This window comes from Streptomyces sp. NPDC053750 (assembly GCF_044544295.1).
Classification (GTDB): Bacteria; Actinomycetota; Actinomycetes; order Streptomycetales; family Streptomycetaceae; genus Streptomyces.
On sequence record NZ_JBITXB010000008.1, the window covers coordinates 113,279 to 168,473 of the forward strand.

General features: G+C 73.2%; 54 protein-coding genes (1 of these 54 only partly in view). 25 read left to right on the top strand and 29 right to left on the bottom strand.

Annotated features, from left to right (window positions below; genetic code table 11):
- The 3 genes in view from ACIGO6_RS23405 to ACIGO6_RS23415 are tightly spaced (at most 1 nt apart) and all read right to left on the bottom strand, a layout consistent with a single transcriptional unit that may run on beyond the window.
- Window positions 1–1,004 carry the 5' portion of a tripartite tricarboxylate transporter permease gene (locus tag ACIGO6_RS23405; RefSeq protein ID WP_399879116.1) on the bottom strand. Its footprint begins 496 nt before the window's first position, so 1,004 of the gene's 1,500 nt are visible here — the first part of the coding sequence; its start codon is at window positions 1,002–1,004; its stop codon lies off the left edge, out of view.
- Between the two features lies 1 nt (window position 1,005).
- The gene (locus ACIGO6_RS23410; RefSeq protein WP_399879117.1) at window positions 1,006–1,566 is read right to left on the bottom strand and encodes a tripartite tricarboxylate transporter TctB family protein; all 561 of its coding nucleotides are present in this window, start codon (window positions 1,564–1,566) and stop codon (window positions 1,006–1,008) included.
- The gene (locus ACIGO6_RS23415; protein ID WP_399879119.1) at window positions 1,563–2,549 is read right to left on the bottom strand and encodes a Bug family tripartite tricarboxylate transporter substrate binding protein; all 987 of its coding nucleotides are present in this window, start codon (window positions 2,547–2,549) and stop codon (window positions 1,563–1,565) included. Before ACIGO6_RS23415 ends, ACIGO6_RS23410 begins: the two co-directional genes overlap by 4 nt.
- A 265-nt stretch (window positions 2,550–2,814) precedes the next feature.
- Between ACIGO6_RS23415 and ACIGO6_RS23420 the strand changes: the two genes are divergently transcribed.
- The gene (locus ACIGO6_RS23420; RefSeq protein WP_399879120.1) at window positions 2,815–4,464 is read left to right on the top strand and encodes an ATP-binding protein; all 1,650 of its coding nucleotides are present in this window, start codon (window positions 2,815–2,817) and stop codon (window positions 4,462–4,464) included.
- Window positions 4,461–5,306 carry a response regulator gene (locus ACIGO6_RS23425; protein ID WP_399879122.1) on the top strand — a complete coding sequence of 282 codons (846 nt, stop codon included), beginning with the start codon at window positions 4,461–4,463 and terminating at the stop codon, window positions 5,304–5,306. The genes ACIGO6_RS23420 and ACIGO6_RS23425 overlap by 4 nt, the downstream gene beginning before the upstream one ends.
- Before the next feature lie 66 nt (window positions 5,307–5,372).
- Here the strand turns inward: ACIGO6_RS23425 and ACIGO6_RS23430 are convergent, their stop codons facing one another.
- The gene (locus tag ACIGO6_RS23430) at window positions 5,373–5,954 is read right to left on the bottom strand and encodes a TetR/AcrR family transcriptional regulator (RefSeq protein WP_399879123.1); all 582 of its coding nucleotides are present in this window, start codon (window positions 5,952–5,954) and stop codon (window positions 5,373–5,375) included.
- A 133-nt stretch (window positions 5,955–6,087) separates the two neighbouring features.
- Here ACIGO6_RS23430 and ACIGO6_RS23435 point away from each other — a divergent pair, with 133 nt between their 5' ends.
- Genes ACIGO6_RS23435 through ACIGO6_RS23450 form a run of 4 tightly spaced genes read left to right on the top strand, consistent with a single transcriptional unit; the run spans window position 6,088 to window position 10,937 of the window.
- Entirely contained in the window at window positions 6,088–6,678 is a 591-nt protein-coding gene (locus tag ACIGO6_RS23435; RefSeq protein ID WP_399879125.1) for a (2Fe-2S)-binding protein, read from the top strand.
- Window positions 6,675–7,667, top strand: coding sequence for an FAD binding domain-containing protein (locus ACIGO6_RS23440; RefSeq protein WP_399879126.1), 993 nt, complete (start codon window positions 6,675–6,677; stop codon window positions 7,665–7,667). The genes ACIGO6_RS23435 and ACIGO6_RS23440 overlap by 4 nt, the downstream gene beginning before the upstream one ends.
- Window positions 7,664–9,814, top strand: a complete 2,151-nt coding sequence (locus ACIGO6_RS23445) for a xanthine dehydrogenase family protein molybdopterin-binding subunit (protein WP_399879128.1) — start codon at window positions 7,664–7,666, stop codon at window positions 9,812–9,814. Before ACIGO6_RS23440 ends, ACIGO6_RS23445 begins: the two co-directional genes overlap by 4 nt.
- Window positions 9,807–10,937, top strand: coding sequence for an XdhC family protein (locus ACIGO6_RS23450; protein WP_399879129.1), 1,131 nt, complete (start codon window positions 9,807–9,809; stop codon window positions 10,935–10,937). Before ACIGO6_RS23445 ends, ACIGO6_RS23450 begins: the two co-directional genes overlap by 8 nt.
- Window positions 10,938–11,067: 130 nt before the next feature.
- On the opposite strand, the gene ACIGO6_RS23455 is transcribed toward ACIGO6_RS23450, so the two are convergent.
- The 4 genes from ACIGO6_RS23455 to ACIGO6_RS23470 form a co-directional block, all read right to left on the bottom strand.
- Window positions 11,068–12,840, bottom strand: a complete 1,773-nt coding sequence (locus ACIGO6_RS23455) for a glycoside hydrolase family 15 protein (RefSeq protein WP_399879130.1) — start codon at window positions 12,838–12,840, stop codon at window positions 11,068–11,070.
- Window positions 12,841–12,990: 150 nt separating this feature from the next.
- Window positions 12,991–13,755 (bottom strand): polysaccharide deacetylase family protein, encoded by a 765-nt coding sequence (locus tag ACIGO6_RS23460; protein ID WP_399879489.1) that lies wholly within the window; start codon window positions 13,753–13,755, stop codon window positions 12,991–12,993.
- A 32-nt stretch (window positions 13,756–13,787) separates the two neighbouring features.
- On the bottom strand, window positions 13,788–14,714 hold the full coding sequence (locus tag ACIGO6_RS23465; protein WP_399879132.1) for a DMT family transporter: 927 nt from the start codon (window positions 14,712–14,714) through the stop codon (window positions 13,788–13,790).
- Between the two features lie 27 nt (window positions 14,715–14,741).
- The gene (locus tag ACIGO6_RS23470) at window positions 14,742–15,596 is read right to left on the bottom strand and encodes an SDR family NAD(P)-dependent oxidoreductase (RefSeq protein WP_399879134.1); all 855 of its coding nucleotides are present in this window, start codon (window positions 15,594–15,596) and stop codon (window positions 14,742–14,744) included.
- Between the two features lie 254 nt (window positions 15,597–15,850).
- Here ACIGO6_RS23470 and ACIGO6_RS23475 point away from each other — a divergent pair, with 254 nt between their 5' ends.
- The 3 genes from ACIGO6_RS23475 to ACIGO6_RS23485 all read left to right on the top strand — a co-directional run bounded on the left by ACIGO6_RS23475 (window position 15,851) and on the right by ACIGO6_RS23485 (window position 17,996).
- A complete protein-coding gene (locus tag ACIGO6_RS23475; RefSeq protein WP_399879491.1) occupies window positions 15,851–16,921 on the top strand; it encodes a galactosyldiacylglycerol synthase in 1,071 nt (356 codons plus the stop codon).
- A gap of 95 nt (window positions 16,922–17,016) precedes the next feature.
- Window positions 17,017–17,403 (top strand): DUF2267 domain-containing protein, encoded by a 387-nt coding sequence (locus ACIGO6_RS23480; protein ID WP_399879136.1) that lies wholly within the window; start codon window positions 17,017–17,019, stop codon window positions 17,401–17,403.
- A gap of 101 nt (window positions 17,404–17,504) precedes the next feature.
- Window positions 17,505–17,996, top strand: a complete 492-nt coding sequence (locus tag ACIGO6_RS23485; protein ID WP_399879138.1) for a DUF1360 domain-containing protein — start codon at window positions 17,505–17,507, stop codon at window positions 17,994–17,996.
- A gap of 17 nt (window positions 17,997–18,013) precedes the next feature.
- Here ACIGO6_RS23485 and ACIGO6_RS23490 read toward each other — a convergent pair whose 3' ends face one another.
- On the bottom strand, window positions 18,014–18,412 hold the full coding sequence (locus ACIGO6_RS23490; RefSeq protein WP_399879140.1) for a DUF5997 family protein: 399 nt from the start codon (window positions 18,410–18,412) through the stop codon (window positions 18,014–18,016).
- 58 nt (window positions 18,413–18,470) lie between these two features.
- Here ACIGO6_RS23490 and ACIGO6_RS23495 point away from each other — a divergent pair, with 58 nt between their 5' ends.
- Window positions 18,471–19,262, top strand: a complete 792-nt coding sequence (locus ACIGO6_RS23495) for a LysR substrate-binding domain-containing protein (RefSeq protein WP_399879142.1) — start codon at window positions 18,471–18,473, stop codon at window positions 19,260–19,262.
- Between the two features lie 10 nt (window positions 19,263–19,272).
- On the opposite strand, the gene ACIGO6_RS23500 is transcribed toward ACIGO6_RS23495, so the two are convergent.
- The 4 genes from ACIGO6_RS23500 to ACIGO6_RS23515 form a co-directional block, all read right to left on the bottom strand.
- Window positions 19,273–20,013 carry a DUF4142 domain-containing protein gene (locus ACIGO6_RS23500; protein WP_399879144.1) on the bottom strand — a complete coding sequence of 247 codons (741 nt, stop codon included), beginning with the start codon at window positions 20,011–20,013 and terminating at the stop codon, window positions 19,273–19,275.
- 120 nt (window positions 20,014–20,133) lie between these two features.
- Window positions 20,134–22,962: a beta-L-arabinofuranosidase domain-containing protein gene (locus tag ACIGO6_RS23505; protein ID WP_399879146.1), complete on the bottom strand. Its 2,829-nt coding sequence runs from the start codon at window positions 22,960–22,962 to the stop codon at window positions 20,134–20,136.
- Window positions 22,963–23,073: 111 nt separating this feature from the next.
- Window positions 23,074–23,769: an HAD family hydrolase gene (locus ACIGO6_RS23510; protein ID WP_399879148.1), complete on the bottom strand. Its 696-nt coding sequence runs from the start codon at window positions 23,767–23,769 to the stop codon at window positions 23,074–23,076.
- A gap of 20 nt (window positions 23,770–23,789) precedes the next feature.
- Window positions 23,790–24,266 (bottom strand): Lrp/AsnC family transcriptional regulator, encoded by a 477-nt coding sequence (locus ACIGO6_RS23515; protein ID WP_399879149.1) that lies wholly within the window; start codon window positions 24,264–24,266, stop codon window positions 23,790–23,792.
- A 253-nt stretch (window positions 24,267–24,519) separates the two neighbouring features.
- Here ACIGO6_RS23515 and ACIGO6_RS23520 point away from each other — a divergent pair, with 253 nt between their 5' ends.
- Both ACIGO6_RS23520 and ACIGO6_RS23525 read left to right on the top strand, forming a co-directional pair.
- Window positions 24,520–26,010, top strand: coding sequence for an FUSC family protein (locus tag ACIGO6_RS23520; RefSeq protein WP_399879151.1), 1,491 nt, complete (start codon window positions 24,520–24,522; stop codon window positions 26,008–26,010).
- A 164-nt stretch (window positions 26,011–26,174) separates the two neighbouring features.
- A complete protein-coding gene (locus ACIGO6_RS23525; protein ID WP_399879153.1) occupies window positions 26,175–27,209 on the top strand; it encodes a lactonase family protein in 1,035 nt (344 codons plus the stop codon).
- 416 nt (window positions 27,210–27,625) lie between these two features.
- On the opposite strand, the gene ACIGO6_RS23530 is transcribed toward ACIGO6_RS23525, so the two are convergent.
- The 5 genes from ACIGO6_RS23530 to ACIGO6_RS23550 form a co-directional block, all read right to left on the bottom strand.
- Entirely contained in the window at window positions 27,626–28,549 is a 924-nt protein-coding gene (locus ACIGO6_RS23530) for a sirohydrochlorin chelatase (protein ID WP_399879154.1), read from the bottom strand.
- 138 nt (window positions 28,550–28,687) lie between these two features.
- Window positions 28,688–29,614 carry an N-acetylglucosamine kinase gene (locus ACIGO6_RS23535; protein WP_399879492.1) on the bottom strand — a complete coding sequence of 309 codons (927 nt, stop codon included), beginning with the start codon at window positions 29,612–29,614 and terminating at the stop codon, window positions 28,688–28,690.
- A 47-nt stretch (window positions 29,615–29,661) separates the two neighbouring features.
- Window positions 29,662–30,339, bottom strand: coding sequence for a uracil-DNA glycosylase (locus ACIGO6_RS23540; protein ID WP_399879156.1), 678 nt, complete (start codon window positions 30,337–30,339; stop codon window positions 29,662–29,664).
- Window positions 30,340–30,409: 70 nt separating this feature from the next.
- On the bottom strand, window positions 30,410–31,495 hold the full coding sequence (locus ACIGO6_RS23545; RefSeq protein ID WP_399879158.1) for a WD40/YVTN/BNR-like repeat-containing protein: 1,086 nt from the start codon (window positions 31,493–31,495) through the stop codon (window positions 30,410–30,412).
- Between the two features lie 151 nt (window positions 31,496–31,646).
- Entirely contained in the window at window positions 31,647–33,329 is a 1,683-nt protein-coding gene (locus ACIGO6_RS23550) for an acyl-CoA dehydrogenase family protein (protein WP_399879160.1), read from the bottom strand.
- A gap of 102 nt (window positions 33,330–33,431) precedes the next feature.
- Between ACIGO6_RS23550 and ACIGO6_RS23555 the strand changes: the two genes are divergently transcribed.
- Window positions 33,432–34,184: a PaaX family transcriptional regulator C-terminal domain-containing protein gene (locus ACIGO6_RS23555; protein WP_399879162.1), complete on the top strand. Its 753-nt coding sequence runs from the start codon at window positions 33,432–33,434 to the stop codon at window positions 34,182–34,184.
- A 32-nt stretch (window positions 34,185–34,216) separates the two neighbouring features.
- Here ACIGO6_RS23555 and ACIGO6_RS23560 read toward each other — a convergent pair whose 3' ends face one another.
- Window positions 34,217–35,026, bottom strand: coding sequence for a pectate lyase (locus ACIGO6_RS23560; RefSeq protein ID WP_399879164.1), 810 nt, complete (start codon window positions 35,024–35,026; stop codon window positions 34,217–34,219).
- Window positions 35,027–35,244: 218 nt separating this feature from the next.
- Window positions 35,245–36,591 carry an FAD-dependent oxidoreductase gene (locus ACIGO6_RS23565; protein ID WP_399879165.1) on the bottom strand — a complete coding sequence of 449 codons (1,347 nt, stop codon included), beginning with the start codon at window positions 36,589–36,591 and terminating at the stop codon, window positions 35,245–35,247.
- A 234-nt stretch (window positions 36,592–36,825) separates the two neighbouring features.
- On the opposite strand from ACIGO6_RS23565, the gene ACIGO6_RS23570 reads away from it, so the two are divergent.
- Window positions 36,826–37,281: a DUF6214 family protein gene (locus ACIGO6_RS23570; protein WP_399879167.1), complete on the top strand. Its 456-nt coding sequence runs from the start codon at window positions 36,826–36,828 to the stop codon at window positions 37,279–37,281.
- A 34-nt stretch (window positions 37,282–37,315) separates the two neighbouring features.
- Here ACIGO6_RS23570 and ACIGO6_RS23575 read toward each other — a convergent pair whose 3' ends face one another.
- Window positions 37,316–37,984 (bottom strand): DUF305 domain-containing protein, encoded by a 669-nt coding sequence (locus ACIGO6_RS23575; RefSeq protein WP_399879169.1) that lies wholly within the window; start codon window positions 37,982–37,984, stop codon window positions 37,316–37,318.
- A gap of 190 nt (window positions 37,985–38,174) precedes the next feature.
- Between ACIGO6_RS23575 and ACIGO6_RS23580 the strand changes: the two genes are divergently transcribed.
- Window positions 38,175–39,677: an LVIVD repeat-containing protein gene (locus tag ACIGO6_RS23580; protein WP_399879171.1), complete on the top strand. Its 1,503-nt coding sequence runs from the start codon at window positions 38,175–38,177 to the stop codon at window positions 39,675–39,677.
- Here the strand turns inward: ACIGO6_RS23580 and ACIGO6_RS23585 are convergent.
- From ACIGO6_RS23585 to ACIGO6_RS23600, 4 genes are all read right to left on the bottom strand, one after another.
- Window positions 39,665–40,348: a TetR/AcrR family transcriptional regulator gene (locus ACIGO6_RS23585; protein WP_399879173.1), complete on the bottom strand. Its 684-nt coding sequence runs from the start codon at window positions 40,346–40,348 to the stop codon at window positions 39,665–39,667. The two genes, ACIGO6_RS23580 and ACIGO6_RS23585, sit on opposite strands and share 13 nt — an antisense overlap.
- A 154-nt stretch (window positions 40,349–40,502) precedes the next feature.
- Window positions 40,503–41,186, bottom strand: coding sequence for a phosphatase PAP2 family protein (locus ACIGO6_RS23590; RefSeq protein ID WP_399879174.1), 684 nt, complete (start codon window positions 41,184–41,186; stop codon window positions 40,503–40,505).
- 65 nt (window positions 41,187–41,251) lie between these two features.
- Entirely contained in the window at window positions 41,252–42,187 is a 936-nt protein-coding gene (locus ACIGO6_RS23595) for a M56 family metallopeptidase (protein WP_399879176.1), read from the bottom strand.
- A gap of 111 nt (window positions 42,188–42,298) precedes the next feature.
- Window positions 42,299–42,847: a DUF5134 domain-containing protein gene (locus ACIGO6_RS23600; RefSeq protein WP_399879177.1), complete on the bottom strand. Its 549-nt coding sequence runs from the start codon at window positions 42,845–42,847 to the stop codon at window positions 42,299–42,301.
- Window positions 42,848–43,036: 189 nt separating this feature from the next.
- Here ACIGO6_RS23600 and ACIGO6_RS23605 point away from each other — a divergent pair, with 189 nt between their 5' ends.
- The gene (locus ACIGO6_RS23605; RefSeq protein ID WP_399879179.1) at window positions 43,037–44,725 is read left to right on the top strand and encodes an FUSC family protein; all 1,689 of its coding nucleotides are present in this window, start codon (window positions 43,037–43,039) and stop codon (window positions 44,723–44,725) included.
- Window positions 44,722–45,279: a MarR family winged helix-turn-helix transcriptional regulator gene (locus ACIGO6_RS23610; protein WP_399879181.1), complete on the top strand. Its 558-nt coding sequence runs from the start codon at window positions 44,722–44,724 to the stop codon at window positions 45,277–45,279. The genes ACIGO6_RS23605 and ACIGO6_RS23610 overlap by 4 nt, the downstream gene beginning before the upstream one ends.
- A gap of 33 nt (window positions 45,280–45,312) precedes the next feature.
- Here ACIGO6_RS23610 and ACIGO6_RS23615 read toward each other — a convergent pair whose 3' ends face one another.
- Together ACIGO6_RS23615 and ACIGO6_RS23620 are read right to left on the bottom strand one after the other, a co-directional pair.
- Window positions 45,313–46,077 carry a VOC family protein gene (locus ACIGO6_RS23615; protein ID WP_399879183.1) on the bottom strand — a complete coding sequence of 255 codons (765 nt, stop codon included), beginning with the start codon at window positions 46,075–46,077 and terminating at the stop codon, window positions 45,313–45,315.
- Between the two features lie 102 nt (window positions 46,078–46,179).
- Window positions 46,180–46,572, bottom strand: coding sequence for a VOC family protein (locus ACIGO6_RS23620; RefSeq protein WP_399879185.1), 393 nt, complete (start codon window positions 46,570–46,572; stop codon window positions 46,180–46,182).
- A gap of 103 nt (window positions 46,573–46,675) precedes the next feature.
- Between ACIGO6_RS23620 and ACIGO6_RS23625 the strand changes: the two genes are divergently transcribed.
- Window positions 46,676–47,215, top strand: a complete 540-nt coding sequence (locus ACIGO6_RS23625; RefSeq protein ID WP_399879186.1) for a GNAT family N-acetyltransferase — start codon at window positions 46,676–46,678, stop codon at window positions 47,213–47,215.
- Window positions 47,216–47,238: 23 nt separating this feature from the next.
- On the opposite strand, the gene ACIGO6_RS23630 is transcribed toward ACIGO6_RS23625, so the two are convergent.
- Complete coding sequence (locus ACIGO6_RS23630) at window positions 47,239–47,922, bottom strand: glycerophosphodiester phosphodiesterase (RefSeq protein ID WP_399879188.1); 684 nt, start codon at window positions 47,920–47,922, stop codon at window positions 47,239–47,241.
- Window positions 47,923–48,150: 228 nt separating this feature from the next.
- Here ACIGO6_RS23630 and ACIGO6_RS23635 point away from each other — a divergent pair, with 228 nt between their 5' ends.
- The 4 genes from ACIGO6_RS23635 (at window position 48,151) to ACIGO6_RS23650 (ending at window position 52,102) form a co-directional block, all read left to right on the top strand.
- On the top strand, window positions 48,151–49,548 hold the full coding sequence (locus tag ACIGO6_RS23635) for a DUF6421 family protein (RefSeq protein ID WP_399879190.1): 1,398 nt from the start codon (window positions 48,151–48,153) through the stop codon (window positions 49,546–49,548).
- A 74-nt stretch (window positions 49,549–49,622) separates the two neighbouring features.
- Window positions 49,623–50,369 (top strand): SDR family NAD(P)-dependent oxidoreductase, encoded by a 747-nt coding sequence (locus ACIGO6_RS23640; protein WP_399879192.1) that lies wholly within the window; start codon window positions 49,623–49,625, stop codon window positions 50,367–50,369.
- Window positions 50,366–51,436 carry a threonine aldolase family protein gene (locus tag ACIGO6_RS23645; RefSeq protein ID WP_399879194.1) on the top strand — a complete coding sequence of 357 codons (1,071 nt, stop codon included), beginning with the start codon at window positions 50,366–50,368 and terminating at the stop codon, window positions 51,434–51,436. The genes ACIGO6_RS23640 and ACIGO6_RS23645 overlap by 4 nt, the downstream gene beginning before the upstream one ends.
- An 87-nt stretch (window positions 51,437–51,523) precedes the next feature.
- Window positions 51,524–52,102: a transglutaminase family protein gene (locus tag ACIGO6_RS23650; RefSeq protein WP_399879195.1), complete on the top strand. Its 579-nt coding sequence runs from the start codon at window positions 51,524–51,526 to the stop codon at window positions 52,100–52,102.
- A 46-nt stretch (window positions 52,103–52,148) separates the two neighbouring features.
- Here the strand turns inward: ACIGO6_RS23650 and ACIGO6_RS23655 are convergent, their stop codons facing one another.
- Window positions 52,149–52,877: a lysophospholipid acyltransferase family protein gene (locus tag ACIGO6_RS23655; RefSeq protein WP_399879197.1), complete on the bottom strand. Its 729-nt coding sequence runs from the start codon at window positions 52,875–52,877 to the stop codon at window positions 52,149–52,151.
- A gap of 262 nt (window positions 52,878–53,139) precedes the next feature.
- Between ACIGO6_RS23655 and ACIGO6_RS23660 the strand changes: the two genes are divergently transcribed.
- From ACIGO6_RS23660 to ACIGO6_RS23670, 3 genes are all read left to right on the top strand, one after another.
- Entirely contained in the window at window positions 53,140–53,520 is a 381-nt protein-coding gene (locus ACIGO6_RS23660) for a TlpA family protein disulfide reductase (protein WP_399879199.1), read from the top strand.
- A gap of 145 nt (window positions 53,521–53,665) precedes the next feature.
- Entirely contained in the window at window positions 53,666–54,175 is a 510-nt protein-coding gene (locus tag ACIGO6_RS23665; protein WP_399879201.1) for a flavin reductase family protein, read from the top strand.
- Window positions 54,176–54,403: 228 nt separating this feature from the next.
- Window positions 54,404–55,192, top strand: coding sequence for an electron transfer flavoprotein subunit beta/FixA family protein (locus ACIGO6_RS23670; protein ID WP_399879202.1), 789 nt, complete (start codon window positions 54,404–54,406; stop codon window positions 55,190–55,192).
- Window positions 55,193–55,195 lie beyond the last annotated feature (3 nt).

A 55,195-nucleotide genomic window follows, 5' to 3' on the forward strand; every position in this document is an offset into this window, starting at 1 on the left:
GCGGCCAGCATGACCGCCGCGACCGCCGTCGTCGGCAGGCCCAGGGTCAGCATGGACACCAGCGTGCCCGCCGCCGAGGCCGACGCCGCCGACTCCGGGCCGGCCACGCCCTCGATGGCACCCTTGCCCCACTCGTCCTTGTGCTTGGACAGGCGCTTCTCCGTGACATACGACAGGAAGGTGGGGATCTCCGCGCCGCCCGCCGGGATGGCACCGAACGGGAAACCGATGAACGGGCCGCGCAGCCAGGACTTCCAGGTCCGCCGCACATCTCCGCGACCGAGCCAGGGACGGCCCACCGGGATCGGCTCGGCCGCCCCGCGCCGCAGGTGGGCCGCCACCCACAGCGCCTCGCCGATCGCGAACAGACCGACCGCGACGATCACCACGTCGACACCGTCGGCGAGTTGGAGCGAGCCGAAGGTCAGCCGCTGCTGGCCCGTCATCTGGTCCAGGCCCACCAGGCCGATCGTCAGACCGATCAACAGGGAGGCCAGGCCTCTGATCCGCGACGAACCCAGCACCGACGTCACGGCGATGAACGCCAGCACCATGATGGCGAAGTAGTCCGGCGCGCCGATGTCCACCGCCAGGTCGGCGACCACCGGTGCCAGCGCCACCAGCAGGATCGTGCCGATCATGCCGCCCGCGAAGTGACCGATGGCGGCGGCCGCCAGCGCCTGCGCGCCGCGCCCCGCCTTGGCCATGGGGTTGCCCTCCATGGCCGCGACCACGGCGGCGCTCTCGCCGGGGGTGTTGAGCAGGATCGAGGTCGTCGAACCGCCGAACATCGCGCCGTAGTAGATGCCCGCGAACATGATGAACGCGGCGACCGGGTCCAGCCCGTACGTCACCGGCAGCAGCAGCGCCACCGCCATCGCCGGGCCGATGCCGGGCAGCACGCCGATGGCCGTGCCGAGCAGCACACCCAGGGCGGCCCAGAGCAGGTTGAGCGGGGTGAGGGCCGTACCGAAGCCGTCCATGAGGGAGTTCAAGGCGTTCATGTCAGAGCACTCCCATCAGCGGACCGCCGGGCAGCGGCACTCCGAGAAGCTTGTCGAAGACGACGTAGGTGATCAGGGACAGCACCGCCGCGATCAGCGGATCACGGTCGACGCGGCGGCTGCCGAGGGCGAAGGCGGCACCCCAGAACAACAGCGCGCCCGCGACCGGGAAGCCGGCCGGCTCGATCAGCGCGGCCGCGCCCAGGAAGATCCCGGCGAGCAGTAGCACCGTGCGCCAGTCGGCCGGTTCGGACAGGTCGATGTCCTCACCGCCCTCGGCCTCGCCCCGGTTGCCGCGCAGGACGTCCACGGCGAGCAGGGCGGCGATCACCAGCAGGCCGATACCGACGACCATCGGTACGGTCCTGGGGCCGACCGGCCCGCGCTGGGTGATGTCGACGTCCATGGTGAGCGCATCGGTGAGGACGAGCACACCGAGTGCCAGCAGCAGGACGCACACGCCCAGTTCGGAGTGGTCCCGCAGCCACGCGCGCCGCTCGGACACCGGAGTCGGGGTCGGGGCCGGGTCCGGCGCCGGGGAAGAGTCGGTCCGCGTCGTCACAGCCCCAGCTCCTTCAGTACCGACACCACGCGCTTGTCCTGGGCGTCCAGGAACGCGCCGAACTTCTCACCGGTCAGGAACGCGTCGTCCCAGCCGTTCTTGTCCATCGACGCCTGCCACTCGGGGGAGTCGTGCAACTCCTCGACCAGGCGGACCAGCTTGTTCCGCTCCGCCTCCGACAGGCCGGGCGGGGCGACGATGCCGCGCCAGTTGGTGAAGTCCACGTCGTAGCCGGACTCCAGAAGCGTCGGCGCGTCCTTCAGGTCGTCGACCCGCTCGGGACCGGTCACCGCGAGCACCCTCAGCTCGCCCGCCTTGATCTGGTCCAGGTACTCGCCGACGCCGGAGACCCCGAAGCCGACCTTGTTGCCGAGGATCGAGGCGAGCAGCTCGCCGCCTCCGTCGAAGGGGATGTAGTTGACCGACTTGGGGGAGATCCCGGCGGCCTGCGCCATCAGCATCGGCGCGAGATGGTCGGGCCCGCCGGGTGACGAACCACCGCCCACGGGGATCTTGCCCGGGTCCTTCTTCCAGGCGGTGATCAGCTCGTCGATCGTCTTGTACGGCGAGTCCTTGGCGACCACCACGACGTCCTGCTCCTCGGTGAGCCGCGCGATGGGCGTGGTGTCGGCGAGGGTCTTGGGCGCGTGGTTGGAGCGGACGGCGCCCACGACGCCGAGGCCCATGGACATGGCGAGCTTGCCGTTGCCGTGCTCGCTCACCAGCCGGCTCAGCCCCACGGTGCCGCCCGCGCCGGGCAGGTTGAACACCTCGATGTTGTGCGTGAGCCCGGCGTCCTCGGCGTTCTTCGCGGCCGTGCGGGCGGTGATGTCGTAGCCGCCGCCGGGCGTGTTGGGGACCATGAAACGCAGTCCGGGGATCTGTGTGCCGGTCTCGGCGTCGCTGCCCGTGGAGAGCAACGGCGGTCCCGCGAGCACGAGCACGGCGGCCCCGAGCAGGGCAAGGGGGGTGCGCAGGCGCACGTATGACACCACCTGTCGGTTGGGTAGAGCGGTTGGGGAAAGCCCTGTGGGGGAGGGTGACGTGGGCCACATGGTGCCCGCGCTCCTGTCTCCTGTCTTCCTTGCGGAACCAAGGGAGGTTGTGTTCATTGCGGTCGCCGGTTCATTGCGAAGACGGCACATCTCTTTCCTTCGCCGCAGGTGGGCGCCATGATGGCGGCCCGGCACACCCACCGGTCCACCCCGTCCCCCGCCCCTGCCCCCGTCAGCCGAGATCGAGTCCGCCGTGGCCCCCACCTTCCGCCGTCAGACCCTCGCGGGCGAGATGCTGGTCCTCCAGCTCGCCATCGTCGTGGTGGTGCTGCTCGCGGTCGCCGCCGTCTCGCTCGCCCAGTCCAGGGCCACCTTCAACCGCGTCGAGAGCCGCCGGGTCACCGCCCTGGCCGAACAGCTGGCCGCCACGCCCCTGGTCCGCAGCCAGCTCCTGCGCCCCGTGCCGCAGGAGGCCCTCGCCCCGCTGGTGAACTCCACGCAGACCCAGTCCGGGGTCACCTCGGTCACGGTGGCCGACGCCGACGGCCGCGTCGTCAGCTCCACCGACCCCACGCTGATCGGCGGCCGGCTGCCGCGCGGCGAGGGCGGCGTCCTGGGGCGCGGCTGGGCGGGTCCGCTGACGGTGCAGGGCAGCCGCGAGCTCGTCGCCCAGGTCCCGGTGCTGGGGGCCACCCGGGACACCCTCGGCCGGCACCTCGGCACGGTGATGGTCGGCGAGGCCGACCCCACGGTGTGGCAGCGCCTCAGCGGTGCCTCCTCCTACCTGCTCGCCTACCTCGGCATCGCCAGCGGCCTCGGCGTGGCCGGCTCCTGGCTGCTCGCCCGGCGCGTCAAACGCCAGACCCTCGGCCTGGAGCCGCGCGAGATCGCCGGGCTCGCCGAGCACCGGGAGGCGATGCTCTACGGGATCGCCGAGGGCGTCGTCGCCCTCGACCCGCAGCACCGGCTCACCCTGGTCAACGAGATGGGCCGACGCCTGCTGGACCTGCCCGCGGACTGCGTGGGCCAGAGCCTGGACGGGCTCGGCATCGACGGCCGGCTGCGCGACGTCCTGGCCGGCGCCACCCCGGACACGGCCGAGCCGCGCGACGAGGTCGTCGTCCGCCACGGCCGGGTCCTGGTGATGAACCGCATGACCGTCGTCAAGGACGGACGCCCGCTCGGGTCGGTCACCACCCTGCGCGACCGCACCGAACTGGCCCGCCTGGAACGGGAGATCGGCTCCTTCCGCAGCACCTCCGAGCTGCTGCGCGCCCAGGCCCACGAGTTCGCCAACCAACTGCACACCATCTCCGGGCTCATCCAGATCGGCGAGCAGGAGGAGGTGGTGCGCTACATCCGCGCACTCAACCAGCGCCGCCAGTCCCTGGACGTCACCCTCAGCCGCCGGGTCCGCGACACCGCCGTCGCCGCGCTGCTCACCGCGAAGTCCTCGCTCGCCGCCGAGCGGAAGGTCGCCCTGCGCATCTCCGACCGCACCGCCCTGGACCGGCTCGCGCCCCAGGACGCCGCCGACGTGGCGACCGTGGTCGGCAACCTCGTCGACAACGCCGTGGACGCCGCCGCGGCGCACGGCGACGGCAGCCACCAGGCCTGGGTCGAGGTCGAGCTCGGGCAGGACGCCGCCGGCGTGGAGATCGTGGTCCGCGACTCCGGGCCCGGCGTGGCGCCCGAGCTGGCCCGCGAGGTCTTCTCCCACGGCTTCACCACCAAGGCCGCCCGGCAGGGCGAGCGCGGCATCGGTCTGGCGCTGACCCGGCTGGTCTGCGAACGTCACGGCGGTGAGATCTCGGTGACCAACACCCCCGAGGGGGCCGTGTTCACCGCCCGCATGACCGTCAGCCACCTCACCGACGCGGTGGCGGAAGGAGCAGCACCATGACGACGGGTACGAGCGGCACGACCGACGCGCCCCGTGCCGGTGACACGATCGGCGTCCTCGTGGTCGACGACGACTTCATGGTGGCCAGGGTCCACCGGGCCTTCGTCGAACGCGTCGAGCCGTTCCGGGTCCTGGGGGTCGCGGGTACCGGGGAGCAGGCACTCACCGCCGTCGTTGAACTGCGCCCCGACCTCGTCCTCCTCGACCTGTACCTGCCGGACGTCTTCGGCCTGGACGTCATTCCCCGGCTGCGCGCCGCGGGGCACGACTGCGACGTCATGGTCATCAGCGCGGCCCGGGAGGCGGACGCGGTGCGCGGCGCGGTCCGGCACGGCGTCGTCGACTACCTGCTCAAACCCTTCGAGTTCGAGGATCTGCGGGTGCGGCTGGAGCGCTACGCCGCCCAGCGGGGACGGCTGCTGGGCACGGTGGTGCGCAGCCAGGCCGACGTCGACCGCGTCCTGGCCAAGACGGCGGCGCCGGCCGCTGTGGCCCCGGCGCTGCCCAAGGGCATGAGCGTGGAGACCGCCGACCTCGTCGCCCGCACCCTCCGCGACGCGGACGGCACCCTGTCCGCCAGCGAGTGCGCGGCGCTGACCGGAGTGTCCCGGGTCAGCGCCCGCCGCTACCTGGAGTACTTCCACACCGTCGGCAGCGCGGAGGTCTCCCTGCGCTACGGAGTGGCGGGCCGCCCCGAACGCCGTTACCGCTTCCGCGGACCGCACCCGGAGCCCGGCCCGGCCGGCGGCGAAGACCGCGTCGACCGTGCCCGCACGGCGGACGGGCTGCTCACCACGCCTGTCGCAGCCGTGCGGCGGGCACCGGCGCCGAGGACGCGCTGACGGCAGCGGACGCGCGGTCGCGCTCGACCGGGAACCGCGCCTCTCCGGTGGCCACGTCCGTTCCGGTCACCGGCCGGGCGCTCCCGCGCGCAGTCCGTCCATGACGAGGTCCAGCAGCCGGGTGACCCTCGGCTGCCAGTCGTCGTGGGGGTCGACCTGCCAGAGACCGCCGATGGCGAGGAAGAAGTCGTCCGGGGACACCCCGGGGCGGATGGTGCCCGCCTCCTCGTTGGCACGCAGCAGGAGCCCGGCCGCGTCCAGCACCGGGGTGGGCCCCGGTTTCTCCGGCCCTCCGGGAGCGCTGGTGACCAGCCGGATCGCGTCCGCCAGACCGACCTTGGTCAGGGCGAACCGGGCCAGGCGGTCCATCCACTCGCGCAGGGCCTGCTCCGGCTCCCGGGTGGCCAGCAGCCGGCTCGCGGCGTCGGCCACCTGCTGCATCTCGTAGCGGTACACCTCCAGGACCAGTGCCTCGCGGTGCGGGAAGTTGCGGTAGAACGTGGCCTGCCCGACGCCGGCCTTCCTGGCGATCGCGCTCAGCGGCGCGTCCGCGCAACGGGTCAGCTCCTCCGTGGCCACCCTCAGGATGCGCTCGCGGTTGCGCTGCGCGTCCGCGCGCAGGGGGGTGTCCTTCTTCGGCTGCGGCACTCGTCCTCCTACGGGTTCGTGGCCGAATCCCGTCCTTGCTAACCGGACAGCTGTCCGTTACGTTTCCCTTGGAACGGACAGTTGTCCGGTTGCTCACCACCATAGCGGCACCAGACACAGAAGAAGGCTGAACATGGCCCCAGCGCCCTCGTCGACGTCCAGCGCCATCGTCCTGAACATCAACGGCGAGAAGCACCAGCTGACCGTCGACCACCGCACCACCCTGCTCGACGCCCTGCGCGAGCGTCTCGATCTCACCGGCACCAAGAAGGGCTGCGACCAGGGACAGTGCGGCGCCTGCACCGTCCTGGTCGACGGGCGCCGCGCCGTCTCCTGCCTCAACCTCGCCGTCGCGGCCGAGGGGCGCGAGATCACCACCATCGAGGGCATGGCCGACGGCGACCGGCTGCACCCGGTGCAGCAGGCCTTCCTCGACCTCGACGGCTACCAGTGCGGCTACTGCACTCCGGGCCAGATCTGCTCCGCCGTCGCCGTCATCGAGGAGCACGCGGCCGGCTGGCCGAGCGCCGTCACCGACGACGTACGGCCCGAGGCCGGGCCGCCACCCCTGACGCCGGACGAGATCCGTGAACGGATGAGCGGAAACCTGTGCCGCTGCGGCGCCTACGTCTCCATCGTCCAGGCGGTCGCCCGCGCGGCCGAGGCCCACGAGGAAACCCGGGACGAGAACCCGGCGGAGCCCGCGAAGGAGACGGTGGCATGAGGGAGTTCGGCTACCAGCGCGCCGACGACGTCTCCGGCGCGGTGGCACTGCTCGCCGCCGACCCTGACGCCCGCTTCCTCGGCGGCGGCACCAACCTCGTCGACCTGATGAAGACCGGCGTCGAACGCCCCTCCCGGCTCGTCAACGTCCGTGAACTGCCCCTGGACGGCATCGAACCGACCGCCGACGGCGGCCTGCGCATCGGCGCCACCGTCACCAACAGCGACCTCGCCGCCCACCCCGAAGTCCGCCGCCGCTACCCGGCGTTGACCCAGGCGGTCCTGGCCGGCGCCTCCGGACAGCTGCGCAACATGGCCACCGTCGGCGGCAACCTGCTCCAGCGCACCCGCTGCGGCTACTTCACCGACGTGAGCCGGCCGTGCAACAAGCGCGTCCCCGGCAGCGGTTGCCCCGCCGTCACCGGCGAGCACCACAATCACGCCGTCCTGGGCGCCTCCGACCACTGCGTGGCCGTGCACCCCTCGGACATGGGGGTCGCCCTCACCGCATTCGACGCCCTCGTCACCTACGAAACCGTCGACGGACCGGGCGAGTTGCCGCTCACCGACCTCTACCTCCCCGTCGGCGACACCCCGCACCGGGAGACCGCCCTGCCGCCCGGCGCGCTGATCACCGGCGTCACCCTGCCGCCCGCCCCGGTCGCCGCCCGCTCCCGCTACCGCAAGGTGCGCGAACGCGCCTCGTACGCCTTCGCGATCGGCTCGGTCGCCGCCGCGCTCGACGTCGAGGACGGCGTCGTACGCGACGCGCGCCTGGCCCTCGGAGCGGTGGCCTCCCGCCCGTGGCGGGCCCGTGCGGCCGAGGCCGTGCTGAGCGGTGCCCCGGCCGACGGCCGGACCTTCGCCGCCGCCGCGGACGCCGAACTCGCCGCCGCGAGGCCGCTGCCCGACAACGGATACAAGGTGACCCTGATGCGCAACCTCGTGGTGGCCGTCCTGACCGAACTCGCCGAGGAGGCCGCCCGATGACCACCGCCACCACGGGCCCCACGACGGCGAAGGGCGCCGTCGGCACCGCGCACCCCCGCGTGGAGGGCCGCGACAAGGTCACCGGAGCGGCCCGTTACGCCGGCGAGATCCCCTTCGCCGACCTCGCGCACGGCTGGCTGGTGCTGTCCACGGTCGCCCGCGGCCGCATCCGCTCGATCGACACCGACCCGGTCCTCGGCATGCCGGGCGTGCTCACCGTCCTGCACCACGGCAACGCCCCACGCGTCGACATCGACTACGTCGGCATGCTGGGCATCCCGCCGGACCCGACCGCAGCCGTCTTCCAGCACGACCGGGTGGCGCACGTGGGCTGGCCGGTCGCCCTCGTCGTCGCCGAGACGCCCGAGCAGGCCCGGGAGGCCGCCGAGGCCCTCGTCGTCGCGTACGACGTGGAACCCCACGACACCGCGTTCGGTGCCGACCACCCGGGCGCCCACCCGGCCGACGGACACATGCCCGCCGAGACCGAGAAGGGCGACCTGGCGGCGGGGCTCGCCGCGTCCGCCGCCGTCGTGGACGCGGAGTACACCACCCCCGAAGAGCACCACAGCATGATGGAGCCGCACGCCGCCACGGCCCTGTGGGACGGCGGCCGGCTGGAGGTGGTCGACTCCAACCAGGGCACCACCTGGATCCAGAACGAGCTCGCGGCGATGTTCTCCCTCGACGAGTCCTCGGTGCGGGTGCGCTCCGAACACGTCGGCGGCGGCTTCGGCAGCAAGGGCCTGCGCGCCCACCAGGTGTCCGCCGTGATGGCCGCGACCGCCCTGCAACGCCCGGTACGGGTGGTGATGACCAGGCGCCAGATGTTCTCGCTGGCCGGTTACCGCAGCCCCACCACCCAGCGGGTCAGGCTCGGTGCCGACGCCGACGGACGGCTGCGCGCCCTGGAGCACCGCTCGCTGAGCCGGACGTCGAGGGTGTACGAGTTCGTCGAGCCCGCCGCCGGTGTCGCCAGGGTGATGTACGACGCCGACGCCCACCGCACCGGCAACCACGTCGTACCGCTGGACGTGCCGACCCCGACCTTCATGCGCGCGCCGGGCGAGGCGCCGGGGTCCTTCGCGATCGAGTCCGCGCTCGACGAACTCGCCGAGCGCTGCGGCGTCGACCCGGTCGAGCTGCGCCTGCGCAACGAGCCGGAGGTGGGCCCGGTCTCCGGGCAGCCGTTCAGCACCCGCAACCTGGCCGACTGCTTCCGTGAGGGCGCCCGCCGGTTCGGCTGGGCGGACCGCGACCCGCGACCCGGGCTGCGCCGCGAGGGGCGCTGGCTGCTGGGCACCGGTACGGCCGCGGCCTCCTTCCCGGCCGGCGCCGGTCCCTCCACGGCCCTGGTGACGGCCGAGGCCGACGGCACCTTCACGGTGCGGATCGCCGCCGCCGACATCGGCACCGGCGCCCGTACCGCGCTCACCCTGGTGGCCGCCGACGCGCTGGACGTCACGCCCGAGCAGGTCCGGGTCCGGATCGGGGACAGCGACTTCGGACCGGCGATGATCGCGGGAGGCTCGATGGGCACCCGCTCCTGGGCGTGGGCGATCACCGAGGCGGCCCGCGAACTGCGGGAACGGCTCGCCCTGGGCACGAGCATCCCGCCGGAGGGCATCACCGTACGCTCCGACACCACCGCGGCCCTCGGCGCGCTAGCGCAGAAGGAAAGGCACTCCTTCGGGGCGCAGTTCGCCGAGGTCGCCGTGGACACCCTCACCGGCGAGGTGCGGGTGCGCCGCATGCTCGGCATCTTCGCGGCGGGCCGGATCGTCAATCCGCTCACCGCCCGCAACCAGCTCGTCGGCGGCATGGTCTGGGGCATCTCCATGGCCCTGCACGAGGAGGCGGTCCGGGACCGGGCGAGCGGCGGCCTCTACGGTCCCGACCTCGCCGGCTACCACGTGGCCACGCACGCCGACGTCCCGGACGTCGAGGCGGACTGGGTGGACGACCCCGACCCGGACGACCCCGTCGGCATCAAGGGCGTCGGCGAGATCGGCATCGTGGGCGCCGCGGCCGCCGTCGCCAACGCCGTCTGGCACGCGACCGGCGTACGCCACCGGAACCTGCCGATCCGTCCCGACCGCGTGCTGTCGGCGGCGGTGCCCACCGTCGGGGGCGGCACGGATGCTTGACATCGCCGACGAGCTGAACCGCTGGCTCGCCGAGGGCCGGGAGTTCGCCGTCGCCACCGTCGTCTCCGTCGGCGGCAGCGCACCGCGCGGGCCCGGCGCCGCCCTCGCCGTCGACAGCGGGGGCACGGTGATCGGCTCCGTCTCCGGCGGATGCGTGGAGGGCGCGGTGTACGAGCTGTGCACCGCGGCCCTCCGGGACGGCGAGACGGTGCGCGAACGGTTCGGCTACAGCGACGCGGACGCCTTCGCGGTGGGGCTCACCTGCGGCGGGGTCATCGACGTGCTGGTCACGCCGGTCGGCGCGGACTCCGTGTCCCGGGAAGTGTTCCGGGCGGCGCTGTCGACCGCCGCCCGGGGTGGGACCGCGGCCCTCGCCCGGGTGGTCCGGGGCCCGTCCGGGCTCCTGGGCCGGGCCCTGCTCGTCCACCCCGACGGCTCGCACGAGGGCGGCCTCGGCGGCCACCCGGACCTGGACCGCACGGCGGTGGCCGAGGCCGGAGCCCTGCTGGACGCCGGCCGCACCGGCACGGTGGGGCTCTCGGAGGACGGGTCCCACTGCCCCGGCGGGATCACGCTGCTCGTCGAGTCCAGCGTGCCGCCGCCCCGCATGATCGTCTTCGGTGCGGTCGACTTCGCGGCGGCGCTGGTGCGGGCCGGCAAGTTCCTCGGCCACCACGTGACCGTGTGCGACGCCCGGCCCGTCTTCGCCACACCGGCCCGCTTCCCCGAGGCGGACGAGGTGGTCGTCGACTGGCCGCACCGCTATCTGCGGAGCACGCCGACCGACGAACGCACGGTGCTGTGCGTCCTCACGCACGACGTCAGGTTCGACGTGCCGCTGCTGACGGAGGCCCTGCGGATGCCGGTCGCCTTCGTCGGGGCGATGGGCTCGCGCCGCACGCACGAGGACCGCAACCGGCGGCTGCGCGAGGCGGGCCTGGGCGACCGCGAGCTGTCCCGGCTGCGCTCGCCGATCGGCCTGGACCTCGGCGCGCGCACCCCCGAGGAGACCGCGCTGTCCATCGCGGCGGAGATCATCGCCACCCGCCGCGGCGGAACGGGCGCCCCCCTGACGGGCGGCACGACCCCGATCCACCGAGCCCTGTCCGACACAGCCGCCTGAGCTGCGGGCAGTCGTGCCGCTGGGACGGCACGGGTGGGCGCAGCGGCGCGGCACCCCGCCGGCGCCGGGCAGCGCGACCCACCCGGCGGTGCCCGGGCAGGACGGCACCCCACGGGACCGGCCGGGCGGGTCAGGGCAGCGCCGACTCACCCGCCAGCCGTACCGCGCACTCCAGCAGCATCGCGTGCACGAACGCCTGCGGCAGGTTGCCCCGCAGCTGACGCCGGCGCACGTCGTACTCCTCGGCGAACAGCCCGGGAGGCCCGCACGCGGCCCGGGTGCGCTCGAACCAGCGGAACGCGCCGACCTCGTCGCCGAGCCGGTGGGTGGCGAGAGCCATCATGAAGCCGCACAGCAGAAACGCCCCCTCGGCGTCACCGAGCGGCACCCCGGGATGCTCGAAGCGGAACAGATGGCCGTCCTCGGCCAGCCGGGACTCGACGTACGCGCGGGTGGCGGCGCCGTCGCCGTCCCCGAACACGCAGTCACGGGCCATCGGCACCAGCAGCGCGGCCTCGGGCCCCTCGTCGTCGTCGGCCCGCCGCCACCGGCCGTCGGGGGCCAGGCACCGGCGTCTGGTCTCCCGCAGCACGGCGTCGGCGAGTGCGTCGCAGCGCCGCCCCTCCCTCCCGGGCAGCACCGCCGCCATCCGCCGCAGACCGCACACCACGCTCAGCCGGGAGTGGGTCCACCACCGTTCCTCCAGCTCCCACAACCCGGCGTCCGGCTTGAGCCACTGCCGCTCCACGACGTCCACGGCGACGGCGGCGGCCCGCCGCGCGTCCTCGGTCAGCAGGTCGTGCACGGCCGCCGCGGCGAAGAGCTGCAGCGCCTCGCCGAAGGTGTCCAGCTGGAACTGGGCGCCCGCGTCGTTGCCGATGTGGTCGGTGCCGCCGGGATAGCCCGGTAGCCGCAGGGAGCGCTCCCCGCCGACCGGCTGCCCGTCGACGGTGTAGGCGGGGCGGACCTTGTCGCCGTCCTCGAGGATGCGCTCGGCGACGAAGCGCACGGCGTCGTCGACCAGCGGGTGGGGGCCGTGCGCGGCGACCGCGAGACCGGCGTAGCACTGGTCGCGCAGCCACGCGTACCGGTAGTCGTAGTTGCGCCCGCCGCCCGCCCGCTCCGGCAGGGACGTGGTGGCGGCGACCATGCCGCCGGAGACGCTGGTCAGCCCGCGCAGCACGGCGTACGCGTGCCGGGCATCGCGCGGCGCGGCCAGCCGTGAGCAGTCCGGGACGGCCCGCCGCCACTCCCGTTCCGTGTCCCGCCACAGCGCGTCCGCGTCGAGCGGCGCGGACTCCTGCCCCGCGGCCAGCTCCAGCACCAGGTCGTGCGTCTCGCCCTCGCGCAGCCGGAACGTGCCGCGCAGCCCGGCACTCTCCCGCCACACCGCCTCCGGTGCCCCGGCGAGCCGCATCCGCAGCCCCCGGGCCCCGGCGGTCCACACACCGTCTTCCCGCCGCGCCCCGCGCATCCGGCCCTCCCCGAAGCCGGGCCGTGGGTCCAGGTCCAGGCACAGCCGCGCCTCGCCCCGCTGCACGCGCATCCGGCGCAGCAGCACGAGCCGGTCCGTGCGGGCCGGCAGGGCCAGGGCCTCACGGCACTCGATCACGGACTCGGAGGTCACCCACCGGCTCACCCGGATCAGCGTGCCCTCCTCGTAGGAACCTCCCCAGACGTGCCAGGGGTCCGCCGGTTCCACCGTGAAGTGCCCGGCGCCGCCGATGAGCGCGGAGAACACCGCGTCGTCGTGCCAGCGCGGGGCGCACAGCCACACGATCCGGCCCCGGGGATCCAGGACCGCCCCCCGCTCGCCGTCGGCGAGTTCGGCGTACTCGCGCAGCGCCCAGGGCGGGCAGAACGGATCCGGCGCGGCCGTGCGCTGATCGTCGCTGTCCCTCATGACGCTACGGCTTTCCCTGCGCCGGTCACCGAAACGGCGACGCACCCGACGCCACCGGGACGCGGGTGCGCGGCCGGTGCACGGGGGACGGTGCCGTCGTCGCAGTCACAGCCGGCCGCTCCCGACCGGACCGTACCGCCTCGCCTCCGCTCACCCCACCCGGTGCCCGCCCCCGGCATCCGCCCCCGCCACCCCGTGCTCCCCGAGCGGCCCCACCGTCCACCCCGCCTCGCGGCAGTCGCCCACGATGTCCGGCAGGGCGGCCAGGGCGGCCCGCCAGCAGTCCGGGGCGGCGGCGTGGTCGGTGTCGTGCAGGAGGATCGTGCCGCCTCCGCTCAGGTCCGCCCCGACGGTCGCCCGTACCGACGCGCGCGTGGCGTCGTGCCGCCAGTCCTTGCCCCAGGCCGTCCACAGCACCGGCCGCAGCCCGGCCCGGCGGGCCGCCGCCCAGCGTCCGGAGGTGAGGATGCCGTACGGCGGGCGGTACCAGCGTGGAGCGCGTCCGGCTGCCTCGCCCACCGCGCGGGCGGCCCGTACCAGCTCGCGTACGTCCCGCGTCGGCGTCGGCAGCCAGGGGCGGTCGTGCCTCCAGCCGTGGACGGCGAGTTCGTGACCGCGCAGGGCCAGCTCGCGGGCCGGCTCCGGGTGGCGTACGAGGTTCTCGCCCAGGAGGAAGAAGGTCGCCCGTACGCCGAGCGCGTCCAGCGCGTCAAGGAAGTGCGGCGTGGACGTCGGATCGGGGCCGTCGTCGAAGGTGAGGGCGACGTGGTCGGGGCGGCCCTGTCCGGCCAGCCCCGGAAACCGGCGCCGACGCAGCTCCGGCAGCCAGGTCGCGGCCGGACCGACGTGGGCCAGCGCGGCGACGACCGGCGCGACGGCGTACACCGCCCGTCCGGCTCGAAACCCCTCACGCATCCGTGGTGCCTCCGGTCCGCTCGGCGCTGTGGTCACGACCTCCGCTGTTCCTGCCCCCGCTGCCCCGCCCGGGGCCCGTCCCGTGCCGCCGGCACCGTGTCCCAGGCACCGTGCACCGACGGCGCCCGCGCCAGGCCCACGCTGCCGAGACCGATCAGCGCCACACCGATCAGCTCGGGCAGCACGCGCACCCCGAGGGCGATCTCCTCGCCGAACAGGCCCGCACCCAGCGCGACGCTGGTCAGCGCGTCGCCGAGGGTCAGCGCGGGCTGCGACGCCGCGAGGGTGCCCGCCCGCAGCGCACTCTGCAGCAACAGGAAGCTGATCACGCCGACCACGGCCGTGGCATACAGCGGCCACTGGGTCAGCACGGCGCCCGCACCTTGGGGAAACCGCCCGGTGACCTCCTTCAGCAGCGCGGCCGTACCACCGAACCCCACGGCGGACGCCGACCCGAACAGCGCGGCGCGGGGTGCGCCCCGGGCCAGGCTGCCGGCGCAGGCGAGCGACGTCATGACGACGAACAGCGACAGACCGGCCCAGCCCCAGCGGCCGGGCGTCGCGGTGTCGTGGCCCGCGGACGGCGAGGCGGCGACCAGGAACAACGCGAGTCCCCCGGCCAGGGCCACGAAGGCCAGCCAGGTGCGCCGGTCGGGACGGCGGTGGAAGACCACGCTGCCTACCATCAGGGTGAACAGCAGCTCGCTGGCCATCAGCGGCTGGACCACCGCCAGACTGCCCACGGCCAGCGCCGCCGCCTGCAGCACCGTCGTCAGCGCGAGCAGTGCCGCGCCGCCCAGCCAGTACCGGTCGCGCACCAGCCGCAGCAGCGAGCGCACCACCGTGTGCGCGGCACCGGCCCGGTCCGCGTCCTGCGCCGCGGCCCGGCGCTGGAGCACCGACGCGGCCGCGTTGGACAGCGCCGCGAACAGGGCCAGGACGACGGTGAGGGCACTCACGGCCGAGCGTTCCCGCTCATCCGGAGCTCATCCGAACCGCGCGGCCAGCCGCCGGTACACCCCTGGAGCCGCACCCCGCACCCGGCACGGCAGCCGCAGCCAGCCCGGCACGTACACCTCGTCCCGGCCCCGCTCCACCGCGTGCCGTACCGCGTCGGCCACGCGCTCGGGAGGCACCGGACGCGGCCTGGACCGCTGGTAGGGAGCGCCGCGGCGTTCGAAGAACGGTGTGTCGACGACACCGGGCACCACATGCGTGACCCCGACGCCGGTGCCCCGCAGCTCGTAGCGCAGGGCGTCCGCGAAGGCGCCGACGGCGGCCTTGGCGGCGGAGTACACGGCCTCGTCGCGCACCGCCACACTGCCCGCCAGCGACCCGATGAGCACCACCCGTCCCGACCCCGCCTCCACCATCGAGGGCAGCACGAGCCGTACCAGCCGCAGGGTGGCCAGCACGTTGATGTCGAGCACCTCATCGATGGTGTGCGGGGGCATGTCCAGGAACTCCCCGGCCCAGCCGACCCCGGCCCCGGCCACCAGCAGGTCCACCGGGCCCACCGTGGCCAGCGTGAAGTCGGTGAGCTGCCGGTCGGCGCCGGGCAGGGTGAGGTCCGCGGCGAAGGCGGTGGCCGACACGTCCTCGGCGACCTCGTGCAGCCGGCCCGGGTCACGCCCGCTGAGCACCAGCCGCCAGCCGCCCTCGTCGCCCAGCCGCCGGGCCACGGCCGCGCCGATGCCGGAGGACGCCCCGGTCACGAGCGCCGTGCGCGTCCTCGTGCCCCGGACGGCCACGTGCTCGCGCCGGGGCCTGGCGTGGGCCGCGTCGGGTGCGACGACCTGCCGTCCGGGGACGGACCGGGGACGGGAGAACGCAGACACCATGGCGACCACCTTGGCTCGGGGCGGACGCGGAGGAGGCGTACCGACCAGGCGGTCGGGCTCCGCGTCCGACCGGACGGGCGGTCACGGAGTATCCCTGGCAGGACACCCGAAACGCCCGACTGTGCGATGGTTTGGAACATATCAGGAGGGCAACTTGGACCGCCGTGCATCCTCGCAGCTCCTCCACGCCCCACCGGCCCCCGGCCCCGCGCGCACAGCGGGAGGGCAGCCGTCTGCTGGTGGTCAGCGCGAGCATGGGCGCCGGCCACGACACGGTCGCCGCCGAACTCGTCCGCCGAGCCCGGGAGCGCGGCGGCGACGGCCAGGTCGTCGACGTTCTCGCGCTGCTGCCGTACGGCCTGGGCCGCGCGCTGCGGCACTTCTACCGGGGGGCGATGCGCCACTTCCCCTGGGTGTACGCCGTCCTGTACCGCCTGTTCCTGCGCCCCGGCCCCGGACGCCGCCCCAGCGGCACGCCCCTGGCCCGGCTCGCCGGTGGCCGACTGCGCGAGCTGGCCGAGCGGACGGGCGCGGACGTGGTGGTCCCCGTCTTCCACCTTGGCTCCCAGCTGACCGGTCATCTCCGCGCCCGTGGTCTGCTGCCGGTGCCCAGCGTCGTCCTCGTGGTCGACTTCGCCGTCCACCGGCAGTGGCTCCACCCCGGCAACGACCACTACCTGTGTCTCTCCGAGGACGGGGCGCGCGAGGTGCGGGAGAGCACGGGCGTGTCCGCCGGAACATGCGGTCCCGTCGTGGCCCCGGAGTTCTTCGCCGACGCTCCGGGGGCGGCCGACTGGCGCGGGCTGTTCGACCGGCTCGGTCCCGGCCGGCCCGCCGTCGTCCTGTCCGCCGGCGCCTGGGGAGTCGGCTCCCACCTGCACACCACCGTCCGGCTCCTGACGGACCACGGCTTCCTGCCGGTCGTGCTCTGCGGCGACAACGAGCGGCTGCGCCGCCCGCTGTCCGGCACACCGGGCGTGATCGCGCTGGGCTGGGTGACGGACATGCCCGGCCTGCTGCACGCGGCCCGCGCCCTCGTGGACAACGCGGCCGGCCAGACCGCCGTCCAGGCGCTCGCCGCCGGACTGCCGGTGGTGGGGCACCGCCCGATACCCGGTCACGGCGCGGACGGCGTCCGGCGGATGGCCGCGCTGGGCGTGTCGGACGTCGCCGAGGACGACACCGCGCTGCTCGGCGCCCTGCGGCGCCTCACGGCCCCGGGCCCGGCCCGTCGGGAACGGGTCGCCGCCGGACGCGCACTGTTCACGGACGACGCACTGACCCGGGTGACCCGCCTCGCGGGCACCGCGCGCCCACGCCGGTGAGACCGCGCCCGTTTCCCCGCGAGACCGCGCCCGTTTCCCCGCCCGGGCGCAGGGCACCCGGCCACCGGCGGGCACCGCCGGAAGGAGGCGACGCCGTGCGGCTCGACACATTCCTGTCCCTGGTCCGCGACCGCGGCGAATACCACAGCAAGGACGAGGCGGAGCAGGTCAGTACGGCCGTCCTGTGGGTGATCGCCTCCCGGATCGACCCCGAGGAGGCCGCCGGCCTGGCCGCGGAGCTGCCCGCGCCCCTGGACGACGCGCTGCGCCTGGAACGGGGACGCCCCGAGTCCTTCGGCCGCGAGGAGTTCCTCCGGCGCGTGGCCCAGCAGACCGGCGCCCGGCCGCGCACCGCGGAGTGGGACGCGGGCGCCGTGCTCTCCACCCTGGCCGAAGCGCTGCCCGGCGACCGCGTCGACCGGCTCCTGGCCCAGCTGCCCGCGGACTGCGCCGACCTCTTCGGCCGACCGGCACCGCACTGATGCGGCCGACGCCCACGCGTCGGAGGACGACCGGAGGTGGAGGACTACCGGAACAGGGCACCCGGCCCCGGTCGAGGAGACGGTCCCCACAGGAGGCACCCATGACGGACGGTGAGCAGCGCTACGACGAGGGCGGAGACACCCCGCTCGGCGGGTACGCGGCGCTCGCGGCGACCTTCGCGACGGGCGCCGGCGTGTTCGCCGCGACGGCGCGGCGCCGCGGGCTGCGCCTGCCGGACACCGTCCCCGCCTGGGACGTGGCCCTGCTGGGGGCGGCGACGTTCAAGGCCTCCCGGCTGCTGACCAAGGACAAGGTCACCAGCTTCCTGCGGGCTCCGTTCACCAGCCGCGAACGCGAGAGCAACGCCAACGAGGTGATGGACGCCCCGCGCGGCACCGGCCTGCGCCGTGCCGTCGGGGACCTGATCTCCTGCCCGTTCTGCACCTCCGCCTGGGTGGCCGGCGGACTCGTCGGCACCTACGCCGTCGCGCCCCGGGCCGGCCGGCTGCTGTGCGCGGGTCTGACCGCGATCGTGGTGTCGGACTGGCTGCAGTACGCGTGGAGCGTGACGGAGCAGAAGGCCGAGGGATGAGCCTGCGGTGAGGGCGGTCAGTCGCGCTCGGCGCGCTCGGCACGTTCGGCGTGCAGCTTCTTCACGCGGGCGGCCTCCTTGCGGACGTCGGCCTGGACGGCCTGCTCCCGCTCCAGCCACTCGGGACGTTCCTGCTTCAGCGCCTCGATCTCGTCCGTGGTGAGCGGCTGGGCGACCCCGCCCCGGTGCAGGCCCGCGATGGACACGCCCAGCTTGGCCGCGACCACCGGGCGCGGATGCGGACCTTCGCGCCGCAGGTCCCGCAGCCACGCGGGCGGGTCGGCCTGCAGCGCGTTCAGCTCGGCGCGCGTGACGACGCCCTCCCGGAACTCGGCGGGTGTGGCCTCGAGGTACACACCCAGCTTCTTCGCCGCGGTCGCGGGCTTCATGGTCTGGGTGTTCTGGTGCGACGTCATGGTGTCCAGGGTATCGAGCATGTGAGCGGCCCCCGACCACGCCCGGTAACCTGGCGGGGTGACAGGCTCGGAAGATCCCCCCTCGTTCCGGCTCGCGTACGTCCCGGGGGTGACGCCCGACAAATGGGTGCGCATCTGGAACGAGCGGCTGCCCGACGTCCCGCTGTCCCTGACCCAGGTCCCCGCCGCCGCGGCGAGCGGAGCGCTGCTGGGCGGTGACGCCGACGCCGGGCTCCTGCGGCTGCCCGTCGACCGGACCGCCCTCAGCGCCATCCCCCTGTACACCGAGACCACGGTCGTGGTGATCCCCAAGGACCACCTCGTCACCGCGGCCGACGAGGTGACCGTGGAGGACCTGTCCGACGAGATCGTGCTGCATCCTCTGGACGACGTCCTCGGCTGGGAGCGTCCGCCGGGGCGGCCCGCCTTCGAGCGCCCGGCCACCACCGCGGACGCCGTCGAGCTGGTGGCGGCCGGGATCGGTGTGCTGCTCGTGCCCCTGTCGCTGGCCCGGCTCCACCACCGCAAGGACCTCACGTACCGGACGGTCACGGACGCTCCCCAGTCCGGCGTGGCGCTGTCCTGGCCCGAGGACGCGCACACGGACCGGGTGGAGGACTTCATCGGGATCGTCCGGGGCAGGACCGTCAACAGCACCCGGGGCCGGCAGCCCGCCCCGGCCGGGTCCACGACCGAGCGCACCGGGAAGACCGCCGCGCGACGCAAGCCGGCGGCCTCGAAACAGACCGGCGGCGCGCGACGCGGCTCCGCCGGCACCACCGGCAGGGGCGGCGGCAGCAAGGGCGGCGGTGCCAGGGGCGGCAGGCGCGGCAAACCCCGCGGCCGCTGACGCCCCCGCCTCAGCGGACCGTCGGACTGGGTGTCGGCGCCGACGTGTTGACGTCCAGCCCGGGCGGCTCGGTGAGGGAGAGCACCGGCTCACCCGGCTGCGGAACCGGTGGCGTGAGCTGCACCTTGGGCAGGTTCGGCGGCGCCGACTGCTGGAAGTTGACCTGGTCGAAGTTGACCAGTCCCGTCTTCTCCAGCACCGTGATGTGGTCCAGCACGGTGTCGTTGGCCTGGTCGGCCAGCTGCCGGACCAGGGAGTTCTTGGTGTTGGCGCGGATGTTGGCGATCGCCGGGAAGATCTGGCCGTGCGTGATGCGCATGATGTTGACCGCCGTGGTGTCGAACTGCTTGCCCGTGGTCCCGTCCACCGTCGACACGAACTGCTGCTGCTGGGGGGACGCCAGATTCGGCAGCGTGATGCCCAGCTCGGGCGCGATCCTGCGGCAGGTCGCGTCGAGCCGGGAGTGGCCGGCGACCAGGTGCTCGCCGGCCTCCTTCATCTCCGGTGTCGTCCCCCGCTCCATCGCCATCAGCCCCAGCGGGTGCTCCCACAACCCAGCGGCACGCACCTTCACCACGAAGTCCCGGTCCTGCTCGGTGAGCGGCCCGTACCGCGTGTTGGTGATGATCCGGGCCTGGTCACTGCCCGTGTTCTGCATCCCGAGCATGGTCGGGTAGGCGAGCGCGGTGAGGGTGAGGACCAGGGCACCGGCCACGAAGGCGGTCCCTGCCGTGGTGCGCGTGATGCGCATCGTGCCTCCTGGGACGAGGACAGGCTCGGACACCAGGAGGTACGGACGCGGACGGCGAACCGATCACTTCCCCGGGTAAAAATTCGGCCGTCGTCTCCCCGGGTGAAAAACTGGCCGTCCTCAGTCCGCGTACGACGCCTGCCGCGCGGTGCTCACCACCCGCTCGCCCTCGTCGCGCCCGAGCAGCCCGGCCGTCACCCACGCGTCCACCGTGGACCGTACGTGCGCCACCAGCGCGCCCTTGCCGCGGAACGGGGCCGCGGCCCAGATCTCGTCGAGCAGCGTGGTACCGTCGTCCTTGGCCGGGTTGGCGACGCCGGAGTCGGTGCCGCCGAGGATCACCCGGGGCTCCGCACGGCGGAAGTAGGCGTGCGTCGGGTCCTCGGTCCCCTCGGCGAAGGGCGCCCACTCGGTGCCGTCCAGCGTGTAGTGCAGCGGCCGGCTGGCGACGGGCGTGAGCGTGGGCAGCAGGTCGCCGGAGAGACCCGCGTCGCGGTACAGGCCGCATTCCAGGTGACCGGTGCCCGAGCTGCGGGCGACCAGATTGACCGGGCCGTAGAACAGGGCCTGCAGGGTCGGGTCGTCCAGGGCCTTCTCCACCCGCAGCCGGAAGGGGACGCGGATGCGCACGGTGTCGCCCCGGCGCCAGGTCCGGGACACGGTGAAGTAGCTGCCCGGCGTCGGAGTCCCCGGGACGGTACGGCCGTTGACGGTGACCCGGAACCCCGCCGTGGCCCACGACGGCACCCGCAGCCGCAGCGCGAAGGAGGCACTGCCGCCGCCGATGGTGAGGGTGCTGCCCTGCTCCCGGGGATAGTCCGTGGTCTGGGTGACGGTGACGCCGCGCTCGGCCCAGGTCAGCGTGGAGCGGCTGTAGAGGTTGACGTACAGGGCACTGCCGTCGGCCGCGGCGAAGTACACCGAATCCTGGTACTTGGTGGCGCTCTCCATGCCGGTGCCCTCGCAGCAGGTCGTGCCCTGCTTGGGCGTGTAGTCCCGCACATGACCGGGCGTCAGCCCGATTAAGTAGGTGACGAGCGGCTTCTCGGCGTCCGGCCTGTCCTGCTTGGAGCCGAGCACCTGGTTGTACAGCGCCCGCTCGTAGTAGTCCATGTACGCCGGGTCCTGGTCGTGGAAGAACAGCGTCCGGCTCAGCTTGAGCAGGTTGTACGCGCAGCAGCTCTCGGCCGTGGTGGCGCCGATCGTGCCCGCGATCACGTCCCGGGCCTTCCAGAACTCGCCGGTGCTGGTGCCGCCGATGGCGTACATGCGGTGCGGTACGACCATGGCCCAGAAGTTCTTCGCGGCGGTGAGGTAGCGCTCCTCGCCCGTCTCGTCGTACAGCCGCACCAGACCGGTGAAGATCGGTATGTGCTGGTTGGCGTGCAGGCCCTCCAGGACGTCGGTGTCCGCGGCGCAGGCGTCGATGAGCCGGTCCAGGTCGAACAGCCGGGCCAGCGCGAGGTGCTCGGGCTTTCCGGTGACGGCGTGCAGATCGCAGATCGCCTCCACGATGCCGCCGAACTCACCGCTGGAGAACAGGCCCCACATGCGCTGCAGCGTGGCCGCCGGCAGTGCGGACAGCCGGGAGTGCATCCAGTCGCACATCCCGGACGCCAGGTCCAGCGCCCGGTCGTCACCGGTGGCGAGATGGGCGTCCAGCAGACCGCGCAGGATCTTGTGCGCGGTGTAGTACGGCGCCCAGACCCTGGTGTAGTCGCTGCCGGTCATCGACTCCAGCTCGATGAACTGCGTCTCCGGGTACGCCGCGAGGAACCCGGGGTGGCTGGGCCCGCCCCAGGTGCGGCGCAGCGTGGCGGTCAGGCCCCGGCCCGAGGAGTCCGCCAAGGTGCCGCCACCGGTCTCGTCGAAGGCGTACGACGCCAGGTCGCCCCGGCCCGCCGGTGCGTCGGCGGCGCGGCTCTCCCGCAGCGCGGCGATCTCGGTGGCGCTCAGGGCACGTGACCAGACGTTGAACTCCTCGAAGGCACCCGCGAAGACGGGGTCGGCGGGATAGTGCGACCTGCCGAGCCAGTGATGGGCGAGTGGGCCGAGGGTGGCGGGGGTCAGGGACATGGCCGTGTTCCGGGCCACGGCCGTGCCGTCGACGTAGAGGGTGCCGGTGCCGTCGGCGAGGGTCACGGCCAGGTGGCTCCACTCGTCCACGGGCAGCGGGGTCGTGCCGTCGAGGCCCTGCTCGCCCGCGGCGCCCCTGTCGGTGACGGCGAAGCGCGGCACGCCGTCACCGTTGCGGACAGCGAGGTACAGGTAACGAGCGGTGTCGTCGCCGAAGTCGAGAACGCGGGCCCAGGCGCCGTCATGGGTGGGCTTCACCCAGGCGGCCAGCGTGATCTCCGGGGTGTCGCCGAGGACGCCGGCCGGGAGGTCGACGTACTGGTGGGAGCCGCGCACCTGCTCCGCGGCGGCGCCGAAGCGGCCGTCCGTGCTCAGCACGGCCGGCTCGTGGCGCAGGGCCTCGCGCACCTCGGTCAGCGCACCGACCATGGTGTCGATCCGCTCGGCGAAGACGCGCTCACCGGTGCTGCGGTACGCCTGGGACAGCATGGTCAGGAAGTGACCGGTGTAGTGGCCGCGGAGGTTGCCGTTGGCCTCGCCGTCCAGCCCCTCCCAGCCACCGGGGGCGACGGCGCCGAGGGTGGAGAGACCGGCGTTGGCGCGGAACACCTGGAGCAGCCGGTTCACGTCGTACCCGCGGGCGTGGTCCAGCATCAGCCGCCGCTTGTCGGCGAAGACACCCCGGCCGAGCGTCACGTCCTCCAGCCCGAACGGCCGTACGGACCAGGCCGCCGGTGCCGCGGGGCCGGCGGGCGCGGCCGGTGCCTGCGGCGCGGTGCCGGGCCGGCCGCCTGCCGCGTACGAGACCGCGGGCGTTCCCGCCGCGACCGCCGTCGCCAGCAGAAGGGTCCGCCGGGAGAAGGACGCTGCCATGTGCTCCTCGATTCTTTCGAAATCTCGAACAACGTTCGGAAGCTCGCCCAGAAGATAGGCAGGAGGCAGCGGAGCGTCAACGTTACGGGCGAGTACGGTCAGGGGGCTCGGCTAGCCGGGTCGGCCGGACCGCACGAGCCAGTCGTACGCCGCCCGTGCGGTGAACTCGCGCTGGCCGCCGCGCAGCAGCAGTCCCGCGGTGGCGAACTCCGGGGCGTCGGCCTGTGCGGCGACGTACGGGATCGCGATGCAGCGCATCCCGGCCGCGTGCGCGGCGGCGGCGCCGGGTGCGGCGTCCTCCAGGACCACGCAGTGGGCCGGGTCCGCCCCGAGCCGGCGGGCCGCCTCCAGGAAGACGTCGGGTGCGGGCTTGCCCTGTGCGACCTCGTCGGCCGAGACGACCGTGCGCAGGTACGCGTCCAACCCGGTGCGGGTGAGGATCGCCTCGATGGCCTCGGGCGACGACCCCGACGCCACGGCCAGGGGCACACCCTCGCCGGCCAGCAGCTCGACGAACTTCCGCATCTCGGGATAGGCGCGTGCCGAGGTGCGGGCCAGCTCCAGATAGTGGCGGTTCTTGACGGCGAGCAGCTCCTGCACCGGGGCCTTGAGGCCGTACCGCCGCTTCCAGTCGGCGACCGTCTCCTGGGTGCTGATGCCCACGTAGGCCTCGTGGTCCGCCCAGGTGAAGTCCGGAACGCCGTACTCGGCGAGGGTCTGCCGGCCCGCTTCGTAATAGTGCGGCTCGCTGTCCACGAGCGTTCCGTCGAGATCGAAGATGACCGAGATGCCGCCGAGAGAGCTCATGGGCCCCAGGATGCCAAGGATCACTTCCGCGCCGCGCGTCCGATCGACTCCACCAGCGGCAGCAGCCGGTGCGGGACGCGCTCGCGCAGCGCCACCTCACTACGGGTGCGGACGACCCCCGGGAGGCTGATCAGCTTCTGGACCACGTCCTCCAGATGCGCGTTGTCACGAGCCACGACCCGGGTCAGCAGATCACCGCCGCCCGTGATCGAGAAGGCCTCGACGATCTCCGGCACGGCCGCCAGTTCCTCGCCCACCTCGTCCAGATGGCCCTGGGTGACCTCGATGTGCACGAACGCGAGCACCGGGTGGCCCAGCGCGGCGGGGGAGAGGGACGGCCCGGTGCCGGTGATCACGCCGTCGCGCTCCAGGCGGTCCAGCCGGGCCTGGAGCGTTCCCCGGGCGATCCCGAGGAGCCGCGCGTACTCGCGCACGCTGGTGCGCGGCTGCTCCAGCAGCAGTCGCAGGATGCGGGTGTCGAGCTCGTCGACGGCCATGACGCCCGGGTCCCTTCGTCCTTCGTCTTCGTCGGCCTGTGTCGTCGGCCTGTGTCGTCGGCCATTGGCCCTTCCGTGGCCGTGGGACCGACATGATCACTGTACCAATGGCCTACTTCTGAAGCAGCCTGTTGAGCCACTGGTGGGCGGGATGCTGATATAGGGGAGTCGATGGCGCTGCGGATCCCGCGGCGCCTTTTTCATGCCAATGACCGGACGGGCGACCTCCGGTTCGCGAAGGGGGCGGTACGCGGTGCTGAAGAGGGTGTTCACGAGCCCGGACCCGGGACGGGCACGGCTGCGGTTCGCCGCGCGGGCCGTCCTCGGCATCGGGCTGGCCGTCGTCGTCTGCGGCTTGGCCGGCACCTCCCTCGTGGGCGCCGTCATCGGCGGGCTCGCCGCACTGCTCGCGCTGTTCACCGTCACCGACGCCACCGTGCGCGGGCAGGCGGTCACCACCGCGCTGCTGCCGGTCGTCGGGCTGCCGGTGCTGGCCGCCGCGGCCGCGCTGCACGACCTGCCCGTGGCCCGGGACCTCACCTTCCTCGCCGTCGTCGGCGCGGGCGTGTACGCCCGGCGCTGGGGGCCCCGCGGGCACAGCCTCGGTGTGTTCGCGTTCATGACCTTCTTCATCGCCCAGTTCCTGCACGCGACCACGGACCGGCTCCCCGAGATGTACGCCGCCGTCCTGCTGTCCGTGGCCACCGCCGCGGCGGTGCGCTTCGGCCTGTGGTGCTACGAACGCCGGGTACCCGCACCGGTCGCCCCCGCGCCGCCCGCCGGCACCGGGCTCGCCCGCATCACCACCCGCCAGGCCGTCCAGGCCACCGCGGGCGCCGGATTCGCCCTGGTCGTGGGCCAGATGGTGTCCGGCGAGCGGTGGTACTGGGCCGTCGGCGCCACCTGGTGGGTCTTCGTCAACACCACCTCGCGCGGTGAGACCCTGGTCCGCGGCTTCCGCCGGGTCCTGGGCACGGTCCTGGGCATCGGCCTGGGCTTCCTGATCGCCGTTCCGCTGGCCGGCTCCGCGGTGCCCACCGCCGTACTCGTCGCCGTCTGCGTCTTCGGCATCTTCTACACCGCCGCGGTCTCCTACACCTGGATGATGCTCTGCGTCACGCTCCTCGCCGAGCTGCTCTACGGCCTCCTGGGCGTCCTCAGCCCCGGGCTGCTCGCCCTGCGCCTCGCCGAGACCGGCGTGGGGGCGCTCGGCGCCGCGCTCGCGGTGCTCGTCCTCCTGCCCGTGACCACGCACGCCGTCAACGACGCGTGGATCCAGCGCGCCCTGCGCTGTGTGCACGCCTGCACGGCCGAGGCCGCCGCCCGTCTCGCCGGAACCGAGGGCGCCGACCCGGCGCCGCGGGTGGCCGAACTGGAGCAGCTCCTCGGCCGGGTCCGGCTGTCCCTCGCCCCGCTCGTGCACCCGCTGAACCCGATGCTCGGCCGCAAGCGGCGCGCCCGCCGGGTGCTCGCCCTGCTCGACGACTGCGCCCGGGAGATCCGCGGCCTGGTCGCCGTCGCCGCCGACCCGGAGGCCTCGCACGACGCCCGGCTGGCCGCTGCCTGCTGGCGGGTCGAGGCCGCGGTCGAGGCGCTCACCGGCGGCGGGGCCGTCCCCGCCCGCGCCGAGGGGCCGCACGCCGCCGAACCCGCGCTGGTCCACCTCCACGGTCTGGAACGCGCCCTGGCCGAACTCGCCGCCCCCCTGCGGAGCCGGTCCGGCTCGCCCCTGGTCGGCGCGTGAGCGGACCGGCCCCACGCCGCGCCACCCGTTTGGTCTAGACCGCAGCTGATCGACTGCTACCGTCACCCCGGGGCACACGATCGGTCGTCACCCGGCGAGGCGCCGGACGGGACGGCTCGATCCGGCGCGACGCGGGACGACAAGCGGGACGAGAGGGGTCTGTGGTGGCGGACGGCGGCAGGCGGCAGCGGCGGGCGTTCATCGGGTCGTTCACGGCGGCCGGCGGCCCCGGGATCCTGACGGCGACCGTCGCCCCCGACAGCGGCGCGCTCACGGTCGTCAGCGGCACGGACCGCCTGCCCGACCCCTCCTACCTGGCCCTGGCGCCCGACGGGGACGTGCTCTACGCCGTCAGCGAGACGGCCGAGGGCGCGGTGGCCGCCTACCGGGTGACCGGCGACAAGCCCGAGCCGGCCGGGCGGCCGGTGTCCGTGAACGGCGACGGACCGACCTTCCTGTGCCTGTACGCCGGGCACGTCCTGACCGCCAACTACGGCTCCGGCAGCGTCACCGCCGTGCCGGTCCGCGCCGACGGCACCCTGGCCCGGACCCCGTCCGGCGTCCTCCGGCACACCGGCTCGGGCCCGCACGCCCAGCGGCAGCAGGCGCCCCACGCACACCAGGTGCAACCCGACCCGAGCGGGCGGTGGGCCGTCAGCGTGGACCTCGGCACCGACTCGGTGCGTGTCTGCGACCTGACCGACGGCTCCCTCACCGTGCACCGGGAGGTCGCGCTGCGCCCCGGCTCGGGTCCGCGGCACCTGGCCTTCCATCCGGACGGCTCTCGCGCCTACGTGGTCAACGAGCTGGCGCCCACCGTCACCGTCTGCCGCTGGGACGCCGCCGACGGCGTACTGCAGCCCCTCACCGAGGTGTCCGTGCTGAGCGGTGTCCCGGCCGGCGACGCCTACCCGTCCGGCATCGCGGTCTCGCCCGACGGCCGTTTCGTGTGGACCGCGACCCGCGGCGAGGACGTCCTGTCCGTGTTCGTGGTGGAGCCCGACGGGCTCCGACTCTTCGGCACGGTGCCCTGCGGCGGACGCTGGCCGCGGGCGATCGCCGCGTCGAACGGCTTCCTGTACGTGGCGAACGAGCGCTCCGGAGACGTGACCTGGTTCGCGCTGGACCCGAAAACCGGCGTCCCCCGCCGCAGCGGCTGTCTCGCGGTACCCGCGGCATCCTGCGTCATCTTCGACTGACCCGGCAACGGCCCCCCCGCAGCCACCCCACGAAGCCCTGCCGCCCCCCGGCAGGGCACGACGAACGACCTGCTCCGGCTCCCGTACCGCGGGAGCCCTCCGGCCGTGGCTGCCCGCTGTGGGCGCAGGCCGCCTCCCGGCCGTGCCGGTGCCGCCCATGTGGGCTCTCCCGGCCGCCCGGGTCCGGCGCAGGCGTGGAGTGCTGTCCGCCTGCCTCCGGTGGCGCCCGCGTGCTCCTCGGACGGTGACCCGCCCGCGCGTGGCACGGCACGGCGAATGACCTGGTCCTGCGCCCGCGTGGGCTCTCCCGGTCGCCGCGGCTGTGGCGGCACGGCGAAGGGGCCCGCTCCTGCGAGGAGCGGGCCCCTTCGGTCGTACGGTGGCCGTGTCCGCGCGGGCGCCGTGCGCCGTGCGCGTCAGCGGACCGGCGTGCCCTGCGGCTGCTGCGGGGAGATGCCGAGCGCCGTCGTGTACTTGGCCAGCGTCAGCTTCCCGATCGCGGGGTAGGGACCGAGCGGTTCGGCGGTGGAACAGCCCGCCTCCTCGGCCGCCGCCTGCAGCAGGCTCGCCTCGATCTCCGGACCGATCAGGTACGGCGCGAGCGCCAGCTGCTGCGAGCCCGAGGAGCGCAGCTGCTCGGCCACGGAGGCGATCGAACCCTCCTCGTCCAGCGCCGCCGCCATCACCGGCACGGCGAGGCGCGCGGCGAGCAGCATGCCGGTGATCCCGGCCGCCTGGACGGCCTCGTCACCGCCCACGGACGCCAGGATGATGCCGTCCGCGGCGGTCGCCACGGTGAACAGGCGGGCGCGGTCGGCGCGGGCCAGCCCCGCCTCGGACAGCCGCACGTGCAGCGCCTCGGCGAGCAGCGGATGCGGGCCGAGCACGTCGGTCAGCTCGGCCGCGACCTTGCTGTCCATGACGGCCTGCCGGATCCGGCGCAGCAGCGCGCCGTCCGGACCGGCGAGCAGCGGCACGACGACGGCGACGGGGCCCTCGGGCTCCTTCACGTCCATCCCCGCGGCGCGCGCCTGCGCGTAGCGGGCGGTGCGCTCCTCGGCGGCACGCACGAGCACGGTCGACAGCGAGAGGAACTCCTCGTCGTCCCCGTCGAGGTGTCCGATACGGGCGTCGAGGCCGGGCAGTTCGGAGCGGGCGATGCTGATGACCTCTTCGGCGAGGCCACGGGTGGCGCTACTGGGCGTGCCCGGCACCGCGAGGACGAGCGCGGGCGCGCCCTCGGGAGCCACCAGGGGTTCGGGACGGCGGTGCCGTCCGGGCTGGCGGGGGCGCGGCATTCGTACTGGCAGGCCGGACGCGGGCCCAGTGGGGGAGCTCATGGCGCCGCATGTTACTGGTTTCCCGGGTTTGCCTGTTCGGGGAGGGTGCAGGTGAGCGGTATCCGTCCGGTTTTGTCTGATGAGTGATGTACGGATCGGCCGACATCGGCACGATTCACCTCGTTGGCGGACCGTTTCTCAGCCACCGGGCAGCGACGTCACCCACAGCATCCTGTCGTCACCCGGAAGGGTGAGCGAGCCGGTGGCCAGGTCGGTCGCGATACGGACCGAGCCGTGCAGCGGATCACCCTCCGCGGCCGTCCGCCGCGCATGCGGCAGCCGCTGCGCCAGCTCCTCCTCCAGCGGTACGACGAGGGGGTCGCCCATCTTCAGCAGACCACCGGTGACCGCGACGCGGGGTTCGCCGCCGGGCGGGCAGACCGCGGCGGCCGAGTCGGCCATGTGCCGGGCGGCGGCCCGCAGCACGCCCGCGGCGACCGGGTCGTCGGCCGCGCAGGCGGCAACCTCGGGCGCGAAGGAGGCGAGGACCGCGGGACGGTCGGAACGCGGATACACCTGACCGGGCAGCCCCGCCACCGGGCCGAACCGCTCCTCGGCCCGCGCCAGCAGCAGCGCGGAGCCGCCCTCCCGGCCGTCGTGGGCGCGCAGCGCCGCCTCCAGCCCCGCCCGCCCGATCCAGGCCCCGCCGCCGCAGTCGCCCAGCAGATGGCCCCAGCCGTCCGCCCGGCGCCAGCGGGCCAGGTCGGTCCCGATGGCGATCAGACCGGTGCCGGCGGCGATCACGGCCCCGGCCCGCGGGCCGAGGGCGCCCACGTAGGCGGTGACCGCGTCGGCGACGAGCGCGACCGTGCGCACCCCGAGCTCCCGGGCCAGCGCGCCCGGCAGCTCGGCACGCAGGGCGTCACCCAGGGTCGCCAGCCCGGCGGCCCCGACGACGACGGTGTCGAGCCGGGACACACCGGTCTCGGCGGTCAATGCCTTGGCCATCGGCACCAGTTGGGTCATCAGATGCCCGGGCTCGATGCCCCGCGCCCCGGTGCGGACGGGTTCTCGCGACGCACGCCGCCCGAGCGGACCGTGCCCGTCGTCACCGGCCGTGCCCATGACGACGCGCAGGCCCGAGCCGCCCGAGTCCACGGCCAGGAAGCCGCTCACGGCAGGCGCCAGTCGACCGGCTGACCCCCCAGTCGCATCAGCAGGTCGTTGGCCCGGCTGAAGGGACGGGAGCCGAAGAAGCCGCGGTCGGCCGACATCGGGGACGGATGCGCGGACTCCACGGCCGGCAGGTCACCGAGCAGGGGCCGCAGATTGCGGGCGTCACGGCCCCAGAGAATGGACACCAACGGCTTGCCGCGCGCCGCCAGCGCGCGTATCGCCTGCTCGGTGACCTCCTCCCAGCCCTTGCCGCGGTGGGCGGCGGGCTTGCGCGGCGCGGTGGTGAGCGCCCTGTTGAGCAGGAGCACCCCCTGCCGGGTCCACGGCGTCAGATCCCCGTTCGAGGGCTGCGGCAGGTTCAGGTCGGTGTTCAGCTCCCGGAAGATGTTGACGAGACTGCCGGGCAGCGGACGCACCTCCGGGGCGACCGAGAAGGACAGCCCCACCGCATGCCCCGGGGTCGGGTACGGGTCCTGTCCGACGATCAGTACCCGGACGTCGTCGAAGGGCTGCTGAAAGGCCCGCAGGACGTTCGCCCCGGCCGGGAGGTAGGTGCGTCCGGCGGAGATCTCCGCGCGCAGGAACTCACCCATGGAGGTGATCCGCCCGGCGACGGGTTCCAGCGCCTTCGCCCAGCCCGCTTCGACGATTTCATTCAAGGGTCGTGGTGCCACGGGCGTCACCCTACTGCCGCACGGGTGACGCCGATCAACCGGTGGCCAAGGCCCGTCCCCCCGGTCCGGGTCATCCGACGACCGCGGCCCGCACGCACAGCACGTCCGGCAGGTGGGAGGCCAACAGCCGCCAGCTGTCGCCCTCGTCGGCCGACGCGAACACCTCGCCGTTGCGGTTGCCGAAGTAGACGCCCGCCCGGTCCGCGTCGTCGGTCCACAGCGCGTCGCGCAGCACCGTGCCGTAGTGGTCCTCCTGGGGCAGCCCCGCCGTGAGCGGCTCCCAGCTCCGGCCCGCGTCGGCCGTGCGGAAGACCCGGCACCGGCGGTCCGCCGGGACCCGGTCGGAGTCGGCGTTGATCGGGAAGACGTATGCCGTGTCGCCCCGGTGCGGATGGGCGGCCACCGCGAAGCCGAACGTGGACGGCAGCCCCGCGCCGATGTCCGTCCAGTGCGCGCCCGCGTCGTCGCTGCGGTACACACCCCAGTGGTTCTGCAGATACAGCCGGTCCGGCGTTTGCGCGTCCCGCGCGACCTTGTGCACGCACTGGCCGAACTCCGGGTCGGGGTCCGGCAGGAACACCGCGGAGACACCGGAGTTGGACGGCGCCCAGCTCGCGCCGCCGTCGGCGGTGCGGAACACCCCCGCGGCCGACACGGCGACCGTGACCGAGTTCGGGTCCCGCTTGTCGGTGAGGACGGTGTGCAGCCCCTCACCGCCGCCACCCGGCACCCACGCGGACCGCGTGGGATGCTCCCACAGAGGGCGGACCAGCTCGAAACTCTCGCCGCGGTCCTCCGAGCGGTACAGCGCGGCCGGCTCCGTGCCCGCGTACACCACGTCAGGCTCCGCCGCGGCCGGGTGCAGCTGCCACACCCGCTCCAGCGAAGCACCCGTCTCCTTGGGGAACTTGACGGCCGGAGCGCTCGGTTCGGTCCAGGTCCGGCCCAGGTCGTCGGAGTGGAACACCGACGGCCCCCAGTGCGCGCTGTCGCCGCCGGCCAGCAGCCGCGGGGTGTCACGACGGGTGTCGAGGGCGACCGAGTAGACGGCCTGTGCGTTGAAGTAGGGACTCTCGTCGAACTCCCAGGTGCCACCCCGCCGGCGCCCGATGAACAGGCCCTTGCGGGTGCCCACGGCGAGCAGTACCTCGGTCATGCCGATCACCTCCGCGGCGTCGTCGACGCCTTGTCTCGGACACCTTTGTCTAGGACACCGGCCAGTCTGCACCCAGGCACTGACAGTCACCTCCGCACAGCCCTTCGCCGCAGGTCACAGCGGCGAGGCCACCTCACGGGGTCAGCAGCGGTCAGTGAAGAACGGGCAGCGCCCGCTCCAGGACGCCGTCGAGGTCGGCCCCGTCCGGCAGCGTGCCGAAGGCGTGCCCCCAGTCGCCGCCGAGCCGGGTCGCGCAGAAGGCGTCGGCGACGGCGGGCGGGGCGTGCCGGACCAGGAGGGAGGCCTGGAGGGTGAGGGCCATCAGCTCCACCAGGCGGCGGGCACCGGTCTCGGACGCCTTCGCCAGCCCCGTCTCCAGCCGGACCACGGCGGCGTCCAGCCGGGCGTCCGCCCCGCGGGACAGGGCGAGTTCGTCGAAGAGGGCGTGCGCGGTGGCGGGGGAGCGGCCCAGCGCCCGCAGCACGTCGAGGGCGTTGACGTTCCCCGAGCCCTCCCAGATCGACAGCAGGGGAGCCTCGCGGTAGTGGCGGGGCATGCCCGACTCCTCCACGTAGCCGTTGCCGCCCAGGCACTCCAGCGCCTCCGCGGTGAACGCCGGGCCCCGCTTGGTCACCCAGTACTTGCCGACGGCGGTGGCGATCCGCCGGAAGGCCGCCTCCCCGGCGTCCCCGCGCACCGCCCGGTCCGCCGCGCCCGCCAGCCGCAGGGTGAGCGTCGTCGCGGCCTCGGACTCCAGCGCGAGGTCGGCCAGGACATTGCGCATCAGCGGCTGGTCGACCAGCCGGGCGCCGAACGCGCTGCGGTGCCGTACGTGATGTCCGGCCTCCACGAGCGTCTTGCGCATCAGCGTCGCCGAGGCCATCACGCAGTCCAGCCGGGTGCAGTTGACCATCTCGATGATCGTCTTGACGCCCTGCCCCTCGGGCCCGACCAGCCAGGCGACCGTCCCGTCGAACTCGGGCTCGGAGGAGGCGTTGGACCGGTTGCCGAGCTTGTCCTTCAGGCGCTGGATGCGGAAGGTATTGCGGCTGCCGTCGGGCAGCACACGCGGCACCAGGAAGCAGGAGAGCCCGCCGGGAGCCTGGGCCAGCACCAGGAACACGTCGCTCATCGGCGCCGACGTGAACCACTTGTGCCCACGCAGCGTGTACACGCCGGGCTCGGCGGTCGGGGTGGCCGCGGTGGTGTTCGTGCGCACGTCCGAGCCGCCCTGCTTCTCGGTCATCCCCATGCCGGCCAGCAGGCCCCGCTTCCGGGTGGGCGTGCGCAGTTCCGGTTCGTACTCCCGGCTGGTCAGCAGCGGCTCGTAGACCTTCGCGAGCTCGGGCTGGACGCGCAGCGCGGGGACGGCCGCGTAGGTCATCGACGTCGGACAGCCGTGGCCCGCCTCCGTGTGTCCCCAGACCAGCCCGCCGGCGGTCCGCGCGACATGGGCGCCCGGCCGGTCGTCCGCCCAGGCCGCACCGGCCAGGCCCGCGCCGACCGCCACGCGCATCAGATGGTGCCAGCTCGGGTGGTACTCGACCTCGTCGATCCGGTTGCCGTACCGGTCGTGCGTGCGCAGCACCGGCTCGTGGCGGTTGGCCAGCTCGCCCCATTCCTGCGCCTGAGCACTGCCGGCCCGCCGGCCGAGCAGCCGCAGCTCCTCCTCGGCCCATCCTGCGCCCTCCCGCCGCACCCCCTCCAGCAGGGCGGTGTCCTCGGAGGCGTCGTAGGGGGCCGGGGGCGGGGGCTGGTTGGTGACGTGGTGCGTGGCGTACCCCCCGGGGTGGCCCGCGGACTCCTCGTACGGCTCCTGCGAGAGTGTCGTCATGCCTCGAGTGTTGCACTATTGCTGCGACCGCAGCAATAGTGCAACACCGTGTGCGCACGTAGAGTACGGACTCATGTGGATGGACGACACGGGCCCGCGCGGATGAACGAAGCCCTGCCGGCGGGCGAGTCCGCGCCGCGTCCGCTGTCCGCGCGGTCGGTCGTCCTGAGCCTGCTGCTCGGCACGCACCCTCCCGAGCTGCCGGTACGGGAACTGGTGCGGCTGGTGGAGGGTTTCGACGTCGGCGGGTCCACCGTGCGCGCGGCGCTGAGCCGGATGGTGGCGGCCGGTGATCTGCGGCGCACGGACACCGGCTACCGCCTCAGTGAGCGGCTGCTGGAGCGCCAGCGGCGCCAGGACGAGGCCGTACGCCCGCACACGCGCGCGTGGGAGGGCGACTGGGAGATGGTCGTGATCACCGCGACGGGGCGCGGGCCCGCCGAACGCGCCGACCTGCGCACCCGGCTGACCGCCCTCCGCCTCGCCGAACTCCGCGAGGGTGTCTGGCTGCGCCCCGCCAACCTGCGCCGCCCGCTGCCCGCCGGCCTCGACCGGGTGGCCCAGGACTACCTCGCGAGGCCTGCCCGGCCGGCCGCCGAGCTGGCCGCCGACCTGTGGCCGCTGGACGCCTGGTCCGACACCGCGCGGGTGCTGCTCGCCCATGTCGACCGGGCGCGGCGTCCGGCCGATCGCCTCACCGCCTTCGCGGCCGTCGTGCGCCACCTGCTCGCCGATCCGGTCCTTCCCCCGGAACTCCTCCCGGCCGACTGGCCCGGCGCGGCCCTGCGGGACGCCTACACCGCCTACCAGCGGGAACAGACGGGACAGGTCCGGGCGCGGGGCACCCGGACCTGAGACGGCGGGATCACCCGCCCGTCATGCGTGCGTCACTTGTAGGTGATGTCGGACGACGCGTACTTGCAGTGTGTGCCGTCGGGGCCCGACCCGGCCGAGTCCGGCTCGTCGCCGTCGTCGTTGCCGATGTACTTCTGGCACGGGACGATCTTCTTGCTGGTGTCCCCGACGATCGTGATGTTGCGCAGGGTGGCGCTGTCGCCGTAGTTGGTGTTGATGCCGGCGATCCGGCTGCCCTTCCAGCTCACCTCGATGGTGTCGAGGTTGATCGTCCGCTTGTACTGCGTCGAGCAGTTGCCGCAGGACCGGATGAAGGTGCCGAAGTTCTTGACCGCGAAGTCGGAGACGTTCAGCGTGCCGGCGCCGTTGAACTGGAAGACCTTGTCGCTCGCCTCCTTCGCGCCGCCGCCGGACACGGTGTAGACGTTCGACGACGAGGAGCCCCGGAAGGTCGCCGCGTCCTCGCCGACGTCCTCCCACCAGACGTTCTGCAGGGTGCAGCTGCCCTTGCAGTGGATGCCGTCCGCGGCCGGGGCGCCGATGATCACGTTCTTGAGGACGGCGCCGGGAGCCAGCTCCAGGATGGGGCCCTGGTCCTCGTCCTGGCCGCCGGAGCCGAGGTCGCCGGTGCCGTAGAGGCGCTTCATCCCGTAGTCCTTGGTGCCGGAGACCTGGATGGTCGACGAGACTCCCTCGCTGCCGTTGGGGGTCGGCCAGGTGGCGGCGTGCGCCGCGGTCTCGACTGTCATGAGCATGCCAATCGAGAGTCCGAGCGCGGCCAGCGCACCGGTCGCGCCGGTCGCGGCGCGTCGCCGCGCCCGGGGGCGTGTCGCAGCAGTCATGTTCTGATCCCTTCCATGGGAAGTGGGGGTGGAGCGGATCATGTACGTGAACGTCGTGCATCATGCCGTTCGTTGTCCCGGGCGCAGAGGGCACATGTGGGGTCATGGGTGACCCGGAGCGTCCGTGACGGTCATGCTGATGAACGGACCGTAGACGGTAAGCGCTTTCTGGTCAACGCCTCGCGCAAAGCGCGCCGTCCTGAGGGGGCGCCCCGTTCTCAGGACGTCGTGGTCCGTGCCGCCGCGAGCAGTGACGCCCAGTCCGGCAGCTTCACCACGCCCCGCCCCAGTGAGGCGCCGAGCTCCGCCTCGGCCCGCTCGATGGCCCGCCACCCCGCCCACTCGACCGGCTCGGCCCCCTCGGCACGCAGCAGCCCGAGGGGATCCGCGGGCACCTCCCTGCGTACGAGCGCGGCGGCGTCCTCCAGCAGGGAGGTCACCGTCTCCTTCGCGCACGGCCGGTTGGTGCCGATGACGCCGGTGGGGCCGCGCTTGATCCAGCCGGCCACGTACTCGCCGGGGGCGACGACGCCCTCGCGCAGGACGCGCCCCGCCCGGTGCGGCACGGTGCCGCTCGCCGCGTCGAACGGCAGTCCCTCCAGCGGCACCCCGCGGTATCCTACCGACCGCAGCACCAGCCGGGCCCCGATCTCCTCGTACTGCCCGGTGCCCGTCACGCCGCCGTGTCCGTCCGGCGCCGTCCGTTCGAAGAGCACGGCGCGCACATGTCCGTCGTCGTCCGCCGTCAGTTCCACGGGGCGGAGGTAGAAGCGCAGCCGGATCCGGCGGGCGGCCCGTGTCGGGGGCCGCTCCGCCCATCCGCGCAGCACCTCCACATTGCGGCGCAGCGGTGCGGGCAGCCCACTGGGGTCCCGGTACGCCGGGTCCAGCGCCGGCTCGGCCGGGTCGACCAGAACGGCCGTGTCCGGAAGGGCACCCAGCTCGCGCAGCTCCTTGGTGGTGAAGCGGGCCTGCGAGGGCCCGCGCCGGCCCACCATGTGCACGTCCGTCACCCGGCCCGCGGTGAGCGCGTCGAGTGCCGCCTGCGGCATGTCGGTGCCGCGCAGCTCGGCCGCGCCCCGCACCAGCATCCGCGTCACGTCGACGGCCACATTGCCCACGCCGATCACGACCGCCGACCGCGCCCCGCGCAGGAACCCGTCGTCCACGGCGTCCGGGTGCGCGCTGTACCAGGACACGAACTCGGTCGCCGACCAGCTGCCCGGCAGATCCTCGCCGGGGATGCCCAGCCGCCGGTCGGTGGCGGCGCCCACGCAGTACACCACCGCGTGGTACAGCTCCCTCAGCCGCGTGGCAGGCACGCCGCCGGGGCCGACCGGGACGCCGCCGAGGAACCGCACCCGCTCGTGCTCCAGGACCGTACGCAGGGTGTTCTGCAGCGACTTGATCTTCTCGTGGTCCGGCGCCACGCCGTACCGCACCAGCCCGTACGGGCACGGCAGCCGGTCCAGGACGTCGACGTGCGCCTCACGGCTGAGCTGGACGAGGCTCTGGGCGGTGTAGCACCCGCTCGGCCCCGAGCCGACGACGGCGATACGCAGCACGGCGGAACTCCTTGTCCGGGGACCCGTCGGAGAGCGGAGGGAGGTCGCTGATGGCTCCAGCATCCCACCGCGTCCGCTCCGCTGACAGGGTGCCGCGCCCGGTGAACGGCACGTGTTCCGAGCGTGTTCTGTTCGTATGGAATGTGATCGTGCGGTTACGTTGCGTGTGTGCTCGAAGCGTCCTTCGTTGATCGCTCTCTTCAGCTTTCCGACCGCTGTCCGGACGACGGTGAGATGTCCGTGCGGCACACCTGGGTGGTGCGCGAGGGCGCCGCCCTCACCTCGTGGTTCGAGGTCCGGCTGACGTTCACCGACGGTGCCCGGGTGGAGGCCCTGGCCGTGCTGTCCGGGGACGGCATCCGGGTCGAGGACGTCCGCGCCGAGCCGCCCCTGTCCCTCGACGACCTCGCGGTGCTCGCCGACTGGCTGGAGACCCCGCTCTTCGAGGCCTGTGTGCCCGGCTCCGCGGGTGCCGCACCGGCCGCTGCGCGCCGGGCCCGCCCCGCCTGGCCGCCCGGCAGGGAGGGGCGCCGACTCGTCGCGCAGGAGTACCGGGCGGCCCGGGAGGAGGGTGCCGACCCGGTGCTGGCGGTGATGCGCGTGACCGGGCACAGCAGGCGGAAGTCGCTCAGGCTGATCGGCCAGGCGCGCGACGAGGGCTTCCTCGCCCCGCGCCGCGCCCGGCGCTGAGTCGCCCGCGCCCGTCACCGGCACGGAACGCCGGTTACAGCATCGCGCGCATCCGGGAGATCTCGCTGGTCTGCTGGGCGACCACGTCGTCGGCCATCTCCTCGATCCGCACGTTGTTGCCCTGCGACTTCACGTCCGCGGCCATGGTGATCGCGCCTTCGTGATGAGTGATCATCAGCGTGAGGAAGAGCTGGTCGAACGCCTTGCCCTTCGCCGCGCGGAGCTTGTCGAGCTGTGCCTCGGTCGCCATCCCCGGCATCGCGGCGTGGTCGTGCCCGCCGCCCGTCTCCTTCTTGCCGTGGGTCTTCAGCCAGCCCCGCATCGCCTCGATCTCCGGTCCCTGCGCGGCGGCGATCCGTTCGGCGAGCTTCTTGACCTTGCCGGACTCGGCCTGCCCCGGCACGAGTTCGGTCATGTCCAGTGCCTGGGCGTGGTGCTGGATCATCATGCGCGCGTAGGACACGTCCGCCGAGTTGGGGGAGTCGTCGTCGGCGCGCTGCTTCCCGGCGTCCTCGGCGGACAGCGTCCGGTTGCCCTCGCCCGGCTTGCCCGGAGCGATCACCGAGGGCCCGGCCGCGGACGCCGAACCGGTGTCCGGGCCGGAGTCGCAGGCGCCGAGCCCGAGCACGGCCAGCGCGGTCAGCGAGGCGGTGACGAGTGACGCGCGGGCCGACACGCGGGTCGGCGCGGGGCGAAGGGACACAACGACCTCCTGGGGCAGGGGGGATGCGGGACACCTCGTGAGTGTCATGACCGTCCTAGCACGCTTCCGTGCGTCAGTGATCAAAAAACTTCATTGCGTGTTTGTTGCCCCCTGTTGGTATGAGCATGGCGAAGACGATACTGCGTGATGCGTGAACCGTTCCGACGGGAACGGGCGTAGGGAGGAAACAGTGATCCTGTTCAACGACCCACGAACGCGGCGCAGACGCCTGGGGGTTGCGGCAGCCGCCGCAGGACTCCTGTCCGCGTTGCTGACGGCCGGTCCGGCTGTGGCGACCCCCGACCCGGGAGACGGCCCGGCGACGTCGAAGGAGGTGTCCGGGAGTGCGCGCGCCGAGGTCCGCGAGGCCATCGAGAGCGGTGGGATACCTGGCCAGGACGAGATAGTCCACTCCGACAACATCGAGCACCTGGCCAACATCCCCAAGGACGTGCTGCCCGGCACCAACTCGGACCTGGCCTTCCAGGGCCGGTACGCCTTCGCCGGCAACTACGACGGCTTCCGCATCTTCGACATCAGCAATCCGAAGAAGCCGAAGACGGTCGCCCAGGTGCTCTGTCCCGGCTCGCAGAACGACATCTCCGTCTCCGGCGACCTGCTGTTCCTGTCGACCGACTCCTCGCGCAGCGACAGCAGTTGCAACAGCACCACGCAGCCGGCGACCGAGAAGTCCTCCTGGGAGGGCATGAAGGTCTTCGACATCAGCGACAAGCGGAACCCGAAGTACGTGGCGGCCGTCGAGACCGCCTGCGGTTCCCACACCCACACGCTGGTGCCCGAGCGCAAGAACGTCTACATCTACGTCTCCTCGTACTCGCCGAACGCCGCGTACCCGGACTGCCGGCCGCCGCACGACGGGATCTCGGTCATCAAGGTGCCCCGCAAGGCCCCCGAGCAGGCGGCCGTCGTGGGCTTCCCGGTGCTGTTCCCCGGTGAGGGCCCGGACGGCGGCGGCAACCCGGGCGGTCCCACCAACCCGGGTGTCTCCAAGACCACCGGCTGCCACGACATCACGGTCCTGCCGTCGAAGGACCTCGCCGCGGGCGCCTGCATGGGTGACGGCATCCTGTTCTCCATCAAGGACCCGGAGCGCCCGAAGGTCATCGACCGGGTGCAGGACAACGTCAACTTCGCGTTCTGGCACTCGGCGACCTTCAACCAGGACACGAACAAGGTCGTCTTCACCGACGAGCTGGGTGGCGGCAGTGCCGCCACCTGCAACGCGGAGATCGGCCCGAACCGCGGCGCCGACGGCATCTACGACATCGTCGGCCGGGGCGAGAACCGCGAGCTGGTCTTCCGCAGCTACTTCAAGATCCCCCGCCACCAGGCGGACACCGAGAACTGCGTGGCCCACAACGGCTCGCTGATCCCGGTCGAGGGACGGGACATCATGGTCCAGGCCTGGTACCAGGGTGGCGTCTCGGTCTGGGAGTTCACCGACTCGAAGCGTCCGAAGGAGATCGCCTACTTCGAGCGTGGCCCGCTGAGCACGGAGACCATCTCCACCGGCGGTTCGTGGTCGGCGTACTACTACAACGGCTACATCTACTCGAACGACATGGCCAAGGGCTTCGACGTCCTCAAGCTCAGCGACCGGCGCACCGACCCGGCCAAGCGGGTCCACCTGCGTGAGCTCAACACGCAGACGCAGCCGGACTACTTCGACTGAGCCGGCCGACCGGGCACACCGGTCGCGAAGAACCGCGACAGGTCCGTGTCGCGCGTCGTCCCGCCGGGCGCCTCGGCGTCCGGCGGGACACCCAGCTCCCAAGCGAGCCGGTAGCGCTTGAACAACTCGGCGCGCAGCACCGGCACGGGCATCGGCACACCCGGCACCAGGGCGGCGAACACGGCACCCATCAGCAGCGCGCGCAGCATCGGGTAGTCCCGGTCGACGTCCTGCGAGCCGTGCCGGGCCACCGTGTCCCGCAACAGCTCCGCCAGCCGCCGCTGCTCCGGGCACGGCACGAAGCCCACCTCGGCCTGGAGCAGGCCCGCCATGTGCTGGCGCATGAGCACCGGCCGGTCCCGGGCCAGGCCCAGGATCGCGTCGATGGCCCGCGCCATCCGCTCCGGCCCCTCCTCGGTGCGCGGCTCGCGCTCCAGCGCCTCCTCCAGCGTGCGGTGCATCAGCCGGTGCACGGCGGACTGCACGAGCTGCCGCTTGCCGGGGAAGTAGTACGAGACCAGACCGCGCGCCGAGCCGGCCCGGTCGGTGATGTCCCCCAGCGTGGTCGCCTCGTACCCGTGCTCACCCACCAGCTCCACCGCGGCCTGCAGAAGCCGCTCCTTCGAACGCCTCCGCAACTCTTCATTGACCGAGGCGCTGCGCGGGGACATCCTGTACTCCTGCGTTGACTGGCTGGCAGCCAACTATACTCAGCGCAGGCCGACGGGCCCCAGGGGCCCGGTCCGGCCACCGTCTGTCTTGGGCGACACGGGGGATCGTCCAAGACGGACGGTCACTCCAGCTGGTTGCCTCGGGCTACGTGAGTCACCGTGCATCGGCGCGAGTCCCGCGCCGGTGGACCAGCACCGCGAGGGCCACGACCAGGGCGCCCAGGAGCCAGCCGCCGAGGACGTCGGTGGCCCAGTGGACGCCGAGCCACACACGGGTCACCCCGACGCCGGCCACGGACACCGCGGCCACGGTCAGCGCGGCCAGGTACGGGGCGCGGGCGACGCCGTAGTGGTGGAGCAGCCACACCAGCAGCCCGCACACGAACGTGGCCGTCATGGCATGCCCGGACGGGAAGGCGGCGTAGTGCGCGGAATCCACGGGGTCGGGCCAGACGGGGCGGGGCCGGTCCACTGCCGCCTTCAGCGCCTGCTGGGCCAGGCTGCCCAGCACGCAGATCGTCCCGAGCCACACGGCCGTCCACCGGTCTCGCAACCGCCACCACAGCCACGCCACCACCGCCGCACACAGCAGGCGCATCGTCCACGTGTCCCACACCCAGTCGGTGAGGATCCGCATGACCTGTGTGACGCCCGGCTCGTCGACCGCCCAGCGGTGCGTCGTGCCGGCGATGTCGTCGTCCAGGCCGGTCAACGGGCGCCACTCGACGGCGACCAGGGCGAGCAGCAGGGCGGAGCACACGGCCAGCACCCAGGTCAGGCGGAGGACGGTGCGGGGGCGCGGAGGAGCGGGCGGGGATTCGACGGACGGCGTCTGCATGCTGCGATACTCGCCGAAGCGGAGGGCTCGGGGCCAGTTTCCCGCGACGGAAGGCCGGCCGGGCGCTACGCCAGCGCCCGCAATCCGGGTACGAACGCCACCAGCACCGGCACCACCGGGACCAGCGCAGCCGCTGCCGTCAGCCGCAACCGCCTCGCGGCCGGCAGCCGGTTCGGCGGGGTGAGCAGCCGGTGCACCCGCTGGGGGACATGGGCCTGCGCGGTGGGGCACGGGCCGAAGACACCGCGGTCCTCGTTGAGTTCGACCAGGGCCAGGGCGGTCGTCAGCCGGCCGAAGCGACGGGAGGCCACGTCGTCGGCGGCGAGTTCGACCAGGCGGTGCATCTCGTCGCGGAACGTGGCGAACACCGGCACCTGCGGAAATCCGTCCGCCAGCGCGGCCGAGCAGTGCAGCAGCCAGTCGTGCCGCGCCTGGGCGTGGCCCTGCTCGTGGGCGAGGACCGCGTCCAGCTGCCGGCCCTTGAGACGGCGCAACGCGGCGGTGGTGACGACCAGCTGCGGGGGAGTGCCGGGCAGCCACCAGGCGTCGGGCCGCTCGCCCTCCAGGACGACGAGCCGGTCCGATCCGGGTACCTCACCGGGCAACACCGGAGCACGCAGCAGGAGTTCGGCCCGGCGCCGCCGACGCCGGGTGCGGGCCCTTACGACCTCCCGGGCCAGCATCGCGACACTCCACAGCCCGCCGCAGGCCAGCGTGAGGGCGGTCGTGTCCGCCCACGGCCCGGACGTGCCGAGCGCGTAGGCCTCGACCACCGGGCGCGGCGCCGGCGCGAAGACATGTCCGCCCACCGCGTGCCAGGCCGCCGCCGCACTGAGCGTCATCGACAGCGCGCAGCACACGAGCACGGCCGCCACCACGCACTGCCACACCCACAGGGCGACCACCGGTTCGCGGTCCGGCCAGTCGGCCCGGGCGAGCAGCCGAGGGCCGAGGACGGCGGTGAGGGTGCCGAGCAGCAACAGTGCCGCGGGGAGAATCATGGAGGCAGCCTATGAGCGCCACGCCGTCGGCAGCAGGGCCCCGCCGCGCAAAGTGACGCAAGCAACGGTTGCGCACGGGGCGAGAAGGGCGCCGGGCACCGCCCCCGGTGATCACATGGTGAGCAGCATGGCCAGCATCGCGATCCCCATGGAGAGCCGGCAGGCCCGCGCCAGCTCGGGCCGGTCGCCCCACCCCGTCGCCGGGCCGTCGGCGGCCACGGCGACGACCGGTATCAGGCGCACACCGGTCAGCAGGACGTAACCGGTGAAGTAGAGCAGCAGCGCCCCGGTCAGCACCGGAACTCCGGAGCTGCCGTGCCCGTGGGCGTGCGCGGGCGAGCCCGCCATCACCGCCGCCATGTAGACCATCGCGGCGGTCCCGACGAGGTGGTGCAGATGGTGCCGGCCGGTCCGGGCCGCCCACAGGGCGCGCAGCCCGACGGCACCGAAGAGCACCGCGTAGGCGGGCCAGGCCCACGCCGGTGGGGTGAACACCGCCGCGGGCACGGCCATGGCGGCCATGCCGAAACCCATGAGGGCCTCGCCGCCCGCGGCGCGGCGCTGCTCCTCGACGCTGCTGCGCATCCGCAGCAGGCAGTAGGCGCCGGTCGCCGCGCAGAGCGCGACCAGCAGCCACCCGGACGACACCGGTCCGTGCACACGCGCCTCCCCCGCTCGGCGTTCGACGGTCGGTCAAGGACTGCCCGGGCTTCGCGGCGCGCACGCGAGCGCAAGGGTGTACACGGGGGGTATTCGGGGGAGCACGGTCGGTCGCGCCTGGTGAGCGCCGCGACCGAGCTCACAGGGAGTCAGTCTTTTACTGGTAAAACATCTGCTAAACTAATCCCCATGAGCAGTGCGACCCCCACCCCCGGCACCTCACTCGGCCGACGTCTGTCCCTGGCAGGCGTGCTGCGCCTGCGCCGTCCCTCCGAGATCTGGTTCAAGCCGGCCCTGAGTTCGGTCGCCGCCGTCGCCCCGCCCAACCTGATCCTGCTGGCACTGGGCCGGCTCGACCTGGCGATGTACACCATGGCCGGATCCCTGTGCGCCCTCTACGCGCACAACCGCCCCTACGCCGCCCGCGCCCGCACCCTGGCGTGGGTGGTCCTCGGCATGCTCGGCGGCGTGGCCGTCGCCCTGGTCACCGCCTCGTTCACGCGGAACGCCGTCGTACTCGTCACCGTCGGCGCCCTGCTCGCCGCCGTCCAGAAGGCACTGTGCGACGCCACCCGCGTCGGCCCGCCGGGCAACGTGGTCCTGACCTTCATCAGCTCCGCCTGCCTGTTCGTCCCGGGGACCCTCGGGCAGGTCCCCGGCCACCTGGCACTGGGCGCCGCCGCGGGCGCCTGGGCCTGGCTCGTCGGCATGGCCCCCGCGCTCCTGCGGCCGCACGGCCCGGAACGCCGGGCCACCGCCCAGGCGCTGAACGCCGCCGCCGCGTACGCCGACACCCGCGGCACCGGCGACGGCCACGTCCCCGCCCGTGCCGCCGGGTACGCCGCCGTGCAGGCCGCCTGGCAGACGCTGCTGTCCGTCCCGGTGACCGGCGCCCGCACCACCACCCGGCACGCCCTGGAACGCCTCGTGGTCCGCGCCGAGGTCGCGCTCGCCGCGCCCGCCGACACGGACCCGGAGCGGCTGCGCACCTGGGCCCGTGCCCTGCGCGGCACCGGCCGGATCCCGCGCACCGGCGACGCCCCGGGAGCCGACGAGGAGCTCCTCGGCGTGGACGCCGAACTCGCCGCCCGCCCCGCGCCCCTGTGGCAGCGGCTCGGCCCGCTCACCCCGATCGCCGTGCGCACCGCCCTCGGCTGCGCGCTGGCGGGCTACGCGTCCCTCGCCCTGGGCATCGGCCGCCCCTACTGGGCGCTGGTCACCGCCGCCGCGCTGTACCAGGCCAACATGGCCCTGACCTGGAGCCGCGCCGTCCAGCGCGTCGTCGGCAACGTCGCCGGGGTGCTGCTGTTCGCCGCCATCGCCCCGCTCGCCCACCTCGGGCAGGTCCTCCTCGTCCTGTTCTGCCTCGCCCTCAACTTCGGCGCCGAGGCGCTCATCACCCGCAACTACTGGCTCGGCTCCGTCTGCGTCACCCCCATGGCGCTCCTCGTCACCGAGTTCGCCGGCTACCAGGAACCCGGGCAGCTGATCACCGAGCGGGTGGTGGACACCCTCGTCGGCGCCCTGGTCGGCTTCCTGGCCGCCGTCGTCGTCACCAACCGGCGCGCCGGGGACCGCGTCGAACAGGCGGTGGCCACCGCCGACCGCGCCCGCGAACGCGCCGCCCGCCTCCTGGCGGAGCCCGCCCCGGCCCCCGGCGCCCTGGAGGCCGCCCGTCGGGGCCTGGCCGCCGCGCTGACCGACCTGCGGGCCACCGTCGACGGAGCGGCCGGCGAGTGGTGGGGGCGCGCCCTGCCCCAGGAGAGGGTCGTGCTCGCCGAGCAGTCCGGACACCGTACGCTCGCCGCAACGGTGCGACGCCAGGCAGTGCGTCAGGACCGGGACACGGGCACGAGGACGGAGGACGTACGGCCATGACCGCAACCGACGGGGGCTCGGCGACCGGGGGCGAAGCGAGAGGGGGACCGGGCGGGGACACCGTCGCCGCGGTCGTGCGGCAGTGGCGGGCCGTCCACCCCGACCTCGACACCGGCCCGATGGAGATCATCGGCCGCATCAACCGCTGCGCCGCCCTCCTCCAGCAGGCCGAGGACGCCCCGCTGCGCCGGGCGGGGCTCAGCCGCGCCGAGTTCGACCTGCTGGGCGCGCTGCGCCGCACCGGACACGAGCTGACCCCCGGCGACCTGGCGCGCGAGACCTTCTCGTCCGGCGCCGCCGTCACCAAGCGCCTCAAGCAGCTCAGCGAGCGCGGCCTGGTGGAGCGGCGCGGCGACACCCGCGACCGACGGGTCGCCCATGTCCGCCTCACGGACGCCGGTCGCGACCTCGTCGACGGCATCCTGCCCGAACAGCTCGCCTACGAGTCCGCCGTCCTGTCCGGCGTCGAGCCCTCCGAACAGGGGGAGCTCGCCGCGCTCCTCGGCGAACTGCTGGGCCAGCTGGAGGGCCGCCTGGACGCGCTGCGGATCTGAGACGGCCTCCGGGGCGGTCCGGTGCCGGGCGGCTCAGCGCTCGTAGTCCGACCGGTACACGCCGAACATCGCTCCCTGCGGGTCGCGCAGCACCGCGATGCGTGGTCCGTCGGGAGGTGAGGTGGGCTCCATGAGCACGGTGCCACCGCCGTCGGTCGTGTCGACCGCGGCGGTGTCCACGTCCGCCACCGCGAAGTACGGCAGCCAGTGCGCGGGCACCTCGTGCGGGAACTTGTCGTCCATCGTCACCATGCCGCCGAAGTCGGCCCCGTCGATCCCCCACTGGGGGTAGTGCTCCGAGGCGGTGACGCTCCAGCCGAAGACCGTGGTGTAGAAGTCGGCGGCCCGTTCCGGATCCCGCGTCAGCAGCTCCACCCAGCCCAGCGAGCCGGGCGCGTTGAACAGCCCGGCGCCCGGGAACGAGCGTTGCTGCCACAGCTGGAACACGGCCCCGGTCGGGTCGGCGGCCACCACGAAGCGGCCCGCGGCGAAGACGTCCGTGGCGCCCTGGAGCACCGCCCCGCCGGCCGCCGTCACCTGCCGTACGGCGGCGTCCGCGTCGCGCACGGCGAACGACACGTTCCACGCGACCGGCTGGTCCTGCTGGTACAGCGGCGACAGGGCGGCGACGGCCGCGTCGCCGAGGCGGGCGATCGTGTAGCCGCCGGCCTCCCGCCGCGGGTCCGTCTCGGGACGCCAGCCGAACAGCTTCGTGTAGAACCGCTTGGCCGCTTCCAGGTCGCTGGTCCCCAGCTCGGTCCAGCAGGGGCCGCCGGGCACCGGTTCGTGGAGCTTCATCGCGTGGGGCGTCCTTCCGTCGGGCCGCGGCCGTCCGTCCCCCTCCAGCACGCTAAGGCCGGGTCCGGAGCGGGGCCATTCGGCAGGTACCGCCCCGCAGGCTCAGATTCCGGGCCGGTACCGCAGCGGGTGGTCCGCGGGCACCTCCACCAGCACGATCTGCGTGCCGTCCGGGTCCGCGATCCACATCTCCACCAGCCCCCACGGCTCCTTGACCGGAGGCCGGACGATCTCCACGCCCTTCGCGCTCAGCTCGTCGTGGGCCGCCGCCGCGTCCTCGACCTGGAGCCACAGCTTGAGCGCGGGGCTCAGGGGCGCCTCCGACCGGCCGGAGAGCTCCAGGAAACCTCCGCCGAGGAAGTAGACGGTGCCCCGCTCGGGTCCGGTGCCGAACTCCCGGTGGACGGCGAGCCCGAGCTGCTCGCCGTAGAAGGCGCGGGAACGGTCCGGGTCGCTGGGGCGGAGCAGGGTCCGGCTGCTGAGTACGTGCACCATGCGTCCGGAGCCTATACGTGCACCATGCGTCGGGAGCCCAACCGCAGCGTTACCCTCATCGATGCCGTCCGCGCCCGAGAAACACGAACCGGAGACGCCCCGTATGGACACCACCGCCCGCGCCCTGACGTACCGCGACGCCACCGACGCCGACGTGGACGCGCTCGTCGCGCTCATAGAGTCCGCGTACCGGGGCGATTCCAGCCGTGCCGGGTGGACCACCGAGGCGGACATCCTCCAGGGGCAGCGCACGGATCCGCAGGGCGTCCTGGACGTCGTCAAGTCGCCGGACAGCCGCCTGCTCGCCGTCGAGCGGGACGGCGCGCTCGTGGCCTGCTGCCAGCTCGAGCACCGCGGTGCGCACGCCTACTTCGGGATGTTCGCCGTCAGCCCGGCGCTCCAGGGCGAGGGCCTCGGCAAGACGATCATCGCGGAGGCGGAGCGGCGGGCCCGTGAGGCGTGGGGCGTGGCGGAGATGCACATGACCGTGATCTCCGTCCGCGAGGACCTCATCGCCTGGTACGAGCGCCGCGGATACCGCCGTACGGGAGAGATGACCCCCTTCCCGTACGGCGACGAGCGCTTCGGCATCCCGCAGCGCGACGACCTGCAGTTCGAGCTGCTGGTCAAGCCGCTGGCCTGATTCCCGGGCCGTGGACCCGAGGCTCAGGCGGTGAAGCGGCCGGTGCGTTTGATCTCCGGGTAGTCGGTCGTCGCGCCGTCGAGGCCCAGGGCGCGCACCAGCCGCAGATGGTCCTGGGTGTTCACCGTCCAGGAGAAGACCCTGAGGCCCGCCTTGCGGGCCCGCTCCACGATCTCCAGCGTGATCCGGTTGATGTCCAGGCACAGGGCCCCGGCGCCGGCCTCGACGGCGCGGTCCACGACCTCGGGGCCGTAGTACTGCGCGACCAGGGCGGTCCGCACCCCCGGCACCAGCCGGGCGATCTCGACGACGGCCTCGTCGTGGAACGAGATCACCTCCACCCGGTCCACCAGGTCCCGGCGGTGCATGACCCCGGCGAGCGTCCGTGCGGCCGCCGCGTCCTTGATCTCGGCCTGCAACGGCAGCGACACGGCGTCCAGCACCTCCTCGAAGACCGGGATCCGCTCCCCGCGGCCGGCGTCCAGCGCGCGCAGCTCCTCGAGGGTCTTGTCGGCGATCGCGCCCGTGCCGTCCGTGGTGCGGTCCACGTCCGCGTCGTGCATGACGACGAGCGCGCCGTCCTTGCTCAGGTGCAGGTCCAGTTCGACGACGTCGAGGCCGGCCTGCTCGGCGGCGACGAAGGAACGCAGGGTGTTCTCGGGTTCGACACCCATCACTCCGCGGTGACCGATGGTGAGGAAGTTCAAGGCTCGACTCGCTTCCGTCGACGGCGGCGATGGCAGGGCGGCAGCCTAACGGCCCTGCGGGACCGTTTCCCCTCTGCCGCGCCCGGTATACGGACTCCGGCATCCGGCAGGAAAAAATGCGGTGAAGGGCAGGGTGGGGCAGGATAATTTACGGGGGCTCCCCTTGCTGGGAGAAACCTCGTATGCATACGGTGTCCTGACGCGAGCTTCTCCCGTGGAGGATGGGACATGACGGAAATTCTTGTGCAGGTGGGTGTGGAGGAGAACATTCCTCCGGCGAGCAGGGTGGTGGAGCACCCGGCGTGGCCCGTGCTCAAGGATGCCGTGGAGCGCATCCGGCCCTGGCAGTCCAAGGACGGGTCGATCGACTTCGACGCCGAGGGCGCCCCGGAGCGCGCCGTCGCCGAGGACGCCGTACGCCGTGTCACCGGCGCCGTCGAGGAGCTGTCCCCGCTGCTCCCGCACGACCGCGCCTACAACGAGGCCCTGGTGAAGGACCTCGGCCGCTGGGCCGACGGCGGCTTCCAGGTGCCCGACTTCCTCGACTCGCTGCTGGCCTTCCAGCCCGCCGCGAACCGCGCGGACGGCCTCCAGCACCTGGTCGTCTTCCCGATGTACACGCAGAACGGCAACCCGGACCGCAACCTCGAGGCGGTCGTGCTGCGCATGGTCTGGCCCGACTGGCTGGCCGAACTGGAGCGCACCCGCTACGACAACCCGCTGTTCTGCGGCATCACCTTCGAGGACTTCACGTCCGGCTACGACACCAACTCGGCCGTCCTCTTCCCGGAGACCATCGCCGTGCGCGAGGCGCCCGAGCGCTTCTCCTGGGGCGGCATCTTCTGCGACCGCGAGGCCGCGCGCTTCCGCCGGGTCACCGACGCCGCCGTCGGCATCCTGGGCCTGGAGCTGCCCGAGGACGTCGCCGCCATGGTCCACGACCAGAAGCGGTGCGAGGAGGCCTTCGTCCTGTGGGACATGGTCCACGACCGCACCCACAGCCACGGCGACCTGCCCTTCGACCCGTTCATGATCAAGCAGCGCCAGCCGTTCTGGATGTACGGCCTGGAGGAGCTGCGCTGCGACCTGACCGCCTTCAAGGAGGCCGTCAAGCTGGAGGCGGACGGCGTCCCGCAGGCCCGTGACGTGCAGTACGCGGTGCTCTTCGACCGCATGTTCCGCTTCCCGGTCACCGGCGAGCGCGTGCGCAACTACGACGGGCTCGGCGGTCAGCTCCTCTTCGCCTACCTGCACAAGCACGACGTCGTACGCTGGACCGACAACAAGCTCTTCATCGACTGGCAGCGCGCCCCGCAGGTCACCAACCAGCTCTGCGCCGAGATCGAGACGCTCTACCGCGACGGCATCGACCGTCCCAAGCTCGTCCACTGGTTCGCCGGCTACGAGCTGGTGTCCACCTACCTCGCCCCGCACCCGGGCTCGAAGTGGGCCAAGGGCCCCGACGCCCTGGACCTGACCCTGCCGCCGCGCAAACTCGTCGATGACGTGCTTCCGGACGAGTTTCCGCTGAGCATGTTCTACGAGGCCCTGTCCAAGAAGCTGAAGAACGTGATCGCCTCCACCAAGGGCATCACGGCGGACGGCGCCGACCGGGCCGCCGCGTGAGCGACGGCACCGGTACGCACGAACACGCACGGCAGACACAGGCTCGGCAAGCAGAGGCTCGGGAGGCGAGGACCATGGGGAACGGGGCGCTCGACGGCGCGGTGATCGCGGTGGCCGGAGCGGGCGGACCCGCCGGACGGGCCGCGCTGCTGCGGCTCGCCGAGGCGGGGGCGACGGTCGTCGGCTCGGACAACGACCCGGAGCGGCTGGCGGAGGCCGTCGACGCGGCGCGCTACGCGCACGGCGGCGCGACGGTCACCGGGGAGACGGTCGACCTGCTCGACCTGGACTCGACCCGGGCATGGGCCGACCGCACCGAGAAGGAGTTCGGCCGCATCGACGGTCTGGTCCACCTCGTCGGCGGCTGGCGCGGCAGCCAGAACTTCACCAAGACCGACCTCGGCGACTGGGACCTGCTGGAGAAGCTGCTCATCCGCACCGTGCAGCACACCTCCCTCGCCTTCCACGAGGCACTGCAGCGCAGCGACCGCGGCCGCTACGTCCTGATCAGCGCCGCCGGCGCGAGCAACCCCACCGCGGGCAACGCCGCCTATTCGGCCGCCAAGGCCGCCGCCGAGGCGTGGACGCTGGCCATGGCGGACTACTTCCGCAAGGCGGGGGGCGAGCAGGGGCCGACGTCGGCGGCTGCGATCCTGGTGGTCAAGGCGTTGGTGCACGACGCGATGCGCGCCGAGCGCCCCAACGCGAAGTTCGCGGGCTTCACGGACGTGCGTGACCTCGCCGAGGCCGTCGCCGGCGTCTGGGACAAGCCCGCCGCGGAAGTGAACGGAAACCGTCTGTGGCTGACCGAGAAGCCGTGAACCCCCCGAAGACCGACGCGCGTCGCCATCACGACCCCGAGGTCCGCGGTTTCGCCAGTGACAACTACGCCGGCGCGCACCCCGAGGTGCTCGCCGCCCTGGCCCTGGCCAACGGCGGGCACCAGGTCGCGTACGGCGAGGACGAGTACACCGAGAACCTCCAGCGCGTGATCCGCAGCCACTTCGGCGCGGGCGCCGAGGCCTTCCCGGTGTTCAACGGCACCGGCGCCAACGTCGTCGCGCTCCAGGCGGTCACCGACCGCTGGGGCGCGGTGATCTGCGCCGAGAGCGCGCACATCAACGTCGACGAGGGCGGCGCCCCCGAGCGCATGGGCGGCCTGAAGCTGCTCACCGTGCCCACCCCGGACGGCAAGCTCACGCCCGAGCTGATCGACCGGCAGGCGTACGGCTGGGACGACGAGCACCGCGCGATGCCGCAGGTCGTCTCGATCACCCAGAGCACCGAGCTGGGCACGCTCTACACGCCCGACGAGATCCGCGCCATCTGCGAGCACGCCCACGCGCACGGCATGAAGGTGCACCTGGACGGCTCCCGGATAGCCAACGCCGCCGCCTCCCTGGACGTCCCGATGCGGACGTTCACCAACGCGGTCGGCGTCGACCTACTCTCGCTCGGCGGCACCAAGAACGGCGCCCTGTTCGGCGAGGCGGTCGTGGTGCTCAACCAGGACGCCGTGCGCCACATGAAGCACCTGCGCAAGCTGTCCATGCAGCTCGCCTCCAAGATGCGCTTCGTGTCGGTGCAGCTGGAGGCGCTGCTCGCCAAGGACCTGTGGCTGCGCAACGCCCGGCACTCCAACGAGATGGCCCAGCGCCTGGCCGAGGGCGTGCGCGCCGTGCACGGCGTGGAGATCCTCTACCCGGTGCAGGCCAACGCGGTCTTCGCCCGCCTGCCGCACGACGTGAGCGAGCGTCTGCAGAAGCGGTTCCGTTTCTACTTCTGGGACGAGGCCGCGGGCGACGTCCGCTGGATGTGTGCCTTCGACACCACGGAGGACGACGTCGACGCGTTCGTGGCAGCCCTGAAGGAGGAGACGGCGCGCTGACGGGAGACTCCCCGGACTATGCATAGGTATGCGGTCACCTGAAAAGTCATTGACTGAAGGGTGATCGCGTTCCTATGCTCTGCGGGCATGGAGCTGATCCAGAAGAACCAGGACCTGTCCGCCTACCTGGCCGCTGACGAGGTCATCGACCACGACCATCCGCGCGTACGGGAGGTGGCCGGTCGGCTCGCCAAGGAGGCGGCGGACTCGTATGCCTATGCGCAGCTGGCCTTCGAGTTCGTGCGCGACACCATCCCGCACTCGCAGGACTCCGGTGACCCGCGTGTCACCTGGCGGGCCTCCGACGTCCTGGAGCAGCGCACCGGCATCTGCTACGCCAAGGCCCACGCGCTCACCGCGCTGCTGCGGGCGGAGGACATCCCGACGGCGCTGTGCTACCAGCGGTTCGACGTGGTGCACGGGCTGGTCGCCGTACGGTTCAACGGTGCCTGGCACCGGCAGGACCCGCGCGGCAACAAGCCCGGCGTGAACGCGCAGTTCTCCCTGGAGCGGGAACAGCTGGCCTTCACGCCGGACCACGAGGCGGGCGAGGAGGACTACCCGGAGCTGTACGCCGCACCGCATCCGGTGGTGCTGGACACCCTGAAGGCGGCCACCGACCGCGCTCACCTGTGGGCGACCCTCCCGCCCGCGCTGCTGCCGTAGGAGCCCGCGCTGCGGCCGTGGGCGAAGGAGCAGGACCCGGCCGGGGTCAGCGCGCCTCGGCCGTGCGCAGCTGCTCCGGCGTCGGGGCCGTCCCGCCGAGGTGGGCCGGCATCCACCAGGTGTCGTCCGCGCCCTTGGGGCGCACCGGATAGGCGCGCTGCGCTGCCTCCAGCAGCTCCTGCACGCGCTCGCGCAGCCGACGGGTGAGGGCGCCCGCGTACTGCTCGCGCGAGGCCTCCATCGCCTCGCCGACCCGGATCGTGATCGGGGTGTGGCTGCGCTTGAAGTTGCGCGGGTGGCCCTTGGTCCACAGCCGCTGCGTACCCCACAGCGCCATCGGGATCAACGGGACGCCCGCCTCCTGCGCCAGGCGCGCGGCGCCCGACTTGAAGCTCTTCAGCGTGAACGACTCGGAGATCGTGGCCTCCGGGAAGACGCCGACGATCTCGCCGGACCTCAGCGAGTCCAGGGCGTGCGCGTACGCCGCCTCGCCCTGCTTGCGGTCCACCGGGATGTGCTTCATGTTCCGCATCAGGGGACCGGAGACCCGGTGCCGGAAGACCGATTCCTTCGCCATGAAGCGCACCAGCCGCTTCTGGGGCAGTGCCGCCAGGCCGTCGAAGATGAAGTCCAGGTAGCTGATGTGGTTGCTCACCAGCACGGCGCCGCCCGAGCGCGGGATGTTCTCCGAACCCTGGCAGTCGATCTTGAGGTCCCACACCTTGAACAGGGTGCGGGCGAGACCGATGGCCGGGCGGTAGGCGAGTTCTGCCATGGGCGGGTCGGACCCTTCCTTGTCAGCCTGGGAAGGGGACTCCCAGTCGAAAGTTACGCAGCCGTAGGTTTACGGCCTGTCGCAGATCGTGCCCCAAGAACGGCCCGTGTACCAGCCTTGGTGCCCGCCCGTGGCGAGATCCTCATCACGTCAGCCGCCCGCGCGTGGCCGAAAAGCGACCGTGGGCGGGAATCTCCGCCGCCCCACGGGCGCTGCACCGTACGACGACCGGACCGGTGGCGCGCGCGAAGCGTGCCCGGGAGTGCTGCGGTGGCGGCGGAACGGAGGCGCGCGGGTGCGCGGGCAGGGCGACGGCAGGCGACTCGATGCAACCGGCCCGCCGCTCGGCGCGGCGGACCTGGGCGCGGCCCTCGGAGAACGCGCGACGCTCGTGCAGTTCTCCACCGCCTTCTGCGCCCCCTGCCGGGCCACCCGGCAGGTCCTCGGCGAGGTCGCCGGAATGGTCCCCGGCGTCACCCACGTCGAGATCGACGCCGAGGACCACCTGGAGCTGGTGCGCGCGCTCGACGTGCTCAAGACCCCCACCGTGCTGGTCCTGGACGCCCGCGGCCACGTCGTACGACGGGCCGTCGGCCGGCCGCGCAAGGCGGATGTCATCGCCGCGCTGGGTGAGGCGATGTGACCACCACCACGTCGGTCGTGAGGCGTTCTCCACAGCTCTCACATCCCGGGACGTATTTGACTGGGCACGCCACCCCTCGTCAGCCTGCCCGTACGGCCGTCCTCCCCGACCCCGGAGTGCGGCGCAACGCAGAAGGACACCCCGCATGACGGCCACACCCGACCTCGCCGCGCCCCGGCTCGCCACCGCCGACCTGCTGCGCTCCGTCTTCCGGCGGCACGCGGCGGGGGTGGCCGTGATCACCGCGCGTGGAGCGGCGGGTCCGGCCGGTTTCACGGCCACGTCCCTGACGTCCGTCTCCACCGAGCCGCCGCTGCTCTCCTTCGGTATCGGCACCGGGTCCTCCAGCTGGCCCGCGGTGTCCGCGGCCGAGCACGTGGGTGTCCATCTGCTGGGTGAGCACCAGCAGGACCTGGCGACCACCTTCGCCCGCAGCGGCGCCGACCGCTTCGGCGCGCCCACCGCCTGGCGGGAGGGGCCGGAGGGTGTGCCCGTGCTGGACGGCGTGCTCGCGTGGCTGGTGTGCCGGGTGGCCGGCCGGGTTCCCGCCGGGGACCACCGCATCGTGCTGGCGGAAGTACTCCTCGGCGATTCCGCGGGCGCGGGCAGCCCGCTGCTGTACCACCAGGGGCGGTACAACGGGCTGCGCGACTGATTCTCCCGCGGCGCCCCTCGGGTGCTTCTGCGGAGCGGTCGAGTTCCGGTTACGCTGCGTTGCGAAGGTCACAGTTCAAAGCGCTTGCTTAGCGGGAAAGAACTGGATGTACTGACGAGTAATATTCCGGGCGGAGCGCAGGTCGCCCCGACCGGGATCGGCCGCTTGGGGCGCCTATGCTGCCTGCAAGAGGCAGCACTGAAATGTCGACGCAGTAGGAGAGCCGGCGTGAGCTTGAGGATCGTTGTCACTGTGAAGTACGTGCCCGACGCCACTGGCGACCGGCACTTCGCCGATGACCTGACCGTCGACCGGGACGACGTGGACGGTCTGCTCTCCGAGCTGGACGAGTACGCGGTCGAGCAGGCGCTGCAGATCTCGGAGAACTCGGACGACGACGTGGAGATCACCGTCCTGACGGTGGGTCCCGAGGACGCGAAGGACGCGCTGCGCAAGGCGCTGTCCATGGGCGCGGACAAGGCGATCCACGTGGAGGACGACGACCTGCACGGCACGGACGCCATCGGCACCTCCCTGGTCCTGGCCAAGGCCGTCGAGAAGGCCGGCTACGACCTGGTGATCTCCGGCATGGCCTCCACCGACGGCACCATGGGCGTCGTCCCCGCGCTGCTCGCGGAGCGCCTGGGCGTGCCGCAGGTGACGCTGCTGTCCGAGGTCTCGGTCGCGGACGGCGCCGTGAAGGGCCGCCGCGACGGCGACTCGGCCACGGAGCAGCTGGAGGCGTCGCTGCCGGCGGTCGTGTCGGTCACCGACCAGTCGGGCGAGGCGCGTTACCCGTCCTTCAAGGGCATCATGGCGGCCAAGAAGAAGCCGGTGGAGTCCTGGGACCTGTCCGACCTCGACATCGACGAGGACGAGGTCGGCCTGGAGAACGCCTACACGGTCGTCGAGTCGGCGGCGGAGCGCCCGGCGCGCACCGCGGGCACGATCGTCAAGGACGAGGGCGAGGGCGGCAAGCAGCTCGCCGAGTTCCTCGCGGGCCAGAAGTTCATCTGAGCC

Bases quoted from the DNA above. Each gene is read 5' to 3' on its own strand.
- ACIGO6_RS23425 (WP_399879122.1), top strand. From the start codon at position 4,461: ATGACGACGGGTACGAGCGGCACGACCGACGCGCCCCGTGCCGGTGAC.
- ACIGO6_RS23435 (WP_399879125.1), top strand. From the start codon at position 6,088: ATGGCCCCAGCGCCCTCGTCGACGTCCAGCGCCATCGTCCTGAACATC.
- ACIGO6_RS23440 (WP_399879126.1), top strand. From the start codon at position 6,675: ATGAGGGAGTTCGGCTACCAGCGCGCCGACGACGTCTCCGGCGCGGTG.
- ACIGO6_RS23445 (WP_399879128.1), top strand. From the start codon at position 7,664: ATGACCACCGCCACCACGGGCCCCACGACGGCGAAGGGCGCCGTCGGC.
- ACIGO6_RS23450 (WP_399879129.1), top strand. From the start codon at position 9,807: ATGCTTGACATCGCCGACGAGCTGAACCGCTGGCTCGCCGAGGGCCGG.
- ACIGO6_RS23455 (WP_399879130.1), bottom strand. From the start codon at position 12,840: ATGAGGGACAGCGACGATCAGCGCACGGCCGCGCCGGATCCGTTCTGC.
- ACIGO6_RS23460 (WP_399879489.1), bottom strand. From the start codon at position 13,755: ATGCGTGAGGGGTTTCGAGCCGGACGGGCGGTGTACGCCGTCGCGCCG.
- ACIGO6_RS23470 (WP_399879134.1), bottom strand. From the start codon at position 15,596: ATGGTGTCTGCGTTCTCCCGTCCCCGGTCCGTCCCCGGACGGCAGGTC.
- ACIGO6_RS23475 (WP_399879491.1), top strand. From the start codon at position 15,851: ATGGGCGCCGGCCACGACACGGTCGCCGCCGAACTCGTCCGCCGAGCC.
- ACIGO6_RS23485 (WP_399879138.1), top strand. From the start codon at position 17,505: ATGACGGACGGTGAGCAGCGCTACGACGAGGGCGGAGACACCCCGCTC.
- ACIGO6_RS23490 (WP_399879140.1), bottom strand. From the start codon at position 18,412: ATGACGTCGCACCAGAACACCCAGACCATGAAGCCCGCGACCGCGGCG.
- ACIGO6_RS23500 (WP_399879144.1), bottom strand. From the start codon at position 20,013: ATGCGCATCACGCGCACCACGGCAGGGACCGCCTTCGTGGCCGGTGCC.
- ACIGO6_RS23505 (WP_399879146.1), bottom strand. From the start codon at position 22,962: ATGGCAGCGTCCTTCTCCCGGCGGACCCTTCTGCTGGCGACGGCGGTC.
- ACIGO6_RS23510 (WP_399879148.1), bottom strand. From the start codon at position 23,769: ATGAGCTCTCTCGGCGGCATCTCGGTCATCTTCGATCTCGACGGAACG.
- ACIGO6_RS23515 (WP_399879149.1), bottom strand. From the start codon at position 24,266: ATGGCCGTCGACGAGCTCGACACCCGCATCCTGCGACTGCTGCTGGAG.
- ACIGO6_RS23530 (WP_399879154.1), bottom strand. From the start codon at position 28,549: ATGAGCTCCCCCACTGGGCCCGCGTCCGGCCTGCCAGTACGAATGCCG.
- ACIGO6_RS23535 (WP_399879492.1), bottom strand. From the start codon at position 29,614: ATGGGCACGGCCGGTGACGACGGGCACGGTCCGCTCGGGCGGCGTGCG.
- ACIGO6_RS23545 (WP_399879158.1), bottom strand. From the start codon at position 31,495: ATGACCGAGGTACTGCTCGCCGTGGGCACCCGCAAGGGCCTGTTCATC.
- ACIGO6_RS23550 (WP_399879160.1), bottom strand. From the start codon at position 33,329: ATGACGACACTCTCGCAGGAGCCGTACGAGGAGTCCGCGGGCCACCCC.
- ACIGO6_RS23555 (WP_399879162.1), top strand. From the start codon at position 33,432: ATGAACGAAGCCCTGCCGGCGGGCGAGTCCGCGCCGCGTCCGCTGTCC.
- ACIGO6_RS23560 (WP_399879164.1), bottom strand. From the start codon at position 35,026: ATGACTGCTGCGACACGCCCCCGGGCGCGGCGACGCGCCGCGACCGGC.
- ACIGO6_RS23570 (WP_399879167.1), top strand. From the start codon at position 36,826: ATGTCCGTGCGGCACACCTGGGTGGTGCGCGAGGGCGCCGCCCTCACC.
- ACIGO6_RS23585 (WP_399879173.1), bottom strand. From the start codon at position 40,348: ATGTCCCCGCGCAGCGCCTCGGTCAATGAAGAGTTGCGGAGGCGTTCG.
- ACIGO6_RS23590 (WP_399879174.1), bottom strand. From the start codon at position 41,186: ATGCAGACGCCGTCCGTCGAATCCCCGCCCGCTCCTCCGCGCCCCCGC.
- ACIGO6_RS23595 (WP_399879176.1), bottom strand. From the start codon at position 42,187: ATGATTCTCCCCGCGGCACTGTTGCTGCTCGGCACCCTCACCGCCGTC.
- ACIGO6_RS23605 (WP_399879179.1), top strand. From the start codon at position 43,037: ATGAGCAGTGCGACCCCCACCCCCGGCACCTCACTCGGCCGACGTCTG.
- ACIGO6_RS23610 (WP_399879181.1), top strand. From the start codon at position 44,722: ATGACCGCAACCGACGGGGGCTCGGCGACCGGGGGCGAAGCGAGAGGG.
- ACIGO6_RS23615 (WP_399879183.1), bottom strand. From the start codon at position 46,077: ATGAAGCTCCACGAACCGGTGCCCGGCGGCCCCTGCTGGACCGAGCTG.
- ACIGO6_RS23620 (WP_399879185.1), bottom strand. From the start codon at position 46,572: ATGGTGCACGTACTCAGCAGCCGGACCCTGCTCCGCCCCAGCGACCCG.
- ACIGO6_RS23625 (WP_399879186.1), top strand. From the start codon at position 46,676: ATGGACACCACCGCCCGCGCCCTGACGTACCGCGACGCCACCGACGCC.
- ACIGO6_RS23635 (WP_399879190.1), top strand. From the start codon at position 48,151: ATGACGGAAATTCTTGTGCAGGTGGGTGTGGAGGAGAACATTCCTCCG.
- ACIGO6_RS23640 (WP_399879192.1), top strand. From the start codon at position 49,623: ATGGGGAACGGGGCGCTCGACGGCGCGGTGATCGCGGTGGCCGGAGCG.
- ACIGO6_RS23650 (WP_399879195.1), top strand. From the start codon at position 51,524: ATGGAGCTGATCCAGAAGAACCAGGACCTGTCCGCCTACCTGGCCGCT.
- ACIGO6_RS23655 (WP_399879197.1), bottom strand. From the start codon at position 52,877: ATGGCAGAACTCGCCTACCGCCCGGCCATCGGTCTCGCCCGCACCCTG.
- ACIGO6_RS23665 (WP_399879201.1), top strand. From the start codon at position 53,666: ATGACGGCCACACCCGACCTCGCCGCGCCCCGGCTCGCCACCGCCGAC.